The sequence below is a fragment of the Aquisalinus luteolus genome (genome assembly GCF_009712425.2).
GTDB lineage: Bacteria > Pseudomonadota > Alphaproteobacteria > Caulobacterales > Parvularculaceae > Aquisalinus > Aquisalinus luteolus.
The window spans coordinates 399,337-454,902 of the sequence record NZ_VCJR02000001.1 but is presented as its reverse complement, the minus strand read 5'-3'; the positions used below and the strand labels follow the sequence as shown (position 1 = coordinate 454,902).

59 protein-coding genes (2 of these 59 cut by a window edge) are annotated in these 55,566 nt (G+C 59.9%); 27 read left to right on the top strand and 32 right to left on the bottom strand.

Annotated elements, in window-relative coordinates:
* The 4 genes in view from FF098_RS02020 to FF098_RS02005 are tightly spaced (at most 25 nt apart) and all read left to right on the top strand, a layout consistent with a single transcriptional unit that may run on beyond the window.
* A protein-coding gene (locus FF098_RS02020; RefSeq protein ID WP_155136667.1) for a TldD/PmbA family protein crosses the window boundary here: on the top strand, positions 1-326 show its end. 1,018 nt of this gene lie to the left of the window's left edge; only the last 326 of its 1,344 coding nucleotides appear in the window; its start codon lies beyond the left edge, outside the window; its stop codon occupies positions 324-326.
* A gap of 4 nt (positions 327-330) precedes the next feature.
* Positions 331-1,155, top strand: a complete 825-nt coding sequence (locus FF098_RS02015) for a 3'(2'),5'-bisphosphate nucleotidase CysQ (RefSeq protein ID WP_155136664.1) — start codon at positions 331-333, stop codon at positions 1,153-1,155.
* Between the two features lie 22 nt (positions 1,156-1,177).
* The gene (locus FF098_RS02010) at positions 1,178-1,417 is read left to right on the top strand and encodes a DUF4170 domain-containing protein (RefSeq protein WP_155136661.1); all 240 of its coding nucleotides are present in this window, start codon (positions 1,178-1,180) and stop codon (positions 1,415-1,417) included.
* 25 nt (positions 1,418-1,442) lie between these two features.
* A complete protein-coding gene (locus FF098_RS02005) occupies positions 1,443-2,144 on the top strand; it encodes a protein tyrosine phosphatase family protein (RefSeq protein ID WP_205967337.1) in 702 nt (233 codons plus the stop codon).
* A gap of 12 nt (positions 2,145-2,156) precedes the next feature.
* Here FF098_RS02005 and FF098_RS02000 read toward each other — a convergent pair whose 3' ends face one another.
* The 4 genes from FF098_RS02000 to FF098_RS01985 form a co-directional block, all read right to left on the bottom strand.
* Positions 2,157-3,734: an alpha-L-fucosidase gene (locus FF098_RS02000; protein WP_205967336.1), complete on the bottom strand. Its 1,578-nt coding sequence runs from the start codon at positions 3,732-3,734 to the stop codon at positions 2,157-2,159.
* An 86-nt stretch (positions 3,735-3,820) separates the two neighbouring features.
* Positions 3,821-4,504: a DUF4336 domain-containing protein gene (locus FF098_RS01995; protein ID WP_155136659.1), complete on the bottom strand. Its 684-nt coding sequence runs from the start codon at positions 4,502-4,504 to the stop codon at positions 3,821-3,823.
* A gap of 776 nt (positions 4,505-5,280) precedes the next feature.
* Positions 5,281-6,198 carry a hypothetical protein gene (locus FF098_RS01990; protein WP_155136655.1) on the bottom strand — a complete coding sequence of 306 codons (918 nt, stop codon included), beginning with the start codon at positions 6,196-6,198 and terminating at the stop codon, positions 5,281-5,283.
* Positions 6,156-6,368, bottom strand: coding sequence for a DUF6471 domain-containing protein (locus FF098_RS01985; protein ID WP_155136652.1), 213 nt, complete (start codon positions 6,366-6,368; stop codon positions 6,156-6,158). Before FF098_RS01985 ends, FF098_RS01990 begins: the two co-directional genes overlap by 43 nt.
* A 104-nt stretch (positions 6,369-6,472) precedes the next feature.
* Between FF098_RS01985 and FF098_RS01980 the strand changes: the two genes are divergently transcribed.
* Positions 6,473-7,426, top strand: coding sequence for an IS1595 family transposase (locus FF098_RS01980; RefSeq protein WP_155136649.1), 954 nt, complete (start codon positions 6,473-6,475; stop codon positions 7,424-7,426).
* Here the strand turns inward: FF098_RS01980 and FF098_RS01975 are convergent.
* The 3 genes from FF098_RS01975 to FF098_RS01965 form a co-directional block, all read right to left on the bottom strand.
* Positions 7,392-7,829, bottom strand: coding sequence for a hypothetical protein (locus FF098_RS01975; RefSeq protein ID WP_155136646.1), 438 nt, complete (start codon positions 7,827-7,829; stop codon positions 7,392-7,394). The genes FF098_RS01980 and FF098_RS01975 overlap by 35 nt on opposite strands.
* A gap of 145 nt (positions 7,830-7,974) precedes the next feature.
* Positions 7,975-9,642 (bottom strand): NAD+ synthase, encoded by a 1,668-nt coding sequence (locus FF098_RS01970; RefSeq protein WP_155136641.1) that lies wholly within the window; start codon positions 9,640-9,642, stop codon positions 7,975-7,977.
* A 53-nt stretch (positions 9,643-9,695) separates the two neighbouring features.
* Positions 9,696-10,616 carry an MBL fold metallo-hydrolase gene (locus tag FF098_RS01965; RefSeq protein ID WP_155136638.1) on the bottom strand — a complete coding sequence of 307 codons (921 nt, stop codon included), beginning with the start codon at positions 10,614-10,616 and terminating at the stop codon, positions 9,696-9,698.
* 170 nt (positions 10,617-10,786) lie between these two features.
* Here FF098_RS01965 and FF098_RS01960 point away from each other — a divergent pair, with 170 nt between their 5' ends.
* The 5 genes from FF098_RS01960 to FF098_RS01940 all read left to right on the top strand — a co-directional run bounded on the left by FF098_RS01960 (position 10,787) and on the right by FF098_RS01940 (position 16,171).
* Positions 10,787-12,166, top strand: a complete 1,380-nt coding sequence (locus FF098_RS01960; RefSeq protein WP_155136635.1) for a class II 3-deoxy-7-phosphoheptulonate synthase — start codon at positions 10,787-10,789, stop codon at positions 12,164-12,166.
* Positions 12,167-12,287: 121 nt separating this feature from the next.
* Positions 12,288-13,193: a hypothetical protein gene (locus FF098_RS01955; protein WP_155136632.1), complete on the top strand. Its 906-nt coding sequence runs from the start codon at positions 12,288-12,290 to the stop codon at positions 13,191-13,193.
* Between the two features lie 120 nt (positions 13,194-13,313).
* Positions 13,314-14,228 carry a Gfo/Idh/MocA family protein gene (locus FF098_RS01950; RefSeq protein WP_155136629.1) on the top strand — a complete coding sequence of 305 codons (915 nt, stop codon included), beginning with the start codon at positions 13,314-13,316 and terminating at the stop codon, positions 14,226-14,228.
* Positions 14,229-14,256: 28 nt separating this feature from the next.
* Positions 14,257-15,429, top strand: a complete 1,173-nt coding sequence (locus FF098_RS01945; RefSeq protein ID WP_155136626.1) for a DegT/DnrJ/EryC1/StrS family aminotransferase — start codon at positions 14,257-14,259, stop codon at positions 15,427-15,429.
* Positions 15,430-15,583: 154 nt separating this feature from the next.
* Positions 15,584-16,171, top strand: a complete 588-nt coding sequence (locus FF098_RS01940) for a thymidine kinase (RefSeq protein ID WP_155136623.1) — start codon at positions 15,584-15,586, stop codon at positions 16,169-16,171.
* A 206-nt stretch (positions 16,172-16,377) separates the two neighbouring features.
* On the opposite strand, the gene FF098_RS01935 is transcribed toward FF098_RS01940, so the two are convergent.
* Positions 16,378-17,763 carry a Y-family DNA polymerase gene (locus tag FF098_RS01935; protein WP_155136620.1) on the bottom strand — a complete coding sequence of 462 codons (1,386 nt, stop codon included), beginning with the start codon at positions 17,761-17,763 and terminating at the stop codon, positions 16,378-16,380.
* Positions 17,764-17,882: 119 nt separating this feature from the next.
* Here FF098_RS01935 and FF098_RS01930 point away from each other — a divergent pair, with 119 nt between their 5' ends.
* Together FF098_RS01930 and FF098_RS01925 are read left to right on the top strand one after the other, a co-directional pair.
* Complete coding sequence (locus FF098_RS01930) at positions 17,883-19,055, top strand: vWA domain-containing protein (RefSeq protein ID WP_155136617.1); 1,173 nt, start codon at positions 17,883-17,885, stop codon at positions 19,053-19,055.
* Between the two features lie 49 nt (positions 19,056-19,104).
* Positions 19,105-19,719 (top strand): hypothetical protein, encoded by a 615-nt coding sequence (locus tag FF098_RS01925; protein ID WP_155136614.1) that lies wholly within the window; start codon positions 19,105-19,107, stop codon positions 19,717-19,719.
* Between the two features lie 53 nt (positions 19,720-19,772).
* On the opposite strand, the gene FF098_RS01920 is transcribed toward FF098_RS01925, so the two are convergent.
* From FF098_RS01920 to FF098_RS01910, 3 genes are all read right to left on the bottom strand, one after another.
* Positions 19,773-20,273 (bottom strand): host attachment family protein, encoded by a 501-nt coding sequence (locus tag FF098_RS01920; RefSeq protein WP_155136611.1) that lies wholly within the window; start codon positions 20,271-20,273, stop codon positions 19,773-19,775.
* A gap of 89 nt (positions 20,274-20,362) precedes the next feature.
* Complete coding sequence (locus FF098_RS01915; RefSeq protein WP_155136608.1) at positions 20,363-20,707, bottom strand: Hpt domain-containing protein; 345 nt, start codon at positions 20,705-20,707, stop codon at positions 20,363-20,365.
* 142 nt (positions 20,708-20,849) lie between these two features.
* Positions 20,850-21,614, bottom strand: coding sequence for a hypothetical protein (locus tag FF098_RS01910; protein WP_155136605.1), 765 nt, complete (start codon positions 21,612-21,614; stop codon positions 20,850-20,852).
* A gap of 199 nt (positions 21,615-21,813) precedes the next feature.
* On the opposite strand from FF098_RS01910, the gene FF098_RS01905 reads away from it, so the two are divergent.
* Complete coding sequence (locus FF098_RS01905) at positions 21,814-23,322, top strand: helicase HerA-like domain-containing protein (RefSeq protein WP_155136602.1); 1,509 nt, start codon at positions 21,814-21,816, stop codon at positions 23,320-23,322.
* Positions 23,323-23,332: 10 nt separating this feature from the next.
* Here the strand turns inward: FF098_RS01905 and FF098_RS01900 are convergent, their stop codons facing one another.
* The 5 genes from FF098_RS01900 to FF098_RS01880 all read right to left on the bottom strand — a co-directional run bounded on the left by FF098_RS01900 (position 23,333) and on the right by FF098_RS01880 (position 26,417).
* Positions 23,333-23,773, bottom strand: a complete 441-nt coding sequence (locus FF098_RS01900; RefSeq protein ID WP_205967428.1) for a YHS domain-containing (seleno)protein — start codon at positions 23,771-23,773, stop codon at positions 23,333-23,335.
* A gap of 128 nt (positions 23,774-23,901) precedes the next feature.
* Positions 23,902-24,624 carry a hypothetical protein gene (locus FF098_RS01895; protein ID WP_155136599.1) on the bottom strand — a complete coding sequence of 241 codons (723 nt, stop codon included), beginning with the start codon at positions 24,622-24,624 and terminating at the stop codon, positions 23,902-23,904.
* Positions 24,625-24,806: 182 nt separating this feature from the next.
* Positions 24,807-24,971, bottom strand: a complete 165-nt coding sequence (locus FF098_RS01890; RefSeq protein WP_155136596.1) for a hypothetical protein — start codon at positions 24,969-24,971, stop codon at positions 24,807-24,809.
* 131 nt (positions 24,972-25,102) lie between these two features.
* Positions 25,103-25,567, bottom strand: coding sequence for a DUF2852 domain-containing protein (locus FF098_RS01885; RefSeq protein WP_155136593.1), 465 nt, complete (start codon positions 25,565-25,567; stop codon positions 25,103-25,105).
* A gap of 118 nt (positions 25,568-25,685) precedes the next feature.
* Positions 25,686-26,417: a hypothetical protein gene (locus FF098_RS01880; protein ID WP_155136590.1), complete on the bottom strand. Its 732-nt coding sequence runs from the start codon at positions 26,415-26,417 to the stop codon at positions 25,686-25,688.
* A gap of 207 nt (positions 26,418-26,624) precedes the next feature.
* Between FF098_RS01880 and FF098_RS01875 the strand changes: the two genes are divergently transcribed.
* Positions 26,625-27,080: a hypothetical protein gene (locus FF098_RS01875; protein WP_155136587.1), complete on the top strand. Its 456-nt coding sequence runs from the start codon at positions 26,625-26,627 to the stop codon at positions 27,078-27,080.
* A 23-nt stretch (positions 27,081-27,103) separates the two neighbouring features.
* Here FF098_RS01875 and FF098_RS01870 read toward each other — a convergent pair whose 3' ends face one another.
* From FF098_RS01870 to FF098_RS01855, 4 genes are read right to left on the bottom strand one after another with little or no spacing between them, the layout of a single operon-like run.
* Positions 27,104-28,552: a sensor histidine kinase gene (locus tag FF098_RS01870; RefSeq protein ID WP_155136584.1), complete on the bottom strand. Its 1,449-nt coding sequence runs from the start codon at positions 28,550-28,552 to the stop codon at positions 27,104-27,106.
* 49 nt (positions 28,553-28,601) lie between these two features.
* Positions 28,602-30,026, bottom strand: coding sequence for a dihydrolipoyl dehydrogenase family protein (locus FF098_RS01865; RefSeq protein ID WP_155136581.1), 1,425 nt, complete (start codon positions 30,024-30,026; stop codon positions 28,602-28,604).
* Entirely contained in the window at positions 30,023-31,027 is a 1,005-nt protein-coding gene (locus FF098_RS01860) for an NAD-dependent epimerase/dehydratase family protein (protein WP_155136578.1), read from the bottom strand. The genes FF098_RS01865 and FF098_RS01860 overlap by 4 nt, the downstream gene beginning before the upstream one ends.
* A gap of 16 nt (positions 31,028-31,043) precedes the next feature.
* Positions 31,044-31,799 carry a DUF547 domain-containing protein gene (locus FF098_RS01855; protein WP_155136575.1) on the bottom strand — a complete coding sequence of 252 codons (756 nt, stop codon included), beginning with the start codon at positions 31,797-31,799 and terminating at the stop codon, positions 31,044-31,046.
* Between the two features lie 234 nt (positions 31,800-32,033).
* Here FF098_RS01855 and rpmH point away from each other — a divergent pair, with 234 nt between their 5' ends.
* The 11 genes from rpmH (at position 32,034) to FF098_RS01800 (ending at position 42,046) form a co-directional block, all read left to right on the top strand.
* Positions 32,034-32,168 (top strand): 50S ribosomal protein L34, encoded by a 135-nt coding sequence (gene rpmH, locus FF098_RS01850; RefSeq protein ID WP_155136572.1) that lies wholly within the window; start codon positions 32,034-32,036, stop codon positions 32,166-32,168.
* Between the two features lie 57 nt (positions 32,169-32,225).
* Complete coding sequence (gene rnpA, locus FF098_RS01845) at positions 32,226-32,636, top strand: ribonuclease P protein component (protein WP_155136568.1); 411 nt, start codon at positions 32,226-32,228, stop codon at positions 32,634-32,636.
* 12 nt (positions 32,637-32,648) lie between these two features.
* The gene (gene yidC / locus FF098_RS01840; protein ID WP_155136566.1) at positions 32,649-34,481 is read left to right on the top strand and encodes a membrane protein insertase YidC; all 1,833 of its coding nucleotides are present in this window, start codon (positions 32,649-32,651) and stop codon (positions 34,479-34,481) included.
* Positions 34,481-35,116 (top strand): ribosome biogenesis GTP-binding protein YihA/YsxC, encoded by a 636-nt coding sequence (gene yihA / locus FF098_RS01835; RefSeq protein ID WP_155136563.1) that lies wholly within the window; start codon positions 34,481-34,483, stop codon positions 35,114-35,116. Before yidC ends, yihA begins: the two co-directional genes overlap by 1 nt.
* A 76-nt stretch (positions 35,117-35,192) precedes the next feature.
* Positions 35,193-37,352, top strand: a complete 2,160-nt coding sequence (locus FF098_RS01830; RefSeq protein WP_155136560.1) for a tetratricopeptide repeat protein — start codon at positions 35,193-35,195, stop codon at positions 37,350-37,352.
* A gap of 81 nt (positions 37,353-37,433) precedes the next feature.
* On the top strand, positions 37,434-38,348 hold the full coding sequence (locus tag FF098_RS01825; RefSeq protein WP_155136557.1) for a YihY/virulence factor BrkB family protein: 915 nt from the start codon (positions 37,434-37,436) through the stop codon (positions 38,346-38,348).
* 158 nt (positions 38,349-38,506) lie between these two features.
* Positions 38,507-39,160, top strand: a complete 654-nt coding sequence (gene fsa / locus FF098_RS01820) for a fructose-6-phosphate aldolase (protein WP_155136554.1) — start codon at positions 38,507-38,509, stop codon at positions 39,158-39,160.
* Positions 39,161-39,276: 116 nt separating this feature from the next.
* Positions 39,277-40,140 carry an aldo/keto reductase gene (locus FF098_RS01815; RefSeq protein ID WP_166426272.1) on the top strand — a complete coding sequence of 288 codons (864 nt, stop codon included), beginning with the start codon at positions 39,277-39,279 and terminating at the stop codon, positions 40,138-40,140.
* Positions 40,141-40,227: 87 nt separating this feature from the next.
* Positions 40,228-40,560: a Grx4 family monothiol glutaredoxin gene (gene grxD, locus FF098_RS01810; protein ID WP_155136548.1), complete on the top strand. Its 333-nt coding sequence runs from the start codon at positions 40,228-40,230 to the stop codon at positions 40,558-40,560.
* A gap of 62 nt (positions 40,561-40,622) precedes the next feature.
* Positions 40,623-41,732 (top strand): AI-2E family transporter, encoded by a 1,110-nt coding sequence (locus tag FF098_RS01805; protein ID WP_155136545.1) that lies wholly within the window; start codon positions 40,623-40,625, stop codon positions 41,730-41,732.
* A gap of 149 nt (positions 41,733-41,881) precedes the next feature.
* Complete coding sequence (locus FF098_RS01800; protein WP_155136543.1) at positions 41,882-42,046, top strand: hypothetical protein; 165 nt, start codon at positions 41,882-41,884, stop codon at positions 42,044-42,046.
* A gap of 117 nt (positions 42,047-42,163) precedes the next feature.
* On the opposite strand, the gene rpsD is transcribed toward FF098_RS01800, so the two are convergent.
* From rpsD to FF098_RS01785, 3 genes are all read right to left on the bottom strand, one after another.
* Positions 42,164-42,781, bottom strand: coding sequence for a 30S ribosomal protein S4 (gene rpsD, locus FF098_RS01795; RefSeq protein WP_155136540.1), 618 nt, complete (start codon positions 42,779-42,781; stop codon positions 42,164-42,166).
* 164 nt (positions 42,782-42,945) lie between these two features.
* Complete coding sequence (locus tag FF098_RS01790; RefSeq protein ID WP_155136537.1) at positions 42,946-43,443, bottom strand: anthrone oxygenase family protein; 498 nt, start codon at positions 43,441-43,443, stop codon at positions 42,946-42,948.
* Between the two features lie 20 nt (positions 43,444-43,463).
* A complete protein-coding gene (locus tag FF098_RS01785) occupies positions 43,464-44,318 on the bottom strand; it encodes an NAD(P)H-binding protein (RefSeq protein WP_155136534.1) in 855 nt (284 codons plus the stop codon).
* Positions 44,319-44,383: 65 nt separating this feature from the next.
* On the opposite strand from FF098_RS01785, the gene FF098_RS01780 reads away from it, so the two are divergent.
* Together FF098_RS01780 and FF098_RS01775 are read left to right on the top strand one after the other, a co-directional pair.
* Entirely contained in the window at positions 44,384-44,983 is a 600-nt protein-coding gene (locus FF098_RS01780; RefSeq protein ID WP_155136531.1) for a TetR/AcrR family transcriptional regulator, read from the top strand.
* A 159-nt stretch (positions 44,984-45,142) separates the two neighbouring features.
* Positions 45,143-45,556: an SET domain-containing protein gene (locus tag FF098_RS01775; RefSeq protein WP_155136528.1), complete on the top strand. Its 414-nt coding sequence runs from the start codon at positions 45,143-45,145 to the stop codon at positions 45,554-45,556.
* A gap of 66 nt (positions 45,557-45,622) precedes the next feature.
* Here FF098_RS01775 and FF098_RS01770 read toward each other — a convergent pair whose 3' ends face one another.
* The 9 genes from FF098_RS01770 to FF098_RS01730 all read right to left on the bottom strand — a co-directional run.
* Positions 45,623-47,422 (bottom strand): glycoside hydrolase family 15 protein, encoded by a 1,800-nt coding sequence (locus FF098_RS01770; protein ID WP_155136525.1) that lies wholly within the window; start codon positions 47,420-47,422, stop codon positions 45,623-45,625.
* Positions 47,422-48,147 carry a trehalose-phosphatase gene (gene otsB, locus FF098_RS01765; RefSeq protein WP_155136522.1) on the bottom strand — a complete coding sequence of 242 codons (726 nt, stop codon included), beginning with the start codon at positions 48,145-48,147 and terminating at the stop codon, positions 47,422-47,424. Before otsB ends, FF098_RS01770 begins: the two co-directional genes overlap by 1 nt.
* A 73-nt stretch (positions 48,148-48,220) precedes the next feature.
* On the bottom strand, positions 48,221-49,627 hold the full coding sequence (locus FF098_RS01760; protein WP_155136519.1) for an alpha,alpha-trehalose-phosphate synthase (UDP-forming): 1,407 nt from the start codon (positions 49,625-49,627) through the stop codon (positions 48,221-48,223).
* A gap of 106 nt (positions 49,628-49,733) precedes the next feature.
* Complete coding sequence (locus tag FF098_RS01755) at positions 49,734-51,206, bottom strand: TrkH family potassium uptake protein (protein ID WP_155136516.1); 1,473 nt, start codon at positions 51,204-51,206, stop codon at positions 49,734-49,736.
* A gap of 17 nt (positions 51,207-51,223) precedes the next feature.
* Positions 51,224-51,973, bottom strand: coding sequence for a queuosine precursor transporter (locus tag FF098_RS01750; protein ID WP_155136513.1), 750 nt, complete (start codon positions 51,971-51,973; stop codon positions 51,224-51,226).
* Between the two features lie 80 nt (positions 51,974-52,053).
* On the bottom strand, positions 52,054-53,874 hold the full coding sequence (locus tag FF098_RS01745) for a mechanosensitive ion channel family protein (protein ID WP_155136510.1): 1,821 nt from the start codon (positions 53,872-53,874) through the stop codon (positions 52,054-52,056).
* 59 nt (positions 53,875-53,933) lie between these two features.
* On the bottom strand, positions 53,934-54,551 hold the full coding sequence (locus tag FF098_RS01740) for a DUF3500 domain-containing protein (RefSeq protein ID WP_155136507.1): 618 nt from the start codon (positions 54,549-54,551) through the stop codon (positions 53,934-53,936).
* 39 nt (positions 54,552-54,590) lie between these two features.
* The gene (locus tag FF098_RS01735; RefSeq protein ID WP_155136504.1) at positions 54,591-55,010 is read right to left on the bottom strand and encodes a DUF3500 domain-containing protein; all 420 of its coding nucleotides are present in this window, start codon (positions 55,008-55,010) and stop codon (positions 54,591-54,593) included.
* A gap of 38 nt (positions 55,011-55,048) precedes the next feature.
* Positions 55,049-55,566 carry the final stretch of a tetratricopeptide repeat protein gene (locus FF098_RS01730; RefSeq protein WP_205967334.1) on the bottom strand. Its footprint extends 1,603 nt past the window's final position, so 518 of the gene's 2,121 nt are visible here — the last part of the coding sequence; the start codon falls outside the window, past its right edge; its stop codon occupies positions 55,049-55,051.

The following is a 55,566-nucleotide window of genomic DNA, read 5'->3' as shown; positions in this document are numbered from 1 at the left end:
GTCCTCCCGGCTCTGGCTCCACGAATATGTGGATGGAGCCCGGCACGATGAGCGTCGATGAACTGATCCGCGACACCGGCGAGGGCCTGTACCTGACCGACATGTTCGGGCCGCAGGTCAATTCCAACACCGGCGACTATTCAGTTGGCTGTTCCGGCTTCTGGATCGAAAAGGGCGAGATCGCCTATCCGGTTTCGGAGATCACCATCGCCGGGAACCTGTTGGAGATGTTTGCGAACCTGACCCCGGCCAGCGACCTGGAGTTCAAGGGCGCCAAGAACGCCCCCACCCTGCGCATCGAGCGCATGACCATCGCAGGCAACTAACGCGATGGCGGAGCGCTTTCCCGGGCTTGCCGCAGACCGGCAGGCGATGCGAGAGGCCGTGCGCGAGGCGGGCGCCGCCGTGCTTGCCTTGTTCGGCGGCAGTATCGATGCCTGGACCAAGGCAGACTCCAGCCCGATTTCCGAGGCCGACCTCGCCGCCAACCGCATCCTGAAAGCCCATCTGATCGACCGCCATGACGGCGGCTATGGCTGGCTGTCGGAGGAGAGCACCGAGGAGCATGGCCGCCTCGACGCGCCGCGCACCTGGGTGATCGACCCGATAGACGGCACCCGCGCCTTCCTGAAAGGCCGCCCGCATTTCACCATCTGCGCCGCCCTGATCGAGGAAGGCGATGCCATTGCCGCCGCCGTCTTCAACCCCGCAACACGGGAGTTCTTCGAGGCCGAGCGCGGCGCAGGCGCGACCCTGAACGGTGCCCCCATTGGCGCCAGCGGGCACGCGGTAGTCGAGGACTGCGCCATGCTGGGGGCCGAGCACATGTTCCGCCACCCCGGCTGGCCGGAAGACTGGCCCCAAATGCGTATCGACCAGAGGAACTCGACGAACTATCGCATGGCCCTCGTCGCCAAGGGCGAGTTCGACGCGACCTTGGCGCTCGCCCGCAAGGCCGACTGGGACGCCGCCCCGGGCGCACTGATCGCAGAGGAGGCCGGGGCCATCGTCAGCGACCATCTCGGCGAGAAATTCACCTACAACAAGCCCGACCCGCGCCAGAGAAGTCTTGTGTGCGCGGCCCCGGCGTTATACGAGCATGTGCTCAAGCGCCTGGCGCACCTGCCGCCGGATTTCACGAGCGGCAGCAACTGATCACTTAGAAAGAGGCACCCTGATGAGCGACAAGGAACCGCAACTCCTGCACCTCGTTTTTGGCGGCGAACTGGAGAACCCGGCCGAAGCCCGGTTCAAGAATATCGACGAGCTCGACATCGTCGGCATCTATCCGAACTATGCGCTGGCTGAAAAAGCCTGGCGCGGAAAGGCGCAGCAAACCGTGGACAATGCCCACATGCGCTATTTCATCGTGCACATGCACAGATTCCTCGACCCGGATGGCGACGGCAAATTCTAGACCGCCGTCCAAAAAAGGAGCCGCCATGGCCGGGCCGATGACCCGCGAGGAATTTGCCACGCCCGAGGGCAGGAAACGCGCATGGCGCAACCTGTTCCTCGGCGACCATGGCTTCCTGCGCAAGATTTACGACAACAGCCACAAGATTTCCGACAAGGTCTGGCGCACCTACCAACCCTCCCCTGCCCGCCTGAAAGAGTGGCGCGACATGGGTGTGAAGACGGTGATCAACCTCCGTGGCCTGCGTAACTCGGTGCCACAGTCCGGCTTCTACTGGCTGGAGGAAGAGGCCTGCGAGCAGCTGGGCCTGACCCTGATCAACCACCGCGCCTGGTCGCGGGAGGCACCCCCAAAGGATTTCATCCTTGGACTGAACGAATTGTTCGAGACGATCGAGTATCCGGCGATCCTGCACTGCAAGTCCGGCGCCGACCGGGCTGGCATCGGTTCCGCCCTCTATCTCTTCCTGCATGAGCGCCGCCCGCTGGATGAGGCGCTGGAACAGCTGTCGTTCAAATACGGCCATGTGAAGGAAGGCAAGACCGGCGTGATCGACCATTTCTTTGATATCTACAAAGCTGTTGCAGAAGCTGAGGGCGTCGAGCCAACCCGTGAGCATTTCCTTGCCTGGGTCGAGAGCGATTACGACAAGGAAGCGGTGCAGGAAAGCTTCCAGCCGACGGCACTGGGCAGCCTGCTGACGGAAAAGATCCTGCGCCGGGAATAGCTCCTGCCAGACTTATTCCTCTGGCACAGCCCTGACGATTTTCCAGACGAGTGCCGGCTGGCCGCGTGCGTCATCGCCGACCGGTATGACGAGCCCTTCCGTCCCGCGCTCCCAGCCATTAACCTCACCCCCACCGACGAGGCTGATCGAAGCAATCTCGTCCTCGTAAAGCGTCAGGTCGCTTGCCAGGGACTTAACCGTCAGCGTGTCGCCGTCCGGCTCGCCCAGCGCGATGACATACAGTGTGTCGCTGCCCTTCGTTGTGAAGCGGATATCCCCGGCCGTGTAGGAGACTGCATCGAGAAAATGGCCGCTGCCGGAGAGTTTCGTCGGCCCCTCGCCATAGACACGCCATGGCCGCGTCTCATAGATTGCCTCGCCATTGCGATCCATCCAGTGTCCAAGATCATTCAGCACGGCGCGCTGGTTGTCCGGGATCGTGCCGTCGGCCATCGGCGATACATTGAGCAGCAACTGGCCGTTCTTGGAGACGCTGTCGATGAAGTCGTGCAGCACGCGGGTCAGCGGCTTGACGCCCAGATCCTCCGTGTAGCACCAGCTGCCATCGGAGATCGTATCGTCCGTCATCCAGACCTGATCGGTCAGGCGGTCCATCCGTCCCTTTTCGAAATCCTCCACCGACCATGTCAGCGGCAGGTCTTCCTGCTTGTGGGTGACCATCACGTCCTGACCGCGTTCCCGCGCCGCATTGAAATAGTATGCGGCGAAACGATCGCGATAGGATTGCGGGATCGTGTCGAGCCATGAGTCGAAATAGATCAGGTCAGGGTGATAGCTGTCGATGAACTCGGTCAACTTGGCATACCAGATCTCCTCCAGCCATTCACTCTCCGGCACATTGCCATACAGCAGGCGCAGCTCCGGGTCGTCCGATGTCGGCGGCTGGCCGGGTATCCACGGATAATGACTGTCGCTGAAGATCCAGCGATCCTCACCGGCCAGCAGCGCGTTGGATTCCTCCGCCGTCAGGTCGCTGTAGCGCTGCAGGTTGCGGGCATGGTGGAACGAGCCCATGACCTTCAGCCCACGCTCGCGATAGGCCTCGTACAGCTCGCCCACGACATCGCGCTCAGGCCCCTTGTCCGCTGCATTCCACGGCGTCACCGCGCTGTCCCACATGGCAAAGCCGTCGTGATGCTCGGCGACGAGGCCGGCGAATTTCGCGCCAGCGGCGACGAACAGATCGGCCCATTCATCCGCATCGAAATTCTCCGCCGTGAACATCGGGACGAAGTCGTGATAGCCGAACTCCTCCGGCGGGCCGTAGCGCTCCACATGGCGCTGGTAGACCGCTTCGATCTCTGGCCTCGAGGCATACTCGCGGAAATGCATCCAGCGCGGATACCACTCGTCGCGATCGGCCGGCACGGAGTAGACCCCCCAATGCACATAGATGCCGAGCTTGGCATCGCGGAACCATTCGGGCACTTCGCTGTGGCGCGACAGGGAGGCTTCGTCGGGCTGGTATGTTGTCGCCTCATCACGCTGAGCCATGGCAGGCGAAACGAGGAGGAGCGCTGCGCCTGCGGCGCAAACACTTATGGCAATTCGTGAAACCGATGACGACATGTTATCCACCCTGGTGTTCTTGTTACCGGTTACAGTACAAGGCGGGGAGAACGGGTCAAGCGAGCTTCTGTCAATCCTGACTGCGTTCAGAACAGCCAGGCAAAGGCACGGCGCAGATAGCCCCGAGCATCCTGCACGACCGGCGTGCCATGGGCCATGACGATTTTTTCGGCGGGCCAGTTCAGGACTTTTTCGAGCGATGCGTGAGCAGCAGGCTTGTCCGTGAAGGCGAGGCGGAATTTTCTGGGTACGGAGGGTTCCGGTTCCATCATCAGGTCGAGTTTTGCGACCAGAGCCCGCCAGCCGGAGAACCAACCCTTGGGATATTGCTGCAGCAGGTCGGTGAACAGCACCGTGCCGCTTGAGCGATGGAAGAAGACAACTTCGGTCGTAATCTTGTTGCCCATGATCGGGCACTGGTCGATCTCCCCCGCCCAGCCTGCATTCGGCTGATCGGACAGGATGTCATCAAAGGTCAGGTCGTCTCGTTTTTCCGGCAGTCCCGGCGCGCCGATCAATTCGGCATCAGGAAAAGCCGCCTTCCAGTCCCCCAGATAGAGATGATGCAGCGTGTTCGGCGCGACGATGTAGCGGACCGGCCCCAGTGCCTCGACCTGTTCGCGCAGAGCGTCCGTCAATTCGATAGGCGACCAGATGAACACCCCGCCATCGGCTAGCCTGATCACGGCCATGCGCGTCGGATAGGCGAAGCCGAAAACCTCGACCGTGCCACCATCGGCAAGCCATAGAGAGTCTGCAAACTGCTGCATTGGCGGCTCCTTCCCCGACCTGCCTCCTTGTGCGCAACACCGCGGCGTTAGGCAAGGCTTTGAAGGCGATTGGTGTTTCACCGGATCAGGGTTAGTCAAGGATGAAACCGCCTCGCGGCGGCGCCCAATTTGGTTAAACGGAGCCCCAACCCCGTTTTCAGATCGGCCTCACCCTTACAGGCATTGGCTGACTAAACTGCACCAATATCGCCGCCACTCAATGAGTGCGAACGTCTGAAAGATGATCCGCCTACGCTGACGCTTCGGCGCGACACCCGCTTACGCCCTTTGGGCTTCAGCGCGGCACGGAGGGGCCCGTGGGAGCGCTACGGCTCCATATAAAATATATAAGGTGTAGGTAGCCTCACACTCCCACGGCGGTGATCTGGTGCGGGGCCGATACCCAGCTCTCCCGTCCGCACTGTCAAGATACGGAACACCGCTCCGCCGGACGATGCGGTGAGGAGGAAACGATTGATCCAGTGAATCAATCGTCCTCCGAACGCGCGCCGCCGTTCGCCCTACAATTGGGGCCCCAACCCCAATTTTTCAGGGCTCACCCTGATACGCCCTGCCCCCACCGCAGGTCACGGCAGAACAGAACGCCTCCACCCGGTCCTCACCGGGCTTGGGGATGGTTATAAGGGAGGTATTGTGGGCGGGGATAAGTTTCCCCTCACCCGAACCCGGAGGGAGAGGTAGAGCGTCGCGGGATGCTCACGGCCTTATGTAGCAAAAGCACCAGCGCCCAGAGGGGGTGCTAGGTGACTAGCTCGCTAATTGTCCACCTGCTCCACCTTCAGCTTTATATCTTGCTTTCCGGTATCGGGGTTGGTGGAGACAGACTCCACGTGCGCGATGTATCGCTTTTGAAACATTATTCGTCGATGAAATGCAGTGTCGTATCCGCCCGTCACGATTATTTCTACTCGCGCTTTGCCGGGCAGAATCTCGTCAATGTGTCTGAGATAGTTCAGGGCCGGATCGCCAATAGTAATGGACGCAGACGCCTTTGGGTCGATGCTTTGTGTAATCAGCGAGCCGGATCTAGTATGATCAGGTGGCCATTTGCAGTGCTGGGATTTGATTACATTATCGTCAATGAACAGAATAAAATCGTACTGTATTCTCACACTGTAAGCCGGTGTGGAACCGGTGTTCATCCAGGTTTGAGCCAGATAAATGAACAATCCACCTCCCAGCCTATCTTTGTGATCAAGCTGAAATCTAAACCCCGTCTCGGAGAGGTATGCTTCTGTTTGAGCCTCCCCAATGTCTTGAGTAATCCGCGTCAGGTCTCTTGTTTCGGAAAGGGTCAAAAACAGAAGCACCAAGCCAAACCCGGTAAATCCGGCAATCCAAATGGTCCAGTAGGCCATCCTCTCTTGCGCGAGCAAATCTCGCTCAGCGAGCGTAAGTGGCTTCACTCCATAAGCTTTGGGGTTGGTGGTGCTTTTAATTTGCTGGGCTTCGGCCTCATTGGTCGCAGCCGCAGCCTCCTGTTGGGCATATTGGGATGCGTATGCTGTTGCGTAGGAGGTTTTCTGGTGGCTTGGGGTATCTAACCCGCTAACGCTTTCAGACGGCGGCTGGAAATGAACAGCAATGGCAAGGATGACCGCCAAACCGATAAGGGCAAGGGTCCAAAACGCTAGACTATTTCTATCCTGTTTGCGCCTATCGCCTGTAAACATTGAAGCATGAAAGCAGCAGAAAACTTTCCGCGCGAGAGTTTATTTCGGATGTTGGCCTCTTTTTCTTCCACCCCTATCTCTGCCAGCTTGTCTACTAGCTGGGCATAGGTAACGCCCCGGCGCTTAAGTTCGGCCTTGAGGATGCCGGACGCCTGCTTTTCCCAATCCATATGTATCTCCGATAATAGAAAAAGTACTATTTCCGATATATATGCCCTTGTATGGGATACGTCAACGTACCATATATGATGCATAGGCATCGGATATAGTTACAATGGCACAGCATTTCTTACTCTCAGCAAAATCCCGGACCCTGTCGATCAAAGAGATCTACAAGGCTGGCGAGGAAGCGGCTTACAAGACGTTCTGCGAAATTCGCTGGCCTGAGACTGCCGGCGAGGCTGTTTGCCCGGCTTGCGGTCATGACGAAGCCTACAAGATCACCACCCGCCGCAAGTTCAAGTGCAAGGCCTGTCACAAACAGTTCTCGGTCACGTCCGGCACGATCTTCGCCAGCCGCAAACTCGACTTCACCGACCTGCTGGCCGCTATCGCCATCATCGTAAACAGCGCCAAGGGCGTCTCTGCCGTTCAGCTTTCCCGCGATCTGGACGTTCAGTACAAGACGGCTTTCGTTCTGGCACACAAACTGCGCGAAGCCATGGCCGACGAAATCGACAACGCCAAGATCGATAGCGAGTGCGAAATCGACGGCGCGTATTTTGGCGGCCATATCCGCCCTGAGAACCGCAAGGAAGACCGCCGCGACCGCCGCCGCCTCGCCTACCAGAATGGCAACCGCCGCGTTGTCATCGTCGCCCGTGAGCGCTTTGGCCGCACCCTGACGACCGTTGCCAAACGCGAGGCCGAGGGCGTCCAGTTCGCCCGTGAGCGCGTCCTGACCGGCGTTACGATCAATGCTGACGAGGCTTCCCATTGGGACAATCTGGAAGGCTTCTACCCGCTGGAGCGCATCAACCATAGCGAGGCTTATTCAGTGAATGGCGTGCACACCAACTTTGCCGAGAGCTATTTCTCCCGCCTTCGCCGCATGGTCTCGGGCCAGCATCACCACGTCAGCCCGAAATACCTGCACCAGTACGCAAACCACGCTGCATGGCTGGAAGATCATCGCCGGGAGAGCAATGGCAAGCTGGCCCGCCGCGCCCTGCACAATGCGCTCGCCGCTCCGATCAGCCGGGATTGGGCTGGGTATTGGCAGCGCTGAGCCGCCACGCCCCGTCATATAGTTCGACAAGGCCACGTTTCTTGTACTTGTCGAGATTACGGCTGACCTTGCTCGACACCGCACCATAGAAGCGGGCGTCATCCAGTTCCCAGCCCTTTTCAGCGCAAACTTGTTCGGTCATCTTGCGCAGCGTCAGGCCGTCAGGATTGGCCCTGAGGACGCGCATCAGCATTCGGGGCAACTCGCCTGAGTAGAACAGCCCATCAGTCAGCTTGCGCTTGGCCGGGTCTTCAAAGCCGGGGCCGGTGTGGCCAAGATGGATAAGGGTCGCATCCAGAGACTTCAATGTCTGGCGCATTTCGTAAGCCTTGCGCTCATGGTCTCGGATGCGTGCCCGTAGCGCATCACGCTCTTTCAGAAGCTCGGAAATAACATTGTCCATAAGGCCGAAATTATCAGAACACGGACTCACAAATCAGGTATATTGTTGGTGCTTCTGCTACATAAGGCCGGATGCTCATTGTTCGTACTTCACCTCTCCCTTTGGGAGAGGTCGGAAAATGCGTCAGCATTTTCCGGGTGAGGGCCTACCTGTCCCTGAACCCGTTGACGATTGGATAACGCCGGTCGCGGCCGAAATTCCGTGTGGTGATCTTCGGGCCTGGGGGTGACTGGCGGCGCTTGTATTCGGCGACGTATAACAAGTGCTGGATGCGGCGGACGGTTTCCTCGTCATGGCCCTCGGCGATGATGTCGCGCACGGCCATTTCCTCCTCGACAAGGCGATTGAGGATGGCGTCGAGAATTTCATAGGGCGGCAGGGAGTCGTCGTCGCGCTGGTCGGCGCGCAGTTCGGCCGAGGGCGGCTTGTCGATGATGTTGACGGGGATCACCTCGCCCGACGGTCCGAGGCAGCCCTTAGGCACTTTCTTGTTGCGCCAGCGGGCAAGCGCGAAGACATCCGTCTTGTAAACATCCTTGAGCGGATTATAGCCACCATTCATGTCGCCATAGAGGGTGGCGTAGCCGACCGACATTTCCGACTTGTTGCCGGTCGTCAGCACCATCGGGCCGAACTTGTTGGAGAGCGCCATGAGGATGACGCCGCGGATGCGCGATTGCAGGTTTTCTTCCGTCGTGTCGGGTTCGCGGCCCGCGAAGGTCTCGCCCAGCATCTCGTCGAAGGCCTTCACCGCGGGTTCGATGGCGATGGATTCATAGGAGACGCCCAGCGCCTCGGCACATTTCTCCGCGTCGCTCAGGCTGTCGCCCGCCGTGTAGCGCGACGGCATCATCACGCAGCGTACGCGGTCGGGCCCCAGCGCATCGACGGCGATGGCGGCGGTGAGCGCGGAGTCGATACCGCCGGACAGGCCGATGACGACGCCCGGGAATTTGTTCTTGTTGACGTAATCGCGCACACCCATGACGAGGGCGGGATAGGTGAGCTCATGCCCGGTGGGCCAGGCAAACATCGGGCCGTCCGTACAGGTCCATTTTTCATCCTGCTTTTCCCACCCGGTCATGAAGACGCCGGTCTCGAAGCATGGCGCCTGCACGCGGTCGTTCTGGGCGTTGCCGGCAAAGGAAGAGCCGTCGAAAAGGAGTTCATCCTGCCCGCCGACCTGGTTGACGAAAATCAGCGGCAGGCCGGTCTCTTCCATGCGGGCCTCTGCCGTCGTCAGGCGTTCGGCGTGGGCCGTGGTGCGGAAGGGCGAGCCATGGGGGACGATGAATATCTCCGCGCCCTGCGCTTTCAATTCCTGCGCCGCGTCGGGATACCACATATCCTCGCAGATCATCAGGCCAAGCTTCATGCCGCGCCATGGCGTCACCGTCACGCTGTCGCCGGTGCGATAGCGGCGCGGCTCGTCGAACACGGAGTAATTGGGCAGCTTGGTCTTGAAGACGATGTTCTGGATGACACCTTCATCGCACAGCACCGCGGCGTTCCATGCCTTGCCGCCGCCGCGCTCGGTCTGCGGCCAGGGCGAGCCGATGATCATGGCCGGGCCGCCATCGTCGGTATCTTTCGCCAATTCCTCGACAGCGGCGCGGCAGGCGCGCTGATAAGCTGGCTTCAGCACCAGGTCCTCCGGCGGGTAGCCGGAGACGATGAGTTCTGGGAAAACGACGAGGTCGGCGCCCTCCTCCGCTGCCTGTTTGCGGGCATCGCGGATCAGGGCCTTGTTGCCGTCAAGGTCGCCGACGGTCGGGGCGATCTGGGCCAGGGCGATTTTCAGTGTCTCTGCCATGGCCCAGATTTATGCTCAATCGGCGCATAACGCCAGAGGCAGGGCAACGATACTTAGTGATCGTGATCCGCGTCGCTGTGATCCATATCCTCATGGGACATTTCCGTCGTTAGGTCTTTCACGAGCGTGCGCGTCATGCGCTCGCCATTGATGAAGCCCCACGCATAAGTCTCGTTCCACTCGGCCAGCGGGTCGGCGGCCACGATCTCGTCCTCGCTCATGCCTTCATCGACCAGCGCCTGAACGGCGGCTTTGGCATCGACCAGCACATCGTGTAGGGCGAGCACATCGGCCTCGGTCGAGAGCGGGCCGTGGCCGGGGATGATCTGCGTGTCTTCGTCCGCCATTTCGACGATATTGGCGAGGTTGGCGATATAGCCATCGACCGAGCCACCGCCATCGAGGTCGATATAGGGGTAACGGCCGGAGAACAGCGTGTCGCCCGTATGGATGATGTTGAGGTTCGGGATGTAGACCATGGAGTCGCCGTCGGTATGGGCGCTCGGGACATGGTGAATCTGGATCTCGTTATCGTTCCAGAAGAAGGTCATGCCGTCCTCGTGGGTGATGACCGGCAGGGCCTCGTCGGAGCGCGGCTCCTCGCCACTTGCCAGCCGCACGCGGACATTGGCATGGGCAACGATGGTGCCGCCGGCAGCAGTCATTGCCTCGTTCCCGCCGGTATGGTCGCCGTGATAGTGGGTGTTGAGGACGTATTTCAGTTCCTGGCCACCGGTGATCTCCTCGACCTTGGCGAGGATGTTCTCCGACAGGCGGTCGAACTGGTCGTCGATCATCAGGACACCGTCCGGCCCGGCAGAGATACCGATATTGCCGCCTTGGCCGACCAGCATGTAGATGCCGCCGCCAAGGTCCGTTGCTTCGATGGTGACTTCCTCGTCCTGGGCGTGAGCGATACCGGCTGCGACTAGCGCGGTCCCTGCGGCTGCGGTTGTGAGAAATCTGGCTTTCATTTTGCTTCCCTCTGGATGTTTACTCCTGAGCCAATATCTAGAGTACACGGGCACGAAAGACACATGACGCCCGCGTGAGCCGGATTTTACCGTATTAATGGGCGCATGGCGGTTGATTGGTCGGGGGCCTTAGCATAAAGAGTTAAGCCCTACTTGGATTGAGACATAAAATGGCACGAGAACAGGCACAATGGGCACCCGACACTTGGAGGGCGCGCCCGGCAAAACACATTCCGGACGATTACCCCGACATGACGGCGCTTGCCGCCGTCGAGGAAGAGCTGTCGAGCTATCCGCCGCTGGTGTTTGCCGGGGAGAGCCGCACGCTGCGCCAGCGCCTTGCCGCCGTGTCCGAAGGCAGGGCTTTCCTTCTGCAGGGGGGCGATTGCGCCGAGAGCTTCAAGGAATTCCACCCGAACAAGATCCGCGACACGTTCCGGGTGCTGCTGCAGATGGCCGTGGCGCTGACCTATGGCGCCGCCATGCCGGTGGTCAAGGTCGGCCGCATCGCCGGCCAGTATGGCAAGCCGCGCTCCTCGCCCATCGAGACGGTCGATGGCGTGACCCTGCCCTCCTATCGCGGCGACAATATCAACGCGATGGACTTTACCCCGGAAGCGCGCGTGCCCGACCCGCAGCGCCTGTTGAAAGCCTATGGCCAGTCGGCGGCGACGCTGAACCTGATCCGCGCGTTTGCCAAGGGCGGCTATGCCGACCTCAGGAACGTGCACAAGTGGAACCTGGAATTCGTACAGGGCAATCAGCAGTCTGAGCATTATCACGAGATCGCCGACAAGATCTCCGATGCGCTGACCTTCATGGAAGCTTGTGGCGTGACGTCGGATTATTCCAAGCCGCTGTCGGAGGTGGAATTCTTCACCTCCCATGAGGGCCTGCTGCTCGGCTATGAACAGGCGATGACGCGCGTCGATTCGACCAGCGGGAAATATTACGACACATCCGCGCACATGATCTGGATCGGCGACCGCACCCGCCAGCCGGATGGCGCCCATGTGGAATTTGCCCGCGGTATCGAGAACCCGATCGGCATCAAATGCGGCCCCACTCTGGAGCCGGACGAGCTGATGGAGCTCTTGGATATCCTGAACCCGAAAAACGAGGCTGGCCGCATCGTGCTGATCGCCCGCTTCGGCGCCGGGAAAGTGCAGGCAGGCCTGCCGCGCCTCGTCCAGCGTATCCAGAAGGAAGGCCGCAAGGTCGTCTGGTCGTGCGACCCGATGCATGGCAACACGATCAAGGCGGAAAACGGCTACAAGACACGGCCGTTCGATTCTATCCTGTCTGAGGTCAATTCCTTCTTCGAGGTCTGCCGCGACGAGGGCGCCCACCCGGGCGGGGTCCACTTCGAGATGACCGGCCAGGACGTGACCGAGTGCATCGGCGGGGCCCAGGCGATCACCGAGAGCGACCTGTCGAGCCGCTATCACACCCATTGCGACCCGCGCCTGAATGCAACACAGTCGCTGGAGCTGGCCTTCCGGCTGGCGGAGTCCCTGCGCATGGACCGCGCAGCGCGCGCCGCGGCATAGCTTCCGGAAGGACTGAAAATTAAAGAGCCAGCCATCGCCAGCGCGTTGGCTGGTTTTTTTTAATATTTATCAGGCAGACTTATCCCCTGTAAGAGATTCCAAGCCGGGGGGCCGGATTACGATGCATTACGAAGAAGCCTTGCGGCGCTGCCGCCATGCAGCCGTAGCCGCGTTTGTCAGCGGCGCGCTGACAGCGGGCGTCGTGCTGTTCGCCATATTTTCCGGTGATGGCGGCTGGAGCGGCGACAGGGTCATCGATTTCTTTGCCGATCCGTGGATGCTGATAGATGTGGTGATGATCCTTGGACTGGGCCTTGGCGTCTGGTTCCGGTCGCGCTTTTGCGCCGTGTCCCTTCTGATCTATTACGTCCTCAGCAAGATAGTGATGGTGGTCGAGTTCGGCCAGGTTGGCGGCCTTCTGGTGTCGGCAATCTTCGTCTGGTTCTATTGGAGGGGCATTACCGGGGCATTCGCTGCCCACCGGATCCGCAAGGAGCGGGATGAAAACTACCGCCGTGTGCCGGCATGGCGCTGGATCGGCGGCAGCGTTGCCGCCGTGGCATTCCTCGGGCTCTTCGGGTTCGGCTTCTTCCTGATGATGTCGCCGGACGCGCCCCAGACCTATGTGACCGATATCGACACGACGCCGCAGGATCAGATCGATGGGCTGCGCGAGGCAGGCATCATCCGCGCCGACGAACAGTTGAAGATGTTCTATTCCGAAGCCGTTTTCGATTACCGCAAGGCAGGGAATATCCTGACCGACAGCCGTGTCGTATCCTATGAAACACTTGATGGTGTACAGAATATCTACTCCGCCACGTATGAGGAGATCACCGGCATCTACCTTGAGAGCAAGGGCCATGCGATGGAAGATACGCTCGCCTATATCACCTATGGCGAAAACGAGGATGGCTGGCTCTATCTTATCCTGTCGGCAGAGCGCGGAGGGGATGAGGATTTCCTGTCCTACCTCGCCCGGCGCACGGGCCTTTCCCTGACAGACCAGAACGGCGCACCGCTGTAACTGACGAGCCCGCAGGCTTGATTCCTCGTGTAACAGCCCGAAATATCATGTGACGGTGGCCTGATTGCCTCCCGTGCCAGCACTATTTATGGTGCACCGCAAAAGGAAGGTGTGCACGACATGACATTGAAAGCAGGCGTTGCCGGGGCAGGCGTTTTCGGCGGCTATCATGCCAACAAATATGCCGAAGCAGCCGATGCCACCCTTGCGGCAATCTACGACCCCGATCCTGATCGCGCCGCGATGGCAGCGAAGATGCATGATTGCGAAGCCTGCACCGATTACAACGATTTCCTGTCGAAAGTTGACCTGCTGACGATCGCTGCGCCCGCCAGCTTCCATTACGAGCTTGCCCTGCGCGCATTGAAGTCCGGCCGTCACTGCCTGGTCGAAAAGCCCATCGCGCTGAATGTCGCCGATGCCGACCGGCTGATCGAGGTGGCGGAGGCCGAGAACCTCGTCCTGCAGATCGGCCACCAGGAGCGTTATGTGTTCGAGGCCTTCGGCATCCTGTCGCGGGCCGACAAGCCGCGCGAGGTACGCTCTCGCCGCCTCAACAAATTCTCCGGCCGGGCGATGGATGTGTCTGTCGTCTTCGACCTGATGATCCACGACCTCGACATGCTGTGCCAGATCGCAGGCGGCGCGGTCGAGAGACTGACAGCAAGCGAAGTGTGCGAGCACGGGCCGCATTCGGATCGTACCGAGGCGGAGATCGTTTTCGCAGGCGGACTGAAGGCGAGCCTCGCCGCCTCCCGCCTCGAACAGTCACCGACCCGCGACATGACGCTCGTCTATGATGACGGGGAAATCGTGATCGATTTCCTGAAGCGCGAGATCACCAACACGACCGGCACACCGCTGGCGCTGGAGTTCGGCGCGGAGAATGCGCCGCTGGCGTTCAGCGACCCCCTCGCCTTCGGCACGCAGAGCTTCATCAGGTCGGTCATGACCGGCGAGGCGCCCATCGTTTCCGGCAAGGCAGGCCGGGCAGCACTCGACCTTGCCATCCGCATCGAACAGGCCGCAGCCTGACACGCATAATTCAAGGAGGATACTGAGCATGAACGGCGTATCGAACCTGGCCCTGGAACGCGAAAGCCGCGTTGGCAACATTGCCTTTATCGACCTGAAGGCACAGCAGAAGGTGATCCGAGAGCGGGTCGAGAAACGCCTGATCGCCGTGCTGGACCATGGTCGCTATATCGCCGGGCCGGAAATCGATGAACTGGAAGAAATTCTCGAAGAAAAGACCGGCGCGAAACATGTGATCGCCTGTTCCAACGGTACCGATGCGCTGATCATCCCGATGATGGCCCTGAACCTGACGCGGGAGGATGCCGTATTCATCCCCGGCTTCACGTACAATGCCACAGCCAATGCCGTGCTGATCGCAGGCGGCACGCCGGTTTTCGTCGATATCGATCCGAACACGTTCAACATGTCGACGACAGACCTGATCACCAAGATCGAGGAAGTGAAGCTGCAGGGCAAGTTGAAGCCGCGTGTCATCTGCGCGGTCGACCTGTTTGGCTCGCCGGCCGACTACAACGCCATCAACAGCATCGCCGAGGCCGAGGACATGATCGTCTTCGGCGATGGCGCGCAGAGCTTCGGCGGGAAGCTGGATGGCAAATGGGTCGGCAACCTGGCGCCGGTGACCGGCACATCCTTTTTCCCGGGCAAGGCGCTGGGCGCCTATGGCGATGCGGGCGCGACGCTGGTGCGCGACGATGACGAGCTGGCCAAGATCTGCGAGTCGATCCGCTGGCACGGCACCGACGAGCAGCGGCGTGAGTCCGTCCGTGTCGGGATGAATGGCCGCATGTCGACCTTCATGGCCGCCGTGCTGCTGGAGAAGGTCGCGATCTTCTATGACGAGTTGGAGGCGCGCCATCGGATCGCAAATATTTATAATGAGCGGCTCGCCGATATCGCCCGCCCGCAGCAACATGTCGAGGGTGCGGAGAGCGGCTATGGCTATTACACCATTGCCATCGACAATCGCGATGCCGTGCGTGAAAAGGCCGGTGAAGCCGGTGTGCCGACGGCGATCTATTACATGCAGCCGCTGCACACGATGAAGGCGTTCGAGGCTTACGCCCCGGAAGGCGGCCTGCCGAATTGCGAAAAGGCGGCGAATGAGGTCCTGTCCTTGCCGATGCACCCCTACCTGACCGAGGAACAGGCGCATTTCATCTGTGACGTCATGCAGGCGGCGGTGAAAGAAGTCTGAAATCCTTGTGCTTCGTGGCCCGCTATCGCGGGCACCTCAGCATGAGGATTTTCAATCCGACAAATTAAAGATAGCCTCATCCTGAGGAGCTGCGCAGCAGCCTCGAAGGACGAGGCGCCCGAGCTTCAAACTACGACTCGTGTCAAAAACAGGTATGGCAAAGCTCTATTTTTCCTATTCGGCGATGAATGCCGGCAAGTCGACGATCCTGTTGCAGGCGGCGTATAACTATCGCGAGCGCGGCATGGTGCCCGTGCTGTTCACCGCCGCCATCGACAAGCGCGGCGGCGAAGGCAAGATCGCCTCGCGCATCGGGCTCGACGAAGACGCGCTGATGTTCGACGCAAGCCACGACCTGTTTGCCTGGGTCGGAAGCCTGATGCCATGCCATTGCGTGATGATCGACGAGGCGCAGTTCCTGACCGAGGCTCAGGTCTGGCAGCTCGCACGCGTTACCGACGATCTGGGTGTGCCGGTTATGACATATGGCCTGCGGACCGATTTCAGTGGTCGGCTGTTTCCCGGCAGCGCCACCCTGCTCGCCGTCGCCGATACGGTGCGGGAAATCCGCACGATCTGCTGGTGCGGGCGCAAGGCGACAATGGTGCTGCGCATCGGGGCCGATGGCCTGCCGGTTCTGGAAGGCGACCAGGTCGCCATCGGCGGGAACGAGAGCTATATCTCGCTGTGCCGCCGCCACTGGCGCGGGCAGCAGATCGGCCCGGATGAGGTTGAGGGCTGAGGATTGCCCCACATCTCAACTTCCCTTCTGTGGAGACTTTCTTTTAGTGGCATCCAAGGCCTGTAAGGCACTTTATGCCTTACAGGCCTTGGTGGCATTGTCATTAGACAGATCATTGCATGTCAAGGCGGCACCCGCTTCGCGGCGCGCCAAAGGCGCGGCCTTGACATGCAATGATCTGTCTAATAGCGCCCCCCCTTTTGTCCCTAAAACAAGAACTCCGAATCCTCGGGCACCCGCGAAAACGCGATCTTGGCGCCGAGATAGTTGAGGTCTAGCCCCTGCTGGGCGGCGAGATTGACATAGCGGCCCGATGGCGGGCGGGTGCGCTCCCCTGCCCCCAGCCTTGCATATTTCTGTTCGAGGTCGGTATTGATCCTGTCGATTGCGGCCCACAGCTTCGCCCGGCGCTTTTCCTTCTCGCTTTCTTCCGCGTTGTCGAAGAGGTCGCCCTGACTGATGACGCTGTCGCCTTCCCTGGCCAGCCCGTGCAGGAAGAGCGAGACGTTGCCGATACGCCGCCCGCCGCCGCCATCATGCAGGCGCGGCATGACATGCAAAAGCTCTGTCCACATATCATCGAGCACATCGAGGAACCGGTAGGTGTCCTGCGTATAGGAAAACTGCCGGTTGGAGCCCCAGCGGTCACCCTCGGCCCGCTCGCCATCATGGTCGACACCGGCGCGCATGCGGATCGACAGGTTCAGCGCGCTGGCATACATGCCGTAATGCCTGAGACGGCTTGCCGCCTTCAGCAGCAGTGCCCGGGTGACGATCTTCGCCCCCTCCGGCGTCTCGTGTTCGCGCGACAGGACGCGGCCATGGCCGATCATGCGCTTTTCGGGTTCTGCATCCTCGTGGGTTTCATAGCCATGCAGCGCGTACCAGAAGCGCTCGCCCTGGACAGAGCCCCAGACCTGGCGGGCCTGTTTCGGGGCCATGTTCCAGAGCTGGCGAAAGGTGGTGACGCCAATGCGCTGCAGCCGCCGGTCGACGCCGGGCCCGATGCCGGGAATGTCGATGATGTCGATATCGTCGAGCCGATCCGGCAGGTCGCCGGGAGCAAAGACCGTCAGCCCGTCCGGCTTTTGGCTTTCTGCTGCCAGCTTGGCGAGCAGCCGGGTCTGGGCGAGCCCGGCGGAGAAGCGCAGTGCCGGGCTGAGATTGGTGGAAATGCTCTCGCGGATACGTTCGGCCAGCGCCATCGCCTTTGCAGGGTCACCCTCCGACGGCGCAAGGCGGCAGGCCCATTCGTCGATCGAATACACCTTGGTGACGGGGATGTGCTTTTCGACCTCGGCCAGCAGCAGCTTGTGTATCTGCACATAGCGGTCGTGCCGGGCGGGCAGGACGACAAGGTCCGGGCACAGGGTCTTTGCCTCGCGCACCATGGTGCCGCGCTTGATGCCATAGGGGCGGGCCTCGTAGCTCGCCGCGATGGCTGATGTATGGTCGGATTTCTGCGGGATGACGATGACCGGCCGGCCACGCAACGCCGGATTGTCATGCTGCTCCGCCCCGGCGAAGAAGGCGTTGCAGTCCATGAACAGGTACGCCAGCTGGCGGTGCCAGGTGTTCTCGACAGTTCCCATGACGAGAACAAAGATAGAACGTATGAGCCAGGGAGTCTATCGCCGCCCTTCGGCATTTTTTCCACGGGCCGCTGCATGCTGCCCTTGCGCGGGACGCCGCGAACGCTACCCTCCCCTCCATGTTCACCAGATTTTTCCATGAGCTGAAAGACGCCGGGCTGCCGGTTTCCCTGCGCGAATACCTAACTCTTATGGAGGCGATGGAGGCCGATCTCGCGGGCAAGCGGGTCGAGGATTTCTATTACCTCTCCCGCGCGGCCCTCGTGAAGGACGAGCGCAATCTCGATAAGTTCGACCGGGTCTTCGCGCACGCCTTCAAGGGCATTGAGAGCGTCAGCGAGGGTATCGAGGCGGAGATCCCCAATGAATGGCTGCGCAAGCTCACCGACAAGTTCCTCACTGAAGAAGAGAAAGCACAGATCGAGGCGCTCGGCGGCTGGGACAAGCTGATGGAGACGCTTCAGGAGCGCCTGAAGGAACAGAAGGAGCGCCATGAAGGCGGCAACAAGTGGATCGGCACTGGCGGCACCTCGCCCTATGGCCATGGCGGCTATAACCCGGAAGGCATCCGCATCGGCGGGGAGAGTACCCACAAGCGGGCGGTGAAGGTCTGGGAGAAACGGGAATACAAGAACCTCGACAGCTCGGTCGAGCTTGGCACGCGCAACATCAAGATGGCCCTGCGCCGCCTGCGCCAGTTCGCGCGCGACGGCGTGCCGGATGAATTCGACCTCGACGGCACGATCGACGGCACTGCACGCAAGGGCTGGCTCGATATCCATATGCGGCCCGAGCGGCGCAATACGGTCAAGGTACTGATCTTTTTCGATATCGGCGGGTCGATGGACCCGTTCATCACGATCATGGAGGAGCTGTTTTCCGCCGCGCGCGCAGAATTCAAGCACATGGAATACTTCTACTTCCACAACTGCCTCTACGATTTCGTGTGGAAGGACAACAAGCGCCGCTGGACCGACAAGATCCCGACCTGGGATGTGCTGCATAAATACGGCAATGACTACAAGGTGATCTTCGTCGGTGACGCCTCGATGAGCCCCTATGAGATCACCGTGCCCGGTGGGTCGGTGGAATATTTTAACGAGGAGGCTGGTGCCGTCTGGCTGCAGCGCCTGCTCGATATCTATGAGAATGCAGTCTGGCTGAACCCGGTCAGACGGCAGAGCTGGGACTATGTCGGCTCCATCGGCATGATGCGCCAGCTGTTTGCCGACCGAATGTATCCGCTGACGCTGGAGGGTCTGGAAGGCGCAATGGCGGAGCTGAAGCGGTAGCCGCCAAGTTGCGCTTTACAGAATTCTTCGAACCGGCCAGTTTTCCCCCATGAGCCATATCGATTCCTACCCGCATGAAATTGTCGGCATGTTTGGCCGGTTGCCCGTCTATCATCCGCTCGAGGACATAGAGGGCGAAGACGACGAGCATTTCACAGGCGATTTCAGCTGCACGACCGGCCAGATCGTCATCGGCGGCGGATCGGGCGAGCATGAAGGCCTGATCCTGCGAAAGCCAGCGGCGGCGGTTGGCCAGTTCCTGTGGATGCTTATCGGGGATGACAGGATCGATGGCGGGAGGGACGAATGGAAGGAGCTGATCGACTTCAGCTTTTATGAACGCGAGATCATCGAGTTCAGCGGCTGGTCGACCAAGACCCATGCCAAATTCTATGAACTGTGCACCACCGCCCTTCCACACCCCTATGATGATGACTCATTCGAACTGGGCTTCGAAGCGTGGTTGATCGCCGGACTGGGGGAGTTCGTCTTCTATGCCATGCCGGAGCTTGCCAGCGAGCTGATGGACAAGCTCGATGATCCGTACAGGGGCATACATCATGTCGAGTATAACAACATCACGCTGATCCCGCCGAACATGCCGGTCTATGCCAATGGCGGCAACGCCTTCACCATGACCCGGCGCAACGCGCCCAAGGCGTGATGCAAAAAGGGAGAGCCGGAGCTCTCCCTTGGCATATCGTGTTTATCGGCTGATCAGGCGTAACGCTTCAGGTCCTTGTCGTAGTCAGGATCCGGGCCTGAGAAGAGCTCACCAAGCTGTGCCTCGATCTTTTCGATCGGGTGGTTGGTCAGGTCGCTGCTGACTTCCTTGACAATACGGTCCTCGGTTTCCTTGTGATAGCCGTTGCGCAGCTCGCCAAGCGCCTGTGGCGGGGCGAAAACAACGAGGCGGTCGAAAGCATTTTTCAGCGCGGCCTTGTTGAGGCGATCGGCGATTTCACCGACGAAGCGCTCTTGCTCGAACTCATGCCAGTCCGTATCATCAACAGCCGATCTCTGGGCACCGCCTGCGCCATTGTCATTCATCCGCCCACGTCTATTGGCGGCCTGCTCTCGCGTGGGGGGATTGTCCAGTTCCTCTTTCCTGATGACGTTCAGGAGCGGCTGGGTGTCGATATCGTCATTGCGGAAAAACAGGGCTTTCTCGCCATCGGCGACGAGTACCCAGGTAATCTGGTCAGCATAATCTCTCATGATTGCACATCCTTTCCGTTATTCCCTATGGATAACAAACAGGGTGAGGTGTCGAACGTTCCGGCCTCAGAGCCGACCTTGAGAGATTGTCAGGTGCCGTCGCGCAGACGACGGATTTCGGCGATGGTCTCGCGGCCTGTACTGCGCAGCTGCTCCAGCAGTTCAGCCCGCTCTTCACGCCGGCGCGAAAGCCCGACCAGCGTTTCTGCGCGGGCGCAGATATCACCCAGCTGCCAGGCACCGACACCGCGGGCTGCCCCTTTCAGGGCGTGGGCAGCATCGCGCCAAGCCGCATCCTCCGCAGCCGGATCAAGCAGCCCGGCCCACATCTCGGCTTGCGTCTCGAAAATGCCGAGTATTTCGTCGCGCAGCGCATCATCGCCGGCAACATAAAGATCAAGATGGTCAAGATCTATCAGGCACGCTGCAGTCATCGTCGTCGCCCCTTCGCCTCGCGGCCCCTGATCATGAAAGGTGCCGCCCTCGTCCGGCTCAGGATGACAGAGCAATGATTAACAGACCGTTCATGATATGGGCGGCAGTTCAGCGACGCCCTGCGGACAGGAGAATATCCCTTTATCGCTCGTCAGCGGTTTCTTCTTCAACCGGCCCGGATGCTTCAGGTTCTGCGGCTTCGGATTCTGCCGCTTCGGGTTCGACCTGTTCCTCAGACGGTAGCGTCACCTGCTGTGCGGCGGCATCCGCCTCGGCGGCGGCCGTGATCGCCTCGCGAGCATAGGATTCGGCATCGAGGGCAGCGGCCACCGCTTCATCCGCCGCGTCACGGGCTTCCTTGGCCTCCGCCATCGCCTGCGCACGATACTCGTTGGTCATGCCTTCGGCGACCTGTGTGGCTTCCCTAGCGGAGAGAAGCGCGTCCTGCGCCGCCATGGAAGATTCCTCGGCAGCCTCCATCGCTGCGACGGCCAGCCTGTCGGCATCCTTTGCGGCGGCAATGGGGTCGGTTTCCTGCATCATCGCGATGTTCGAAATCGCCTTGTTTGCATCGTCACCGGCCTGATCGGCCAGGATGATGGCCTCACGCGCCCGGGTGATGGCGGTTGCCGCGGCTTCGTTGACCATGTCACCGAGCGGGAATTCCTCGGCCACGGCCTGTTCCACACCGGCGGGGTCTTCCTCATCCACAACCGCTGTCTCCTGCGGGGCGGGCTCCGGCTCTTCCTCGCCGGTCACGGCATCGCCGATCTGGTCAGCTGTTTCCTGCACTTCCTCGACAGCCTGTTCGGCAACCTCGGGAACCTCGCGGCCGGAGAAGATGATCGCCGCGATGACAGCGGCAATGACGACCGCAATGATGAGCAGGATTTTCAAGACGTTCATTGTCGACCCCCAGTCGAATTCTCTGTTTCAGAACGCACCTTACCCGCGATGGCCGCCATTCCAAAGCGAAACCGTCGCCCTGCGGGGCTGCTGTCGCTGACAAATGCCTGAATTGCCTGTGTTTTACCCTATATCCGGCCTTGTTTCCCGCGGCGGTATTGCCGAATATCGGCCCTGATCAGGAGAGGACAGGCAGATCATGAACGAGCAGATGAGCGATCCGGGTATTTTTGTCGGCAAGGGCGAGAACCCTGTGTCCCTCACCCTGAAATATGCCAACCGCCACGGGCTGATCTGCGGCGCGACAGGCACGGGCAAGACCGTGACTTTGCAGATTCTCGCCGAGGGCTTTTCCGATGCCGGCGTGCCGGTCTTCATCTCCGACGTCAAAGGTGATGTCGCCGGGCTGTCGCAGGCAGGCACGATGAAGGGCTTCCTGCAGGAACGGGCCGAGACGATCGGGCTGGAGCCATACGACATGAAGGGCTACCCGACCGTCCTGTGGGACCTGTTCGGCAAGCAGGGGCACCCGGTACGGGCGACGATCACCGATATGGGCCCGCTGCTGCTGGCGCGGCTGCTGGGCCTTAACGACACGCAGGAAGGGGTTCTGGTGCTCGCCTTCCGCGTTGCCGACGATGAAGGCATGCTGCTGCTCGACCTGAAGGATTTGCGGGCATTACTGATCAATATTTCGGACCGGCGGCAGGAGCTGCAGGCGAAATACGGCAATGTCTCGCCATCCTCCATCGGCGCGATCCAGCGCAAGCTGCTCGCCCTGGAAGAACAGGGGGCCGACCAGTTCTTTGCAGAGCCCGCGCTGGACCTGAACGATTTCATGCGCACCGCCGAGGATGGCCGCGGCATCATCAACGTGCTGGCCGCCGACAAGCTGATGATGTCGCCAAAGCTTTACGCGACCTTCCTGTTGTGGATGCTGTCTGAGCTGTTCGAGATGCTGCCGGAGGCCGGCGACCCGGACAAGCCGAAGCTCGTCTTCTTTTTCGACGAGGCGCACCTGCTGTTCGAGGATTGTCCGCCCGCCCTGCTCGACAAGGTGGAAACCGTCGTCCGGCTGATCCGCTCCAAGGGGGTCGGCGTCTATTTCGTAACCCAGAACCCGATGGACGTGCCGGACAGCGTTTCCAGCCAGCTCGGCAACCGCATCCAGCATGCATTGCGGGCCTTTACCCCGAAGGAGCGCAAGGTCATCCGCGCAGCGGCAGAGACATTCCGCCCAAACCCTGCGTTCGAGACGATAGATGTGATTACCGAGCTTGGGATCGGCGAAGCACTCGTCAGTACCTTGATGAGCAAGGGCGTGCCCGGTGTTGTCGAGCGAACGCTCATCCGCCCGCCCTCCTCTCGCATGGGGCCGCTGACGGCGGCAGAGCGCAAGAAGACGATCGGCGCCTCCCCCGTCGCCGGCACGTATGACAAGACCGTGGACAATCGCTCCGCCTACGAAATTCTTGGCGAACGCGCAGAGAAAGCTGCCGCAGAGGCCAGAAAGCAGGCCGAACGCGAAGCGAAACAGGCTGAAAAGGCGAAAAAAGCGAAGACGAGCGGCTCTTCATCAGCAAAGCCGCGCAGCCGGTCTCGGCGCCAGAGCACCACACAGGCAGTGCTCAAACAGGTGGCGCGCACCGCGACAAACCGGATCGTCTCGTCGCTGATGCGCGGCATATTGGGAAGCCTGAAACGCTAGGCGAGGATGCTCAATCCAGAATGTCCGGCCAGTTGGCATCGGCCTTCATGATAAAGCCCGGGATATCCGTCTCCCAAGTTTCCTGCACCTTGCGATCGTAGTTGAGATACAGCTTGCCATCGACGATGGTCCAGTAAGAAGGGTCGCCCTTTGCCAGCTTGCCTTCCGCGACCGCCCAGGCGCAGTAGCCGCCATATTGCGGCGCATAGGCGGATGGATTGGCGATGAACAAGTCCCTGTTTTCAGCAGAAGAAAAGCGCCACTCAGCGCCTTCATGGTCTGTGGTATATTCCTTCGAGCCCTGAACAGGCTCGCCTTGCGTAAAATAGGCAACCGGGTCGTAGCCACCGACAGCGGTGCTGGAGAACAGGCCGGTATAGATCGGGTCGGCAGCACTGGCTGTGGTGAAGTGAAAGAGCCCCGTAATCAGGGCAGCAAGAATGATGGGCAGACGTTTCACGGGTTTGCTCCTTGCAAATGGAAAATGACGGGAACTGACTGACCAAAGTGCTATCGCACTATGCCAATCCGGTCCCGTCACAGCTTTTCACAAGAAGCGGAAGCTATCCGTGTGCCGGCCTAGCGACTGTCATCATCGTCCGCGATATTGCCGGTGACATAGCGGTTGCGTTCTTCCTCGTAAACCAGATTGGGGTTACTGGAACCAGTGTACGCGTTGCCATAGCCGGATGCCATGCGGCGGCTTTTCACCGTTTCCCCATCACGCTGGGAGAGAAAGATCTGTGCATCATTTGTCGCCCTTGCAACGGCCTCCTCGGCCTCTTCGAGCTTGGCAGCAGCCTCGGCAGCCTCTTCCTTGGCCTCACGAGCCTCGCGCTGGCTCTTCTCTACGCTGACGGCAACATTCGTCAGTTCCTCGGCCTCATCCGTTACCTCGCTGGCATCCTCAGCGGCCTGTGCAAGCATAATCGACACTTCGCGAGCGATCACAGCCGTTGCGTGTGCGCGATCAGCCGCCTCGAGAGAAGCCGTGACCGATGCCTCGGCCGCGTCATTATAGGTTGCAAGCTGGGCTGACTTTTCCGCGCTTTCCTCAGCACGCGTTGCGTTTTCCTCCAGCTCCTCTGCCAGGGCATAGGCCTCTTCGGCCAGCTTGCCGGCCCGTTCCACAGAACGATCGACACTCCGCACTGCCCGTTCCTGGCGGGCCATCACATCCACATCGCTGTTATCGGCCAGCGCAGGTTCCTCGCCGATCGAGCCGCCATTTCGATCGATCAGGTAAAGCGCGCCACCGACCAGCAGGGCCACAAAAAAGATAAATCCGAAAAATCTTGCCATATCACGTCTCCATGCAGTGTCTGTCTGAGAACAGCGCACAAAGGGATTTGGTTCTTACAGAGATGATTGACGTTTTTTGAAATTCGGAGCGCTGCCATTGGCGTGACGCCATGTAAACGCGAAAACAAGTGCAAACCGTCAGGCGATCAGTCACCTGACCATGCCAAGAGATTGTCTCTCTCCTACATCACCGAAACGGATGCGGCGGAGTAAGGTGCCTGTTGTTCGACAAACGCATCTTCCCCATAATTTATAGCGTCCGGCTGGTCATTCTGCGCACCGAGCGAGATCATGACCAAGGGGAGGCCTACGGCAAAGATAATCAGAACAAGAACATAGCGGAGCATGGTTTTTTCTCCTATCCTGTTACGCTACTGTTCATAAAACGATTCTTGGGCTGACCAGTTCGCTTTCAGCGCATAAAAAAATCCGGCGTTTCTGACGCCGGATTTCCGGATAGGTGTATATTTTCAGGGACTTACTGGCCGGAAGGGGTATCCGTGCCTGTTGCATTATTGTCCCAGCGCGACTTGAAACGGTCGAATTCTTCCTTGTCGCGGGCTTTCTGCATCTCTTCCATATAGGCCTGGAACTCACGCTTGGCGGTTTCCAGCTTCTGGCGCTCTTCCTCGATGCGGCGCAGTTCAGCATCGCGCCATTCATCGAAAGCGCTGTTGCCGGTGCGCGAGGACGATGCCTTGCCATCGAACGCCTTGTCGAAAGCCGACTTCACCTTTTCGCCCGTGCGCGAAACGCTATCGGACTTGCCCCATGTGCTGAAATCAAGGCCCCAGGCCTGACCCCAGATCATATAGGCGATCATGAACAGGCCTACCGGCCAGGCGCCAATGATAAAGGCGACAACCATGATGGCGGTATTGATGGGCGTCCATGCCGGCCGCAGCTGCTCTTGGACAGACCCTTTGCGGGCAGTGGAACTCATTCTCTTATCTCCTTGCTTTGTCTGCGGCCCTCTACCCTATTCATATGGGTTCACGAGGCCGTGACTTCAAGAAGATGGAGGCTGGATTACGTGATTCGCGGAGCCAGAGGCTGAATGCCTACCAGCGGCCATAGCGGACGCTGCCCGGCACGACATAGCCATAACCGTAACGGTCATAGCACATGGTTCCCGTCACCGGCACGCGGCGACCGCGATGCCATTCACTGTAGCTTACAGGATGGCAGCGATAGTTGTAATTGCTGTAGCCCGAGCGCCAGTCGCGATGGCGATAGCGATTGCGACCATTGTAATAGACGTAATAGCCGTCGCGGTAGCCATCGGAATAGCCGATCGTCACGTCGCCAAGGTCAACGGAAAGGTCGAAGCTGCTGCCCCGATTGCGGTCATAGCGATAGCGGTAGTCGCGACCGCGATAATCGTAACGGTCCCGATAGTCTCGGTCATAGCGGCGGTTGTCGCTGTAGCGGCGGCGGTAGTCATCCGAATATCCGCGGTAATTATCGGAGTAGCGGCGAGCGTCTTCCTGGTAGCGATTGCCATCCTGGCCACGCACCTGCCCCCGGCTGTAGTCGCGATCATAATCGCGGCCCCTGTCGGAATCACGATCATAGCCGCGTTCGCGGTCATAGTCCCGGTCTCGATCAGCGCCACGATCATCCCGGCCGCCGGCGAGACGGCCATCGATGTCGCCATCCCAGCGCTGGGTATCTTGCGGGGAAATTTCCTCACCGGTCTGCGCGTCAACGGCAGCACTGCCGCGAACCTGTGCAGAGGCGGGCAATGTAAAGGCCATCAGTGCCGAAACGGCAAGGGCGGCGGGGGCAATCAATGAGCTGAGTTTCCTGTCCATGCTTAACAGAAAGCCGCAAGAATGTGGCATCAACAAGGCTGCGCACTGCGCGTAAATTCTGCTATTGATAATTATTCGCAACTGTGACTATCCTCTGTCATCCGCTGCTTTCGACAGGAAACCTGATCGGAAGTCGGCCATGAAAACCCTGAATGCCTACCTGAATGCAATGGGAGAAGTGAGTTCATGAGTGCGACAAGACCCCTGCCTTTGCCGCTGCCGGCGGACAGGACCGAAGACCCGGCCCTGTTCATCATCTCGGCCCTGCGCCTGTTCGCCTGCCCCTGCGCTGCACCGGTGCATGACACGTTGCGCGAAGACAGCCCGGCGGAGGCCCTGTTGCAGGTGATGCGCCTGATCGATACCCATGCCCGCCGTCCGTTGCGGCTCCATCCGGCACACAGCATGGTCATGAGCGCTGATGAGATTGCCTTTGCCGGCCTGCTCTCCGCCACACAGGCCGGACGTGACCGGGAAGCGCAATTACGCTGTCGGACCATGGTCCGGCCAACAGGGCAGGATGCACTTGCTGCCGCGATGCGGATATTCGCACGGAAACTGTCAGCAGACGGCATTATACTGGATGCGGCAGAGTCTGAACCACCCCGCGGCGCCCCCTGCTATCCCAGACTGGTCAGTTGAGACTGGTAAGCCAGGCTGATGACTTACTGGGCCGGCAGGGTGATACGGAACGTCGTTCCATCCGACCCTGTCTCTTTCAGGACGATCTCGCCGCCATGGGCGCGGACGGTTTCAGCCGCGATGGCAAGACCCAGCCCCGAGCCGCCCTGACGGACGGAACCCTTGAACGGTACAAACAAATGCTCCTGCGCCGCGACGGGCAAGCCGGGGCCATTGTCCTGCACATCGATGATGACGAGACGGTCGGTCCGCTCAGCCGAAAAGGTCACCTGGGGCGCAGACTGTTCGCTGGCAGCAAGCGCCTCAGCCGCATTGCGGGCAAGGTTGAACAGTCCACGGAAGAGTTGGGTTCGATCGGCCATCAGCTCCACGCGCGGCGAGACATGGTTGATGAACCGTATCGGCGGCTCGCCCTCGGTGAAGATCTTCAGCGCGTCGGAGGTTTCTTCGACGATATCGAACAGGTTGACGCTTTCGCGCTCCTTCACCTCGGCCCGGCCATAGTCGAGCGTCGCTTGGCACATGACCACCGCCCGATCGAGAGCCTTGATCAGGCGCGGGGCGAGACGCTTGACCTGCGGGTCCTCGCTTCGCGACAGCCTGTCGGACATCAGCATGGCGCTGGCCAGTACGTTCCTCAGGTCGTGGTTGATCTTGGACATGCCCTCGCCCAGCGTCGCCAGACGCGATTTCTGGCGCAGGGCCGATCTCAGCTCCGCCTGCATGTCGGCAAGAACACGCTCCGCCTGGCCGATCTCGTCGCGCCGGCCTGACGGGCGCATCATAGCGCTTTCATCCTCCGGCTTGCGCTGGAACCGGGCCATGTTCGCCGTCAACTTGACCATGGGCCGTACAAAGATGAACAGGATCGTGAAATAGACCGCCCCGGCGACGATGATGCAGATGACGATGGACAACCCCAAAATGCCAACGGCATAGCGCCAGAGTGCGTCACGCAGCGGGGCCTTCTCGATCACGATATCCACTGTCGTATCTGGTGAAGACGGTGGCGAGCCCTGCACCATCAGATACATGTTGGATGGAGAGACCATATTGCCGAGAGCATCGCCGATAAGCTGCAACGGTGAAGCATCGCGCAGGTCGACAAGCTTCCTGTCCATCCGGGTTTCGTCGTCGCCGCCTTCACCACTCGCCTCGCTGCCGGGCGCGAGGATCAACTGGCTGCGACCACCGGCATCGATACGCACACCGATGATCTCTGCCGTCTCGAACAGGGTGCGGACCGTCTCCGGTTCGATCATGTTGTCAGGGGCTACTTCGAAGGAAACCGAGATCAGATAGGCACGTTCGATACGCTCCTGCAGGTAATCGAAGCGGAACTTGGCAACAGACGGCACGAAGACGACGATCTCGGCGACGATGATGAAGGCAACGGTCAGCGCAAGCAGGCGCGCAGGCAGGTTATGCCGCCGCTCGACCAGATAGCTGATTGATTTGCCAATACCGGCCATGCCGCCCGCTCCTTTGCCCTCTATCTAGCGCAGTTCGGCCCTCATGCCATCAATCGAACATTGATAGCAGCTTTACGACAAAACGCGTGCGGTCGGAGAACAGCGTCGGCGTGTAGTAAGCGCCTGCGGCACGTTTGGATATCTCTCCCATGGTCGGGTATGGCGCGATCATGTTGGTGAAGGCCTTGATCTTCAGCCCGTTGGCAATGGCGAGCGCCCATGGCCCGATCATGTCACCTGCGCCCGGCCCGATGATCGACGCGCCCAGTACCTTCCCACCCTTTCCGACAACAACCTTGGCCATGCCGGAGGTTTCATGCTCTGCATGGGCGCGGTCGTTCTCCTCGAACTTCCAGCGGGCGATCGAGTACTTCTCGCCCTGTTCCTTCGCCTGCGCTTCCGTCAGGCCGACATGGGCAAGCTCAGGGTCGATATAGGTGACCCAGGGCGCGTTCTCTTCCTTGTTTTTCGCGGGTACCTTGAACAGGATGTTCTGGACAAGCACGCCGGCATGGTAACCCGCGACATGTGTGAACTGGCGACCGCCCGCGACGTCACCTGCGGCATAGATGCGTTTATTGCTCGTGCGCAGGCGGGCATTCACCTTGATGCCGCGCTCGTCATAGTCGACACCGGCCTTTTCAAGATCAAGACCCTTCACATTGGCCCGTCGGCCCGTGGCGACGAGGAGATGCGAACCCGTGACGGAGTGGTTCCCCTCCTCAGTGGCATAATGAACGGTGATGTCGCCCTCGCTGCCGCTGACCCGGGCGACCTTGCCGCCCTCGATGATCCGTACACCTTCATTGGCAAGATGCGCACGGGCGATGGTGACGAGTTCCGGGTCGTCCTTGGGCAGGATCTTCGCGCCCTCGATGACGGTCACCTCCGCGCCAAGGCGGCGATGGGCCTGCGCCATTTCCACACCGATGGGACCACCGCCGATTATCAGCAGGTGTTTGGGCTGTTCCGGTGAATAGAAGATCGTCTCGTTGGTGAGATAGGGCACGCTGTCGAGGCCATCTATCGGCGGGACGAAGGGCGATGAACCCGTGGCGATAACGAAGTGCTTGGCCTTGACCACGTGATCGCCCGCAGTCACTTCGCGCTCGCCGGTGAATCGGGCGGGGGCGCGCAGGACGGTACAGCCAAGACCCTCGAACCGCTCCTGGCTGTCATTGGGCTCGATCTCGGCGATGGTACGATAGACATGGTCGAGTACTGCCTTGTAGTCGATCTGGGGCTCGACGCTGGCGATGCCGAAGCGGGCCGCCTCGCGCATGTGCTGGGCATGCTTGCCCGCGGCCAGCATCGCCTTGGACGGGACACAGCCATAGTTGAGGCAGTCGCCGCCCATCTTGCCCTTTTCGATCAGCACCACCTTGCGGCCCAGTTGCGCTGCGCCAGCCGCCACCGACAGCCCGCCTGAACCCGCGCCTATGACGCATAAATCTGCCTTGATCGTCTGTGTCATGATCTTTCCTCATGCCATGCTGCGAGCACTGCTTTTTCTTTTCCCTCCGACAGGGAGGCAAGAAGGGATGTCTCTTCAGGCGCGACCAGCCGATCCCGGGCCAGCCAGTCACGGGCCGTTTCCTCGATTGGCCTGATCGTCATGCCCGCCGCAAGGGCAGACGTAACATCGTGTGCCATGAGGCCCGGCCAGTTCGCCGGAGCGCACAGCCCCAGGCTTTCCTCTCCCGACCACACACTGACCCCGTGTTCGGTCAGGAAAGGTACCGGCACCCAGGTAAACCGGGAATCCTCAGCACCTACGGCATATTGTAGCCGGTTGAGGAAATCTTCCCGCGACATCGGCGGACAAACCGCGTCATAGGTACCGGCCAATTTTGCCTCGACGGCATCGATGATCCATTCGGCAAGATCGCGGACATCGATAAACTGCACGGAATCTGATGGCGTTCCGGGAGCGATGATTTCGCCGCCCCTTGCGATCCTGCGCGGCCAGTAACCGAAGCGGTCATTGGGGTCGTCATTGCCGATGACGAGGCCGGGGCGAACAATGAAGCACTGCTCTCCCATCCGCTCACGGACAAGGTTCTCGCACGCGACCTTGTTATTGCCGTATACGTCCCATCCAGCGGCATCGCTGTCGGGTGCCGAGGGCTCTAGCACGCTGCCTGTCTCTACCGTTTGTCCGACAGTCTCGTGCTCGGCATAGATGCTGATGGAGGAAACGAAGACCCAGTGTCGCGCATTGTCCGACAGGGCGTCCAGCGCCTGCACAACCTGACGAGGGATACGGGCAATGTCGATCACGCTGTCCCATCCCTGTCCGGACAGCGCGGCATAATCTTCTGGCTGTGTCCGGTCGAGCTTTATAAATGCTGCACCGGCGGGAGGCCGCCCGCTTTCGCCACGCGCCGCAATGGTCACATCATGGCCGCGTCCGATAGCGATCTCGGCGATCTTTCGAGAGAGATATTTCGTCCCTCCCAGAACCAGAATATGCATGACAATCCCCTTCGCCTCACTCGGCCTCGTTCAGCGACCAGTCATAGGCATAGCCGTCGATTTTCCTGCGCCCGTCAAGCATGGCTGCAGTGTCGCCTTCGGCATAGAATCGAAGCCAGTCGAGGATGGCGCGGTCATTGTCGCCGAAGTCCTCGCCATACCATTGGAAGATCGAGGAAAGGATGAGATCGCCCCCCTCATCTACCTGCACGGCGCGGCCTGAATTGACGAAGGCGCGGGTTGCGGTATCGAGCTGGGTTTCCAGCGTTTCGGCGGCGAAGGGTTCAGGCAACAGGGCCGGGCAGCCGATGGAGGCGCAGTTGACCGCGAAGTGGACGCGCGGTTCATCCCATTCCTCACGCAACGTGCCGTGTTCAATATCGTCGAGGCTCATCGCCTCGCCATTGACGGCTACCAGATCTTCCCGCCACGGGCCGGGGCGCAGGCCGAAACCGAACCTGATATCCCTGATCGAATCGACCGGGTAGTTGTCGAGGACAACATCGAGGGTGACGGCGTTATAGAGATTGACCCACCAGGCGAAGGCGGCGTCGCGGTCTTCCGGCGGACCAGCCACGGCCTGACTTTCGATCCATGCTTTCAGGGCGTCGCGATCCTTGTCCGTCACCTCACCATAGCGCACAGAAGTGACCCCGGGGCCTTGCTCGACAACAAAAGTATCGAGAAAGCGGGAGTAGGTTTCTTCACCCGCATCGGCCGAAGTTGCGACAAGCAGGATCAAGGCACTGAAAAGGTTGGCGAAAAATCGCATTATGGTCTCTTTTATCGTAGACTATGGTGCCATAACGCCTGCGGTGTCCGGCAAGTTTGCCCGTGATACCGGAAAAGGTGCTGCGGCGGCGTCACAGCTGCGCGATGGCGCCCTCACCATCGCGTGTCAAAGATCAGCGATTTTCGCGCATCTGCACCCTTGACGGGACAGCGCTCATGACGTAGTCACGCGCCTTCGAATTCATGTTTATTGACGCCTTCAAAGGGGCAGACGATGAAAAGACCATATCAGCCAAGCCGCCTGGTGCGTAAGCGCCGTCACGGTTTCCGCGCACGCAAGGCCACCAAGGGCGGCCAGAAAGTACTCGCAGCGCGCCGTTCCAAGGGCCGCAAGAAGCTGTCAGCGTAAGGCAGGCAGCTCAAGGGAGGGCTTTGCTTGACAGGCCCCGCCAGCAAACACGCAGCCATGCTGCCGGTCCGCTCTTTGAAAAAAAGGGCGGATTTTTTGCGTTTGAGGCATTGCCGCGGGGCCTCGAAAAAAGGCTTTCTCCTGCTCAGCGCCCCTGCGCCGGCTGACCGAGCGAGTGAAGGCATTGCCCGGCTCGGCATCACCGTGACGAAGAAGCTGGGCAAGGCGGTCACCCGCAACCGCATAAAGCGTCGGCTGCGGGCGGTGGGCAGAGAGGTCCTCACCCTTCACGGCGCGCCCGGCCATGACTATGTGCTGATCGCGCGATCTGCGGCGGAAGAGCTTCCTTTCGCCATTCTGCTTGACGATCTGAAACAGGCCCTTGTAAGCCCACCTGTGAACAAGCGCCCGGATGCAGGAACGGGCAGCAGGAAGCGGTCCACTATATCCGGACCCTCGACAGACTAGACGGAATATTCAATGGACAATCGTAATCTCATCATCGCTGTCGCCGTTTCCATGGGCCTTTTGCTGCTGTGGGATGTCTTCTACATGCAGCCCCAGCGCGACGCGATGGAAGCGCAGCGCCAGGCACAGCAGGCGATGCAGGTCGACGAGCAGGCTGTTGGCGATCTCGGCACGCTGGAGGATCCCTCCGATGTCAATCGCATCCTGACCCGGGAAGAAGCCCTCGCCCTCGCGCCGGGCCGCGTACGCATCGACACGCCGATGGTGACCGGCTCGATCAATTTGCAGGGCGCCGTCATCGATGACCTCAGCCTGAAGCAGTATCACGAAACCCCGGATGAGAGTTCGCCAATCGTGATCATGCTCAATCCGCGCGAGACGCAGTATGGGCACTACATGCAGACCGGCGCTATCGCCCGGGCCGGTGACAGCCCACTGCAGGATGACCGCACGGCGATCTGGACCGCCCCGGAAGGCGCTGTGCTGACTGTCGATAATGACGTCACCCTGACCCGCACCGAAGGCGGCCTCGTCCACACCATGACCATCGGCATCGACGACCAGTACATGTTCGATGTCACGCGCACGGTGGAGAATACGACTGGCGAGCGCGCCATCGTCGCACCGTTCGGCCTGACGGTTCAGCGCGGCGACCCGCCCTTCCTGAGAAACTTCATGATCCTGCATGAAGGCCCGGTCGGTGTGCTCGGCTCTGTCGGCCTGAAAGAGCGCAAATACAACAATGTCTACAAGAAAGAAGAGCGCTCCGCAGAAGGCGTTTCCGGCGGTTGGGTCGGCCTGACATCCAAGAACTGGCTGGCCGCTGCGATCCCCGACCAGTCACTCGTCTACCGCGCCAATATGGGCCACGAGCCGAACACCACGCGCGACAACCCTGTCTACCGTTCGCAATATCGCGGCGCGCAGCAGGTGGTAGAGCCGGGTGAGACATGGACCTATCAGGGTTATATGTTCGGCGGCGCCAAGCGCATGGAAATCCTCAATCATTATGAAGAGCCGGTCGAGGAAGGCGGTCTCGGTGTCCTGGATTTCGACAAGGCCGTCGACTGGGGCAATTTCTTCTTCCTGACCCGTCCGATCTTCTGGCTGATGCATTTCTTTGCCGAGCTGACCGGCAATTACGGCGTTGCCATCCTGTTGCTGACGCTGGTCATCAAGGCCGTCCTCTTCCCGCTGGCCAACAAGAGCTATGCCTCCATGGCCGGCATGCGAAAGGTCCAGCCCGAGCTGAAGAAGCTGCAGGAGCGCTACAAGGACGACAAGATGAAGCAGCAGCAGGAGATGATGGCGCTGTACAAGAAGTACAACATCAATCCGCTCGCCGGTTGCCTGCCGGTCATCATGCAGATGCCGATCTTCTTCGCGCTCTACAAGGTGCTGTTCGTGACCATCGAGCTGCGTCACGAGCCTTTCCTGTACATCCAGGACCTGACCGCGCCTGACCCGGCCGTGCTGCTGAACCTGTTCGGCCTGGCGCCGTGGGATGTCGCCACGATTCCTGTGGTCGGTACCTACCTGGCCATCGGCCTGTTGCCGATCCTGATGGCGATCGCGATGTTCTTCCAGACGAAGCTGAACCCGCCGCCGCCAGACCCGACGCAGGCGATGATCTTCAACTTCATGCCGCTGATCTTCCTGTTCATCTTCGCGCCGTTCCCGGCAGGCCTCGTCCTGTACTGGTTCTGGAACACCTTCCTGGGCGTAATCCAGCAATATGTGATCATGAAGCGCCATGGCGCGGACGTGGATATCTTTGGCAATATCAAGCAGAGCTTCGGCAAGAATGGCGAGAAGAAGCCTGCCTCGGCGAATGATTCCAAGTAATGGACAATGAATTTTCCGAGCAGGAGATCGAAACTGGCCGCGTGCTGTTCGCCGGCCCGTGCGATTTCATGCTCGGGGTCGTGTCGATGGAGACTCTGCCCCCGCCGGTCATGCCGGAGGTTGCCTTTGCCGGGCGCTCCAATGTCGGCAAGTCGTCCCTTCTCAATGCGATCACCGGCCGAAAAGCGCTGGCGCGCACCTCCAACACGCCGGGGCGCACGCGCGAGCTGAACTTCTTCAACCTAAATGACCGGCTGCGCCTCGTCGACCTGCCGGGCTACGGCTATGCCAAGGCGTCGAAGAAGGAAGTCGCCGGGTGGAACCGCCTGATCCGCGATTACCTGAAAGGCCGGGTGACCCTGCGCCGCGTCTGCCTGCTGATCGATTCGCGCCACGGGCTGAAGGATCTCGACATTGAGATCATGAAGATGCTCGATGTCGCCGCCGTGCCGTACCAAATCGTCCTGACCAAGACGGACAAGATCAAGCCGACCGAGCTTGAGAAGCTGAAGGCGAAGACGGCGGAGAAAATCGCCCGCCGCCCGGCCGCCTTCCCCTTCATCGCGGCGACGTCCTCGGAGAAGGGCTTCGGTCTCCCCGAATTGCGGGCCGGGCTCGCGCAGCTGGCGGAATAATCTGCTCATTGCCGCTTAGACTTCCCGTCGCAACCATGATACCACTGGTCGCAGGAGAGTGTGAGGGGAGCCCCGATTGGACAAGCTTTTCAGGGAGTTGCGCAGGCGGAATGTGTTCCGCATTGCTGGCGTCTATGCCGTCATCAGCTGGCTGCTGGTGCAGATCGCCGTGGCGCTGGAAGCGGCGCTGGAAATGCCGTCCTGGTTCGACGCGGTCGTCACTTCCCTTCTCCTGATCGGATTCCCCATCGCGATCATCTTTGCCTGGGCATTCGAAATGACACCGCAAGGCGTCAAGCGCACCGCTGCCGTGAGCCCCGAAGACAGCATCACGGACCGCACCGGGCGCAAGCTCGATTATGCCTTGCTGGGCGGCCTTGTGATCGTCGCGGCCATCGTGCTGGGCGACCGCTTCATTCCGCGCCTCGATGACAATGGCCCGGCGGTTCAGGTGACCTCGACTGCCCCTGCCGCTTCCGGTGCAGACCTCAGCGACAAGTCCATCGCCGTCCTGCCCTTCGCCGACATGTCAGCCGAAGGGGACCAGGAATATTTCGCCGATGGCCTGTCCGAGGAGCTGTTGAACGTCCTGGCCAAGATCGACGGGCTTCAAATCGCCGGGCGCACCTCATCATTCGCTTTCAAGGGCGACAATCGCGACCTGCGCGAGATCGGGGATATCCTGAATGTCGCGCATATCCTCGAAGGGTCGGTACGCAAGTCCGGCAACCAGATCCGGGTGACGGCGCAGCTGATCAATACCTCGAATGGCTATCACGTCTATTCGGATACGTTCGAGGGTGACCTGTCTGACATCTTTGCCGTGCAGGACGAGATCGCTGCAGAGATTACCAGGGCCCTGCGCACCGAATGGCTGGGCGAGGATGCCGCAGAGGAAGACGCGCCGAGCGACTTTGCCGCCTTCGACCTCTACCTGCAGGCGCGCCAGCTGATCTACACCCGCGACAAGGACAAGATGGAGCAGGCAGAACGCCTGCTCGACCGGGCCGTGGAGATAGACCCCGCCTATGCCCCTGCCTGGGCGCAGAAGGCGATCGTCAACGTGCTGCTGTCCAATTCGCCCGGCTCCTATGGTGACCGGCCGCAACTCGAGGCTGCGCAGAAGTCTCTTGAGATGGCGGAGAAGGCAATCGTTCTCGACCGGTCCCTTGGTGAGGCCTATGGTGCCAAGGGGCTCGCCCTGTCCAATCTCAACGGGGATCTGGACGAGGTGATCGCCACCCTGCGTCTCGCCATCGAGCTCAATCCAGGCCTGTCGGAAGCCAAGACATGGCTGGCCACGGCCTATCTGAGCAATGGGGACTCAGCGGAACAGCGCAAGGTCTATGAAGAAATCGTCGAAACCGACCCCCTGTTCGGACCCGCCTTCAACAATCTGATCAATGACTATGCCTACACCGGCGCATACGAGAAGGCCGAAGCACTGATCGACCGCATGGAGCGTGTAAAGGGCGACACCAAGGACACGCTCATGGCCCGGGGCTTCGTGGCGCAATCACGGGGCGATGTATCGGAGGCCGCGACCTATTTCGACCGCGCCCTTGAGCTGGACGCCAGCAGCACTGTCCTGCAGTCCAGCGCCACAATCGAAATGGGCAAGCTTGGCGAGTATGAAAGGTCCCTTGAACTGGCGATGTTCTATCAGCGCCCTGTCGTTCTGGCCGTACTCGGACGAACGGAAGAAGCACTGGCAGAACTGGAGAATATGCCAACACCCGACGACGCAGGTGCCTTCATGCTGGGACTGGCTTTCATTGTCTATGACGAGTGCCAGATGCCGGAGGAAATGATCGCCTATTTCGATCGTTATTATGACTCTATCGAGGAAGCGATCGATGAATCGCCGAATGACGCGCTTGCCTGGCTGACTTATCTTGCCAACGCCTTCAAGGTGACAGGCGATACCGAGCGACTGGCGGAAGCACTGGAATACATGCGCGAGGCGATCGAACTGGAAAGAGGAAAAGGCGCATCGGCCATGAACATGGCCGGGAACCTGACCTATTATGAAGCTGTCGCAGGCGATAAGGATGCCGCCCTTGGCCACTTGCAGGACTGGATGGATGCCGGGCTGGTCAGCGACTTCTCTCTCGGCTCGATGGCCCTCGACCCGTTGCGCAACGACCAGCGCTTCAAGGAAATCGAGGTCGAGATGAACACCCGCGTCAACCGTGAACGCCGCGAATACGGCCTGCCTGACCGCCAGGGGATGTAGAACCGGGCGGATAAGGTAAAACCTTCCCACCGGAACCATCCCCCGTCGAGACCCGTTACCGATAACGGTGTGCAGACTTGCATGATAACGGGGGCGACGGCAGGCATGATTACCCAGATACAAGACCGGCTGGAAAAACTGCCGCTTTACGGTCTCTATCAGAGAGTGGAAAAACCGGTCTCGCGCATCCTCGCCAGTATCGGCAATGACAATATCGGGCTGATTGCCGGCGGTGTTGCCTTCTACGCCTTCCTGTCGATCTTCCCGGCCATCGCCTTTGCCCTGATGATCTGGGGACTGTTCAACAGCCCGGACCAGCTGGGCAATCACCTGACCCTGCTGAGCGGGATCGTGCCTGAGGATGCGTTCGAGCTTATCGCCAACCAGATGATCCGCATTGCCGAGGCACAGGAGGGGAAACTTTCCTGGGGGGCAATTGCGTCACTCGCCCTGGTGTTGTGGAGCGCATCGCGCGCCGTGAATGCGCTGCTGTCTGCCATGACGGTGACAATCAACAAGGATCACAAGCGCGGCTTCTTTCAACAGAACATGCTGGCGCTGGGCTTTACCATTGCGGGGATATTCTTCGCACTTCTGTCGATCGCCATCATCAGTGCCTTCCCTCCGATCATCGAGGCACTGCGCCTCGGTGCCTTTACCGATGCCCTGCTCCATACATTCCGTTGGCTGATGATGTTCGCATTGTTCTTCGGAGCAGTGTATTCCTTCTATCGCATCGCCCACCCTCGCACGGCTGGTGGTGAACGCATCAGGCCGAAACGGCTATGGCCGGGTGCCCTGCTCGGTGCCCTGATCTGGCTCATGGCCTCAATCGCCTTTTCCTTCTACCTGTCCCGCTTCGAGGTCTATAACGAGACCTTCGGCTCGCTGGGGGCGGCGATCGCCCTGATGATGTGGCTGTGGATCTCCGCCTTCGCCATATGCATCGGCGCGGAGACCAATGCGGAAATCCAGCGCGAAGCCAGTTCGAACTGATCAAGCTCTGGCCATTTCGATGGATTTATGATAGCGTTATCATGAAAACGTCACCATGTGTTGCCATGATGGGCGCCGGGGCCGCGACAGGCCCTGCCGGTCATGCTATAGGACGCACGAGAACGGTGCAGGAAAACAACCAAACCATAGGGAAAGACATGCAGATCTTCATCGATACCGCTGATACCAAGGAACTCAAAGCCGCGTTCGACACCGGCCTCGTCGACGGGTGCACGACCAACCCGTCGCTGATCGCCAAGGCGGGGCGCGACTTCAAGGAAGTGATCGCGGAAATCTGCGAGATGACGACCGGTCCGGTCTCCGCCGAGGTTGCCTCGACCGAAGCCGACATGATGCTGAAGGAAGGCAAGCGCCTCGCCCAGATCGCGGACAATGTCGTCGTCAAGCTGCCACTGACCTGGGCAGGCCTGAAAACCTGCAAGACCCTGACCGAGGAAGGCATCAAGACAAACGTGACTCTGTGCTTCACGCCGAACCAGGCATGGCTCGCTGCCAAGGCCGGCGCGACCTATATCTCGCCCTTCATCGGCCGTCTGGATGATCTCGGCCTTGATGGCATGGAGCTCATCCACGATATCCGCCAGATCTATGACAATTACGGCTATGAGACGAAAATTCTCGCTGCCTCGATCCGCTCTGCCAGCCATTGCATCGAAGCTGCCAAGGCAGGCGCCGACGTTTCGACCATTCCGCCGAAAGTGTTCAATGCCCTCCTCAACCACGTGCTGACCGACAAGGGCCTCGCCGATTTCGTCAAGGATTGGGAAGGCACTGGCCAAACGATCCTGTAAAGGACAATTCTCTAGAATCAGGGCTTTCATCCCGCATGGATGAGACCACGCAAAATGACGAGACCCGGCCGCAAGCGCGTCCGGGTCTTTCTCGTTCTGATCAGGGTAGGCTGGGAATGGGTATATCAGGCCCGCTCGGCACCGACTGGTTCAGCGACGCCAAAGCCACAGCGCTGATTGAAGGGGCGATCGAGCGCGACATCCGCGTCTTCGATACGAGCCCACTTTACGGCAAGGCTGAAGAGCGCCTTGGTACCGTGATCAAATCACTCGGCCCGGCTGCGGCCAAGTCCCTGCAGGTGTCGACCAAGGTCGGAAACTTTCTCGATGAGGAGGGACGACGCCGGCGCGACTTCTCCGGCGAAACCATCCGCCGCCTCGTCGAACAGAGCCTCAAACGGCTTGGACTCGACACGCTGGAAATCCTCTATCTGCATGGACCCGATGAACATGAACTGACGACCTCTCTGCCTGTGCTGGCAGACCTGCAAGAGGCAGGCCTGATCAGGCAAACAGGGGTCTGTTCCGAAGGTTCCCATCTTGCCCGCGCTGCGCAGGAGGACAGCGTCGACGTGCTGATGGGGACTTATAATCTGTTCGACCGGCGGCATGAAACGCTGTTCGACGAGGCTTCCTCCGCCGGCAAGAAAATCACCGCCATCGCGCCGCTTGGCCAGGGGCTGTACCGGCGCGGTTTCTTCCTGCCGAAAAGTCTCGCCGATGGCTGGTATATCGCCCGCGCGCTGGTGCGAAATCGACAGCAATTAGGCAAGGCCGCGCAAGCCCAATGGCTGCACGAGGTGGAAGGCTGGGACGCCCCTTCCCTCGCCCTCGCCTTCACCCTCGCCAACCCCGCCGTCGACTGCGCGATGACGACAACGACACGCCTGGCACATCTGGAAGCGAATATCGCCGCTGCGCAGAGAGAGCTGCCTCACGATCTCATGATGCGGCTTGCGGCCATCGCGTCCGACAGATAACAAGAGGGCAGATGAACCCGGATGGCGGCGTTGACTTCAGGTACGTCCGACCCCATCTGCGGCCCGTACGCAAAAGGAAGTATTCCCATGTCCGATATCAAGAGCCACATCCAGTCCCAGATCGACGCCAACCCGGTGATGCTGTTCATGAAGGGCACGCCGCAATTTCCGCAATGCGGTTTCTCGGCGGCTGTCGTTCAGATCCTTGACTATGTCGGCGTCGACTATGGCTCTGAAAACGTGCTCGCCAGTGACGAGTTGCGCCAGGGCATCAAGGAGTTTTCCGACTGGCCGACCATCCCCCAGCTATATGTGAAGGGTGAATTCGTGGGCGGCTGTGACATCGTCCGCGAGATGTTCGAGAATGGCGAGCTGAAGCCATTCCTCGCCGAAAAGGGCCTGATCCAGCAGGACGCCTGAGGATCTTTCGTATTGCTGTTCCACGAGATGAAACCATCAGGCACCTCACGCATTAGTGAGGCATGCCTGACGCATCTTCTCCCAAAGGCGATATCGCCTCCCGACATGCTGCCCTGACCCGCACTTTCATCGTGCGGGCCTTGTTCATTCTGGGGCTGATCGCCCTGACCTATGCCGCGATAAAACTGTCGACTGTCTTCCTGATGGCGACCGGTGCCGTGGTTGTAGCCGTCATCATCCACCTGATCGCGGACCCGCTACATCGTCGGCTGAAGATGCAGAAGAAATATGCTGTCCTCAGCGCCATTCTGATTCTGGTTCTCATCCTCGCCGGTCTTGCCTGGCTTTTTGGCAGCCAGCTTGCGGCACAGATCGACACTTTCCTGGATGAGCTGCCGCGCTCCGTGGAGCAGGTCCGCTCTTCTGTCGAGACGAGCCCGTTCGGTGAAGTGGCCATGCAGGCGTGGAACAGCGCCAGCGAACAGGCAGGTGTCGCCCTCAGCTATCTGCGCGGGCTTGTCAGTAATGTCGTCAATTCTGTAGTCGGCCTTGTCGTCATCATCGTTGCGGGCGTCATGCTTGCCTCCCGTCCTGTCAGCTATCGCGACGGTATGCTCTTGCTGCTGCCATCACAGTCGCGGGACCGTGTCAGGTCGGTGATGAATGCCTGTGGCCGGTCTTTGAAGGGCTGGCTGATCGGACAACTCATCTCCATGAGCGTCATCGCGATCCTCGTCAGCCTCGGCCTGTTGCTGGTCGGGGTGCCCTCATGGCTTATCCTGGGCCTGCTGGCGGGTCTTGCCCAGTTCGTGCCGCTGATCGGGCCGATCGTGTCGGCGATTCCGGGGCTGATCATTGCCGCATCGATGGGCTGGGTACCCTTTACCTGGGCACTGGCGATCTATGTCGGCGTGCAGCAGGTCGAGAGCAATTTTCTGACACCCTATGTCATGAACCGCACCGCCAGCCTGCCCATGGTGCTGACCCTGTTCTCGATCCTTGCCTTCACCACCCTGTTCGGGCCGCTGGGCGCTGTTTTCGCCACGCCGATCACCGTTGTTCTCTATGTGATGGTGCAGATGCTTTATGTCGAAGATACGCTGGGTGAGTCGCTCGATGTAAAGGGCGAGACAGAGCACGACGCCCCGGCCGGGGAAGCTGAAAGCAATTAATCAGAAATCCAAATATCGGCCAAAATCATCATCTTAGCGCCCTCAGTGCGCACTTTGCGCACTGATTGCGGGTTATCGCTTGACAGGGCGCACTCGTTGCCCATATAGTATGACAGTTCTATGACACATACTAGTCAGGAGTATTTAAGATGGCTCATATTACAGACGATACTGGCTATCACGGTGAAACGGATAGCTTCTTTGATAACCATTCGATGACGTGGCAGGTCTTTGCCTGGCTCGGAATCGGCACCGTTGCAGCCATTGTCGGGTTCACCGGCTTTGTCATGACGGTGAATGCAACACCATTATAAACCTGAGTGACGGTTCTGCCGTCATGACAGACAGAATTGAAAAAGCCCGCGCAGATCGCGCGGGCTTTTTCGTGTGCAAGCAAGGTATGCCGCCAGCCCAGAGCCAGCAGCAAACACCTAGGAAGCGTAGAATTCGACGACGAGGTTCGGTTCCATCGTTCCGGCATAGGGCACTTCGGCAAATTCCGGGATCCGGACGAAAGTCGCGGTCATTTTCTTTGGATCGACTTCGACATAGTCGGGGATGTCACGTTCCGGCAGCTGCAGGGCTTCGAGAACGAGCGCCATGTTCTTGGACTTCTCACGGATCTCGATGACGTCGCCCGGCTGGCAGCGATAGGACGGAATGTTGGTGCGCACGCCGTTGACCATGACATGGCCGTGGTTGACAAACTGGCGGGCAGCAAAGACGGTCGGCACGAATTTCGCGCGGTAGACGATCGCGTCGAGGCGGCTTTCCAGCAGGCCGATCAGGTTCTCGGCCGTGTTGCCCTTGCGGCGGTCAGCCTCTTCATAGATCTTGGCGAACTGTTTTTCCGTGATGTTGCCGTAATAGCCCTTGAGCTTCTGCTTGGCCATCAGCTGGATGCCGAAGTCGGACAGCTTGCCCTGACGGCGGGCACCATGCATGCCCGGCTTGGTTTCGCGGCGGTTGAACGGAGATTTGGGGCGGCCCCAGATGTTTTCGCCTACGCGGCGATCGATCTTGTACTTGACCGTATGTCTCTTGGACATGCGATTTCCTTTTCTTCAATGCGGCCCGGCATACCGGCCCATCCGGCATGCAATCTCAACGGCGGTTCACGCATTTCCCGTCATCAGAAGCGCGGGTTCTAGGGCGCGATGGCGGGGCTGTCAACCGGCCAAACCCCGCCATCGGCTTGATGTTTGACGGGACATTACCCCTGCCCTGCGGCGAGCTCCACCGCCGCCATGATGAAACAGCCAGCCGTCGCTGCTGACGCCAGCGTGCGGACATGGTTCAGCTGCGTCCACCGCACACCATATCGGTGCCAGTAGGACAGCCCGTCCGGACTGTGACCGTCAAGCCGATCGAGCCGGCGGTTCATCGGCACGTTGCCGACGATGGTGACGAGGAACGCGCCGAACACGTAAACCATGGCACCGGCGGTCATCCATAAGGCAGCTGGCCCGGTGGCGAGCCTGCCTGCCACAAAGGCGAGACCGACGGTGACCGGCACCAGCCCGAGCAGCATGGCCAGGAAAGCAGAGCGCATTACCGTGCGGTTCAGCGCCTGCATGGCGCGCATGCCGCCCTCTTCCGCGGCGATCAGCCCGTCCATCACGAAGTCGGAGAAGGACTGGAAGACACCGGCAACGAGGGCTGCCGAAAGACCGACAGCGACGCTCGCATAGATCAGGACATCGTAGGACATGAATTTTCTCCTTCCTGCGCTCAGGCGGCTTTCTGCCAGACGCCACTGGCGGCAACCCGCGCGGCCCAAGCGGCGAAATCGGTCGGCTCGCGACCAAGGGCTTCCTGCACGCCGGTGCCGAGGTGCTGGTTGCGCCCGTCCAGAACGGTCGAGAACAGGTAATCCATCAGCCAGACAATGATCTCGGGCGCGCCGGACTGGGTCAGCGCCTCGATAAAGGCCTCGTGCGGAATGTCGGCATAGCGCACCGGCCGACCGGCCGCGCGGGACAGCTCTTGCGCCACATCGCCAAAGGTCAGCAGTCGCGGGCCTGTCACTTCATAGACGCGGCCGGCATGGCCGGGCTCCGTCAGGGCGGCGACGGCGACATCGGCGATATCGTCTGCATCGACGAAGGGTTCGGCGATCTGTCCCGCCGGCAGTGCCAGCAGGCCCCACTGGACCATGTCGATGAACTCGCCTTCCGAGAAATTCTGGTTGAACCAGGAAGCCCGAACCACGGTCCATTCGATACCCGAGGCCTGCACGAGGCGCTCGCAGGCCTGTGCCTCTTCCTCTCCCCGGCCCGAAAGGACCACAAGGCGGGAGACGCCGGCCGCCACCGCAACCTCGACAAAACGGGCGATGATGCCCGTGGCACCCGGCACGGCGAGATCGGGGGAATAGGCGATATAGACGGCACCGACACCGCGCAGTGCAGGCGCCCAGGTTTCCGGCGCGTCCCAGTTGAAAGCCGGCGAGGCCGAACGCGTGCCGATGATCACCGGCACGCCGCGGGCGGTCAGACGCTCGGCGATACGGCGGCCGGTCTTGCCGGTGCCGCCGGTAACGAGGACGGGGCGGTTTTCAATCGAATTGGTTTCAAAGTCGGTCATGGATCTCTCTCCTTCTTGACACTGTGTAAAGTTGACATGGTGTCAAATATGTATACCTTGACACCATGTCAAGAAAAAATCTCCCTACCCGAGAAGCGATCCTCACAGCCGCCTGGAAAATGCTGGAAGCCTCCCCGCACAAGGCCGTGCGCGTCGGCGACATTGCGAAAGAGGCCGGCATCAGCCGTCAGGCGCTCTATCTGCATTATCCGACACGAGCCGAACTGCTGATCGCGACGGCGCGCTATATCGATGAGGTCAAGAATATCGATGAACGTCTTGCCGCCAGCCGGGCGGCGACAGGCATTAACCGGCTCGATGCCTTCATCGAGGCATGGGGCGGATACATTCCGGAGATTTACGGCATAGGCCGCGCCTTCATGGCCATGATGGATACCGATGAAGCGGCCCGGGCTGCGTGGGGTGACCGTATGCAGGCCGTGCGCCATGGATGTGCAGCAGCGATCCGTGCCCTGAAGGAAGCAGGCGCTCTAAACCCGGATTATTCCGAAACAGCAGCAACCGACATCTTGTGGACGCTGCTGTCGGTCAGGAACTGGGAACAGCTGACCATCGACTGCGGCTGGTCGCAGGCGGACTATGTCGAGGGCACAAAACGCCTCGCCCGCGCCGCCCTGCTACAACCCTCTGGCCGCAAAGATTAAATTAAGGCCGCCCTCTCTTTTCCCTCTTGTATTTGGCGCAAAAGATATCATCCTATTGAAGCGATCAGACAGCACGCGCGGAATAACGCCTCGACGGTGAGACGCATGCTAACGGCGGAAGCGGCTGGTCCCCTATTTCTCTGGAGAGACAGACAACTCATGTTGTTGATCAAGACCTTTGTCGCCGCGAGCGCCATTGAAGGCGTTGGCGTGTTTGCTGGTGAAGCCATCAAAAAAGGCCAGCTTATCTGGAAACTCGACCACCGGTTCGACCTGCTGATCCCGCGCAGCGTGCTGGAAGACGGCGAGATGGCGAATCGTGAACTGCTGATGCGCTATTCCTACCCGCACGCGCCGGACCCGCGCTATGTGATTTATGAAAGCGACAATGGCCGGTTCATGAACCATTCCTTCGATCCGAACACGGATTTTACCGGTCCGGACAAGGGTTTCGCGCGCCGCGATATCGCCGAGGGCGAAGAGCTGACTGGCGACTATTCGGAGTTCTGGCCGGAGTTTACCGCCGTCCACCATGTCGGCCCGGCGGCACACATCAACGGTCGGGCACATTAGGCTTCCGATAGCCGTTCAGTCTGCACGACATGAACCGGGCCGGTTTATCCTCGGCCCGGGTTTTCGTCATATTGATTCAGCCCAGCGACTGGACAGCCTTGTTGCGGAGTTGATGATACCGACCATGGAATAGGTCTGCGGGAAGTTGCCCCAGAGCTGGCCGGTCTTCGGGTCGAGATCTTCCGACAGCAGGCCCAGCTTGTTGCGCATGGACAGCAGGTCCTCGAAGATCTCGCGCGCCTCCTCCTTGCGCCCGATATGGGCCAGCGCGTCGATGTGCCAGAAGGTGCAGGCGGTGAACGCGGTTTCGGGCGTGCCGAAATCGTCCGGCGCCTTGTAGCGATAGACATGCATGCCATGGCGCAGCTGTTTGTCGACGGCGTCGACCGTGGCAACGAAACGCGGATCGTCCTTTGGCAGGAAGCCGACTTCGGCCATCAGCAAAACCGAAGCATCGAGGGCCTCCCCGCCATAGGCGCCGGTGAATGCCTTGATCTTGTCGTTCCAGGCCTTGTCATAGATCGTCTCTCGCACTTTCGATGCACGCTCGTTCCAGTAATCGGCGCGCGCGCCATCACCGAGATAGGCAGCGATCTTGCCGAGCCTGTCGCAGGCGGCCCAGCACATCAGCGCCGAGGACGTGTGCACCTGGCTGATCGTGCGATATTCCCAGATGCCGGCATCGGGCTCGTTATGCATGGCCCAGGCACGTTCGCCGACCTGTTCCAGCTGGCGGAATTCGGCGATGCCGGCCTGATTGCGCAGGCGTGTATCGAAAAAGGCCTGCGACGCGCCGAGGATGACCTGTCCGTAGACGTCATGCTGGATGTGTTCCGCCGCCTGGTTGCCGAAGCGAACCGGCTTGTGCCCGCGATAACCGGGCAGCGCGTCGGCGATCTTTTCCTCCAGCTGCTGCTCCAGGCTGATGCCGTAGACGGGCTGGATGTGTCCGCCCTTGGTCGAGGCGACGACATTGCGCAGGAAGCGCAGATAGATTTCCAGTGTCCCGACGGAGGACAGGCGGTTCAGCGCCGTAACGGTGAAATAGGCATCCCTGATCCAGCAGAAGCGGTAATCCCAGTTGCGCTCCGAGCCTTCATGCTCGGGGATGGAAGACGTTGCCGCCGCGATGATGCCGCCAGTTTCTTCGTATACGCACATTTTCAGCGTGATGGCGGCGCGGATGACCGCCTCCTGCCATTCGAACGGAATGGCGAGACGGCGGGACCAGTTCTGCCAGTAGGCGACGGTACGCTCCTCCCATTCCCGCGACAGGGTATTCACCCCCTCCGAAACCGATTCATCCGGCCCGCAAAGAAACGACAATGGCTTGTCGAGCAGGAAAGATGTCTCGCTCATTACATAGGAGATCGGCGCATCCGTGGTAACGCGGAAGCCAAGCGATTCGCTGGCAAAGCGGACATGGCTGACACCACGGGTAACCTGCAACGGCTTGTTGTCCCAACCGGTCGAGGGCTTCAGCAACACCTTGATGCGCGGCGTCCCGGAAATCGGCCGCAGGCGGCGTACGATACCCATGGGCTGGAAGGTGCGCTCGCGCGCCTCGAAGCGTGGCGCAAAGTCCGTGATCTCGACAGCACTGCCATCCTCGGCCTCAAGCACCGTACACAGAACAGCTGTGTTGCGGATATAGTACTGGCGACTGCGCACGAAACCCTCAAGCTCAACCGCGAAGGTTCCGCTGCCGCCCAGCAATGCGTTAAAGACAGGCTTGCCATCGAGACGCGGCAGGCAGAGCCAGCCATAAGCCCCCTGCTCATCGATCAGACCGGCAATAGTACCATTGCCCACCATCCCCAGTTCAAGAGACGGTTTATTCAGTACAGGCGGTGTATTCCCATCCATCAGGCAGTTCCCTTTTCCAGCCAGTCGGCTACAGCTTCAGGGGAGGAAAGGCGATAGGTGGCCACGCTCTCTCCCCCACCAATTTTCACGGCATAACCGCCAAGGTCAAGCACGGCCTCGAAACCATCCTCGTCGGTGACATCATCACCGGCCATCACCGGCGTCAGGCCGGCAAATGGCGGTTGCCTCATTATCTCGCGTATGGCGAGACCCTTGTTTGCCCCGCCGGGCTTTGCCTCGATCACCATCTTGCCGCCCTGAACGCTGTAGCCTTCTACCGACCCGACAACCTGCCGGGCGGCGGCCAGTAACGCCTCGCCCTGTTCCGGGCAGGCACGATAGTGAAGCGCGAGTACCGACCCCTTGTTCTCCAGTTTTGTACCCGGATAGTCGGCAGAGAGGGCGGTCAATCCGTCGATGACTTCAGCGGGCGCCGTGTCGGTGCGGGTCAGCGCCGCTGACCCCGGCGCCATGACGTTCTGGCCATGATTGCCAAGCCTCCAGAGTGTATCTGGCACCCGTTTGCAGAGGTCATCGATATCACGCCCGCTGATGATGGCCAGCGCCCCTTCCAGCTTGTCAGCAAGTTCGCACAGCAGCGGTGCGACACCGTCAACAAGTGCAACCGTATCCGGATCATCCTGCAAGGGGGCAAGCGTTCCGTCAAAGTCGAGAAACAGGGCCTGGCCCTTTTCCGGCAGGGGTGGGTAGGTCTTGTTCGTCATCTGCAATCCGGGGTCTGGCAGGCGCCCTCGCCTGCGCACTCTGTGAACTAACATAGGGCAAGTCGGCAGAGTGTCAGGCTGCGCCGTTCAGTTCAACCGGTGCAATGTCGCTGTCCACGTCGATATGGCCGAGGTCGTGCAGGAAACTCTGACGCCACCAAAAGATATCCTTCTCCCGGATCGTCTCGTTGATGGCATTCCAGCGCTCCTTGCGTTCTTCCAGCGGCATGTGGATCGCGCGATAAATGGCGTCGGCAACCTCGTGTGTGTCATAAGGGTTGACCAGCAGCGCCTCCGGCATCTGCGAGGCAGCGCCGGCGAAATGGGACAAGACGAGCACGCCGGGATCATGGGGGTCCTGCGCGGCAATGAATTCCTTGGCGACAAGGTTCATGCCATCGCGTAGCGGCGTGACGAGACCGACGCGGGCGATGCGATAAAGCCCCGCGAGCTCATCGCGTGTGTAGGAGCGGGCAAGATAGCGGATGGGAATCCAGTCGAGGTCGCCATGGTCGCCATTGATGGAGCCTGACAGCTGGTCGAGCTGTTCGCGAAGCTCAGCATACTCGTCGACCTTGGTGCGCGATGGCGGCGCGATCTGGGTATAGGAGACCTTGCCATGCAGGTCCGGATAATCACGGATCATGCGCCCGACCGCCTCGAAACGCTGGGGCAGGCCCTTGGAATAGTCCATACGATCGACGCCCAGAACCAGTTCGCGACCGCCGAGGAACTTCCCGATGCGGCTGCTGGCCTCACGCGCCTTGTCTTTCTCTGCCAGTGCGGCGAAATCATCGACATCGATACCGATCGGATAGGCTTTCAACCGGACCGTTCGCCCGTGGACTGATATGGTGCCATCCTCATTCTTCCGCCCGCCTGCAAACTCCAGCAGGTAACGTTCGAAATTGGCGCGGTGGTCGTCTGTCTGGAAGCCGAGGAGATTATAAGCGGTCATCGCCCTGGCAAGCCGCGTATGCTCCGGCAGTGTACGGAATACTTCAGGCGCCGGGAACGGAATGTGCAGGAAATAGCCGATGCGGCCGTCAAAGCCGTGCTGGCGAAGCTCCTCCCCCATCAGGCAGAAATGATAGTCATGCACCCAGACGACATCGTCAGGCTTCAATTGCTTCGACAGGAGACGGGCGAAGCGGTGATTGACAGCCTCATAGCCGGCAAAGTCCTCATCGTCGAAATTGGCAAGATCAGTGCGATAGTGAAAGATTGGCCACAAGGCGCGGTTCGAATAACCGAGATAGAAGCGTTCATGCTCTTCATGTGTAAGATCGACAAGGGCAAAGTCGACACCATCGTCGGAAAACATCTCGATACCGCGCGCCTCGTCAACCGTGCGCCCGCTCCAACCGAACCATGTGCCATTCGAGGAAACGAGTGCGTCCCAGAGAGCGACTGCCAACCCGCCTGCCCTGGCGTTCGGGTCGGCTGCGGTGCGGTTTGAAACCCCGATCAATCTGCCCATAGGTAGTAATTTCCCTTTTTGCCTCTTCAGTCCCCCGGAACACCCGCTACAGGCACAAGTTCATGTGCTTTAAACGAGTATAATGCTGCAGCGCAAAAAGGCAAGGTCAGTAGCGCCAGAACTCCGGATCGAAGAGCATCAGGACGGCAAAAATCTCGAGACGGCCGAGAATCATCAGGAAGCTGACGATTATTTCGTCATAGGCGTTCATCGAAGCGAAATTGCCGGCAGGACCTATGATTTCGCCCAATCCGGGACCGACATTGCAGATAGCTGTAGCGCTTGCTGTCAGCGCCGTAATGAAATCCATGCCGCTGAAAGACAGGAGCAAGGCCCCGATGAGTATCGACATGGTGAACAGGGTCAGAAAGGTCAGGATCGAGACGATCGTGTCCTCGGTCACATCGCGGCCGTTGAAGGTGATCGGCACGATGCGGTTGGGCGTCTGCAGCTTCAACAAACGTGAGCGGATGAGCTTCAGCAGGATGACCAGGCGATAGGCCTTGATGCCACCCGATGTCGAGCCGGCGCAGCCGCCAAGGAAGGTCAGCAGGAAGAACAGCATGACGGCACCCGGCCCCCAGAGCTGGTAGTCCTCCGTCGCATAACCGGTCGTGGTGACGATCGAGATGACATGGAAGGTGACCCTCCGGAGAGCATCGAGCAGGCCGGTCTCCGTCGTGATCGCCAGCCAGAAGGCGGTGAGAATGGAGATCGTGCCGACCATCAACAGGAAAAATTCGACCTGCGAATCGCCCTCGCGCGTCTGGCCGCGAACAAAAACGAGTTTCAGAAAGAACAGGAACGGCAGCGCCCCGAGTGTCATAAAGACAATGCAGACCCATTCCAGGAACGCCGAGTCGAAATAGCCGAACGAAGCATCATGGGTCGAATAGCCCCCGGTGGAGACGGTCGTCATCATGTGGTTCAGCGCATCGTATTCGCTCATCCCGCCCGCGACATAGAGAAGGAAGCAGGCAATGGAAAAGAATACGTAGACGGCGAAGATCCACCCTATGAGCGCCGTTGTATGCGGGAAAATCTTCTCCGTCCCTTCCCAGCTTTCCACCCTGAACAGCTGCATGCCGCCGACGCGCAGGAAAGGCAGGATGAAAATCGCCATGACGATGATACCGATGCCGCCGATCCATTGCGACATGGAGCGCCACAGATGCAGGCTGCGCGGCGCCTCATCGAGACCGCTGATGACAGTCGCGCCGGTCGTGGTGAAGCCGGACGCCATCTCAAAATAGGCCTCGGCCATGTTCAGCCCATAGCCGAGCAAGGGAATCGCGGAGAAGAGCGGTACAACGAGCCACAGCCCGCCGATCAGCAAAAAGGCATGGCGTGTGCGGATTGCCCCGAATTCCCGGTTCCACATGGCGATGCCGACCATCAAGCCAATCACCATGGTCATGAGGGCGCTCATCGCAAACGAATATTGTCCCGGCTCGCCATATACGAGCTCGGCAAAGGCAGGGATCAGCATCAAGGCGCCGATCATGAAAATCACGATGCCGAAGAAGAACAAGGCCTGGCGCCAAGTGGCCGGGCTGGTGGAGACCGAGAAATTGAACACGGCGTTTATCCCGTCTGTCAGGATTTGACAGAGAAGGGCGTGAAATTGGTGTCCGCGTCGTAAATGTCAACTCCTTCCGCCTTTTTCAGCCAGCCGACGACCCGATAGGTAACCGGCGTCAGCAGCGCTTCCCACAGGACTTTCAGGACGTAATTGGTGATCATGACGGTGATGACCTGACCCGTGTCCCAGATGCCGAGGAACGCGACCGGGTAGAAGATCAGCGAATCGACGCCTTGCCCGACCACGGTCGAACCGATCGTGCGTTGCCATAGATGCTTGCCCTTCGACCAGACCTTCATGCGCGCCATGACAAAGGCATTGGCGAACTCACCGGCCCAGAACGCCATGAGCGAGGCAAGCACGATGCGCGGCACGATGCCGAAGACCTGCTCATAGGCCGCCTGCCCCTCCCAGCCATCGGCAGGCGGCAGGGAGACGACAACCCAGCTCATCAGCGCCATGAACACGACGGCCCCGAAACCGGCCCAGACGACCCGGCGGGCCCGGGCATAGCCATAGACCTCGGTCAGCACATCGCCGAGCACATAGGACAGCGGGAAGAACAGGATGCCCGCGCCGAATACGAAAGGCCCGATACCCGGCAGGTCGAACTGGGCGGGCTTGGCCGCGCCGATAACATTGGACAGGACGAGAATGACCACAAAGGCCGCCATCGCGAAATCATAGTACTTGAAGCGCTGCTGGCTGATCGCCTCGGCACTGTCGATGCGCCGGGTCGGCTGGGACGTGTCCTGATCCTGCATAATGCCCTCATCATGGCCATGATGGCCATCAGCCCTTATACGCCGCGCCATGCGGATGGCAAAAGGGGCATTGTAGCTCGTCAGTCAGCCTCAACAGACTGTGTAGACCGGACAGTAATCGGCTCGCCTTTCTGCGGGACGATCTCGACGGTCTGGGTCGGGAAAGCGAACTCGATATCGCGCTCGCCGAAAAGCTGGACCAGCTTGCGGTTCACCAGCGAGCAATGGGACAGATAGCTGAACCAGCCACGGTCGGTATCGCGCTGGATTTCGCCCTCACCACCCATGAAGTAATAATGATAGCCGGTGATGGTCAGCCAGCTGTCGTCGAAGCCGCTGAAGGAAACATGGGCCTTCTCCTCCCGGCCTTCCAGCCCGCTATCCTCGACCACCTCCTCGTCATCGAAGACATCCATCATCGCCTGCAGGGCGCGATCGATCTCATCGGCATGGGCACGATAGGGAATTGCGACATCGACCCGGCGGCGAATATAGCCGCGGGCGGAGAGGTTCTGCACCTCGCGGTCGATGAACAGCATGTTGGGCAGGGTGACGAGATTGCCGGCGAGGTCCGTCAGCTTGGTGGCCTGCAACTCGATATCCTCGATCACCCCGATATGATCGCCCATCTCGCCCTTGAAGCAGATCCAGTCTCCGATGACGAAGGGCCGGTTGATGAAGACGGACACGGCACCGAACAGGTTCTTGACCGAGTCCTGCGCCGCCAGCGACAGGGCGAGCGCGAGGAACCCAAAGCCGACCAGCAGCGCGCCGACATTCATGCCCAGAATGTTCTGCAATACGAAAATCAGTACGATGGAAATGACCAGCACACGGAGGATACGGCGAATCATCGTAATGACCATCTGGTCGTAATGGTCTTTTTCATGACTGACCCGCTCGCGCAGGAAGGCGACGAAGACATCGATCAGCGAGACGATGAGGAAGGCGATGGCAACCACCATCAGGAAGCGCGGAATCTCGTAATGCAATGCCTGCAGCACCGGCCCAAGGGCGAGGAAGCCGATGGCGATCGTGAAGAAAAATGTGAAAACGACGAGCCCGCCTGCATTGCCAAAGCCGCGCAGTGTCGCACCCAAAAAAGTCTGGTCTATCCGGTCAGCCTTGCGCGCCGTCCATGCCATGGCCCGCTTGAACAACAGCCCGGCCGCAATGCCGATAGCAAAGACAGCGAGAAAGGCGATCCACCCGAACAGGCCCGTGCGCTCTATCAATGGCGAGAACACCATGATGAAGTATTCACCATTGTCCTCGGATGAAAATTGCGGCGGCAGGTCGGCGATAGACTCGAGAAACAGCGGCGCACCATCGAGAGTGCGCTCGGAGATCAGCCATGTCCCCTCGCCTGACCTGAGAACAGCGACAGTGGCATTACTGGGCGGGTCGGCAGCCTGCCAGACCCAGGCATGATCCGTGCCGCGCGGGAAATATTCAAACCGTGTATCTCCCGATGCCGCTGCCTGATCGGAGCCCGGCAATTCCGCCGGGGAGACAGGACCCAGGCGCAACAGGATTTCATAGAGAACATCCGCCTGCTGACGGGTCGCGCCTTGCGGCAGACTGGCCAGCGCGCGAGTGTAACCGATGTCTGTGTATCCCCGCTGGACGAGATTCATTGCCTCGATGAAGGTCATCAGGGAATCGCGCGGGCTTTCCTGAGAGTTGAAGCGCGGGTCTTCTACACGATCACGCTCTTCGCCCGGCTGGATCTTGCGGATCAGCATGCGACTGCCGGACCCGATTGCGTCTATTATGTCAGCGAACAGGCCGGGCCGGTCGGCTGAAGCCGGCTCATCGCCGCCGGATGGCATGGACTGAGCCGCCGCCGGGACGGCAGCACAGGCAAACAGGCAGAAGAGTGCCGCAATCAAAGCCCTCATCGGCCACTCACCGGGAGGGACATCACCTCGTCAGATAAATCCATGGCCCGGTAACGGGCCTAGTCATGAGAATGTTCCGCCAGATGCTGGCCCAGCAGGTCCTTGCCGTAGTCATTGCCGTTCGGCGTGCGGATCACCGTGTGGATATGATCGCGTGTCGGCACGCCGCGTTCGTTGATGGAGGACGTGCCAACCGGATTCTGATGATCAAACTCGATCAGCACAACCGGGCTGTGAATGCGATAATAGAAAACCGCATCATCCGAAACTTCGCCGACCCAGGCGAACCATGTCTCATCGAGATGCTCCTCGACTTCTTCCATCTTTACCGCGGCATGCCCCTCGCGCATGTTTCCGACAAACAGGCCGACAAGATCGAGCAGCTGTGCCTTCTGGTCTGCATTGAACCTGGCTGCAGGAACACCAGCATAATCGAGGACCAGATTGTCCTGGTTTGCCTCTGCATTGATATCCTTGCCGGACTTGCGGTCGGACAGTGTCGCCTGTGCCTGCTGTTCCGCTGTCAGTGACGCCATCATAGCAAGGCCAGCTGCCTGCTCATCCTGCAGAACGGCATTGCCTTCATATTTGCCGCCCATGATCGTGACATAGTAAAGCTCTTCGTCGAGAAAGAAGATGCCGTCATTAAGCTCTGCCAGGCTCTGGTCGGTCTTCATGATATCGAGACTGAGACCGAGCCCCTTCGCGCTCAGCGATTACTCGAGGAGGGGCATGGCGGCAGCGCGCTGAGCTTCGTCCATCTCTTTCAGGCTGGTCCCCTGACGCACATAGATGCCGTTATCGACATTGGACCATTTGCGCCATTCATCGGCATCGACCGCAAACTGCGTCCTGATCCGCTGGGCGGGTGTCAGCGTGTCGAGAAAGACCTGCGCCGCCTGCATGATCAGTTCTGTGGAAATGCCCGTTGCTTCTATCGTGTAGAGGCCGGACTGAAGGCCCTCTTCTGTGCGTACACCAACAAATTCTTCCGCAAGAGCCTCTTTTTCGTTATCGGCGAAGCGCTTCTTGACTGGTAACACCCAATCCGGCAGATCGCCCGTTTGAGCAAAGGCGGGTGTGGCTATTGTCGCCACGGCCAGAGTTGCCGCAGCAATTATGTATCTGCTTATCATGTTTCCCCCTGTAGAGCCGGTATGGCTTCACCTAAATATTACCCGCCGATATCCCGGGGCAGTGGCTTGGGCGGAAGGTCGAGCTTGGCACGCTCTGCATTCAACGCAGCCTCAACCCTGTCGACGTAAGCGTTGAAGCTGGCCTGATCTTCGAAGCCGCGGAAGATCGGCTCTATCGAAACACCCCGATTACGGTTGCCCAGCTCAAAGGCGCGGTTGAGATGGCCCATGACTTCTTCGCTGCCCTCCCCACGCAATACGGCAATACGCGCCAGCGAATATTCATTGTCGGCATTGTTGGGCGCTTCCTTCATATGCCCTGCGACGTGATCGGCCCAATACTCCAACAAAATCTCGCCATCAACATGGCCTGTATAGATCAGCGCAGGTACGTAATTCGCATAAGGCGGGTGGGCGGTAGAAAGCTCAAACACCTCGGCGGAGGAATACTTCTCCGTATAATGATCGACAATAGCATCCCAGCCCTGGGTCATATGAAGGATGAACATGTATTCATCCTCGCCGTCGGGATTTGCCTCTGCATAGGCGCGCGCTT

Excerpts from the sequence above, each read along its gene's own strand:
- FF098_RS02015 (WP_155136664.1), top strand. The coding sequence starts at position 331 with ATGGCGGAGCGCTTTCCCGGGCTTGCCGCAGACCGGCAGGCGATGCGA.
- FF098_RS02010 (WP_155136661.1), top strand. The coding sequence starts at position 1,178 with ATGAGCGACAAGGAACCGCAACTCCTGCACCTCGTTTTTGGCGGCGAA.
- FF098_RS02005 (WP_205967337.1), top strand. The coding sequence starts at position 1,443 with ATGGCCGGGCCGATGACCCGCGAGGAATTTGCCACGCCCGAGGGCAGG.
- FF098_RS02000 (WP_205967336.1), bottom strand. The coding sequence starts at position 3,734 with ATGTCGTCATCGGTTTCACGAATTGCCATAAGTGTTTGCGCCGCAGGC.
- FF098_RS01995 (WP_155136659.1), bottom strand. The coding sequence starts at position 4,504 with ATGCAGCAGTTTGCAGACTCTCTATGGCTTGCCGATGGTGGCACGGTC.
- FF098_RS01990 (WP_155136655.1), bottom strand. The coding sequence starts at position 6,198 with ATGTTTACAGGCGATAGGCGCAAACAGGATAGAAATAGTCTAGCGTTT.
- FF098_RS01985 (WP_155136652.1), bottom strand. The coding sequence starts at position 6,368 with ATGGATTGGGAAAAGCAGGCGTCCGGCATCCTCAAGGCCGAACTTAAG.
- FF098_RS01980 (WP_155136649.1), top strand. The coding sequence starts at position 6,473 with ATGGCACAGCATTTCTTACTCTCAGCAAAATCCCGGACCCTGTCGATC.
- FF098_RS01975 (WP_155136646.1), bottom strand. The coding sequence starts at position 7,829 with ATGGACAATGTTATTTCCGAGCTTCTGAAAGAGCGTGATGCGCTACGG.
- FF098_RS01970 (WP_155136641.1), bottom strand. The coding sequence starts at position 9,642 with ATGGCAGAGACACTGAAAATCGCCCTGGCCCAGATCGCCCCGACCGTC.
- FF098_RS01965 (WP_155136638.1), bottom strand. The coding sequence starts at position 10,616 with ATGAAAGCCAGATTTCTCACAACCGCAGCCGCAGGGACCGCGCTAGTC.
- FF098_RS01960 (WP_155136635.1), top strand. The coding sequence starts at position 10,787 with ATGGCACGAGAACAGGCACAATGGGCACCCGACACTTGGAGGGCGCGC.
- FF098_RS01955 (WP_155136632.1), top strand. The coding sequence starts at position 12,288 with ATGCATTACGAAGAAGCCTTGCGGCGCTGCCGCCATGCAGCCGTAGCC.
- FF098_RS01950 (WP_155136629.1), top strand. The coding sequence starts at position 13,314 with ATGACATTGAAAGCAGGCGTTGCCGGGGCAGGCGTTTTCGGCGGCTAT.
- FF098_RS01945 (WP_155136626.1), top strand. The coding sequence starts at position 14,257 with ATGAACGGCGTATCGAACCTGGCCCTGGAACGCGAAAGCCGCGTTGGC.
- FF098_RS01940 (WP_155136623.1), top strand. The coding sequence starts at position 15,584 with ATGGCAAAGCTCTATTTTTCCTATTCGGCGATGAATGCCGGCAAGTCG.
- FF098_RS01935 (WP_155136620.1), bottom strand. The coding sequence starts at position 17,763 with ATGGGAACTGTCGAGAACACCTGGCACCGCCAGCTGGCGTACCTGTTC.
- FF098_RS01930 (WP_155136617.1), top strand. The coding sequence starts at position 17,883 with ATGTTCACCAGATTTTTCCATGAGCTGAAAGACGCCGGGCTGCCGGTT.
- FF098_RS01925 (WP_155136614.1), top strand. The coding sequence starts at position 19,105 with ATGAGCCATATCGATTCCTACCCGCATGAAATTGTCGGCATGTTTGGC.
- FF098_RS01920 (WP_155136611.1), bottom strand. The coding sequence starts at position 20,273 with ATGAGAGATTATGCTGACCAGATTACCTGGGTACTCGTCGCCGATGGC.
- FF098_RS01915 (WP_155136608.1), bottom strand. The coding sequence starts at position 20,707 with ATGACTGCAGCGTGCCTGATAGATCTTGACCATCTTGATCTTTATGTT.
- FF098_RS01910 (WP_155136605.1), bottom strand. The coding sequence starts at position 21,614 with ATGAACGTCTTGAAAATCCTGCTCATCATTGCGGTCGTCATTGCCGCT.
- FF098_RS01905 (WP_155136602.1), top strand. The coding sequence starts at position 21,814 with ATGAACGAGCAGATGAGCGATCCGGGTATTTTTGTCGGCAAGGGCGAG.
- FF098_RS01895 (WP_155136599.1), bottom strand. The coding sequence starts at position 24,624 with ATGGCAAGATTTTTCGGATTTATCTTTTTTGTGGCCCTGCTGGTCGGT.
- FF098_RS01890 (WP_155136596.1), bottom strand. The coding sequence starts at position 24,971 with ATGCTCCGCTATGTTCTTGTTCTGATTATCTTTGCCGTAGGCCTCCCC.
- FF098_RS01885 (WP_155136593.1), bottom strand. The coding sequence starts at position 25,567 with ATGAGTTCCACTGCCCGCAAAGGGTCTGTCCAAGAGCAGCTGCGGCCG.
- FF098_RS01875 (WP_155136587.1), top strand. The coding sequence starts at position 26,625 with ATGAGTGCGACAAGACCCCTGCCTTTGCCGCTGCCGGCGGACAGGACC.
- FF098_RS01870 (WP_155136584.1), bottom strand. The coding sequence starts at position 28,552 with ATGGCCGGTATTGGCAAATCAATCAGCTATCTGGTCGAGCGGCGGCAT.
- FF098_RS01865 (WP_155136581.1), bottom strand. The coding sequence starts at position 30,026 with ATGACACAGACGATCAAGGCAGATTTATGCGTCATAGGCGCGGGTTCA.
- FF098_RS01860 (WP_155136578.1), bottom strand. The coding sequence starts at position 31,027 with ATGCATATTCTGGTTCTGGGAGGGACGAAATATCTCTCTCGAAAGATC.
- FF098_RS01855 (WP_155136575.1), bottom strand. The coding sequence starts at position 31,799 with ATGCGATTTTTCGCCAACCTTTTCAGTGCCTTGATCCTGCTTGTCGCA.
- rpmH (WP_155136572.1), top strand. The coding sequence starts at position 32,034 with ATGAAAAGACCATATCAGCCAAGCCGCCTGGTGCGTAAGCGCCGTCAC.
- rnpA (WP_155136568.1), top strand. The coding sequence starts at position 32,226 with ATGCTGCCGGTCCGCTCTTTGAAAAAAAGGGCGGATTTTTTGCGTTTG.
- yidC (WP_155136566.1), top strand. The coding sequence starts at position 32,649 with ATGGACAATCGTAATCTCATCATCGCTGTCGCCGTTTCCATGGGCCTT.
- yihA (WP_155136563.1), top strand. The coding sequence starts at position 34,481 with ATGGACAATGAATTTTCCGAGCAGGAGATCGAAACTGGCCGCGTGCTG.
- FF098_RS01825 (WP_155136557.1), top strand. The coding sequence starts at position 37,434 with ATGATAACGGGGGCGACGGCAGGCATGATTACCCAGATACAAGACCGG.
- fsa (WP_155136554.1), top strand. The coding sequence starts at position 38,507 with ATGCAGATCTTCATCGATACCGCTGATACCAAGGAACTCAAAGCCGCG.
- FF098_RS01815 (WP_166426272.1), top strand. The coding sequence starts at position 39,277 with ATGGGTATATCAGGCCCGCTCGGCACCGACTGGTTCAGCGACGCCAAA.
- grxD (WP_155136548.1), top strand. The coding sequence starts at position 40,228 with ATGTCCGATATCAAGAGCCACATCCAGTCCCAGATCGACGCCAACCCG.
- FF098_RS01805 (WP_155136545.1), top strand. The coding sequence starts at position 40,623 with ATGCCTGACGCATCTTCTCCCAAAGGCGATATCGCCTCCCGACATGCT.
- FF098_RS01800 (WP_155136543.1), top strand. The coding sequence starts at position 41,882 with ATGGCTCATATTACAGACGATACTGGCTATCACGGTGAAACGGATAGC.
- rpsD (WP_155136540.1), bottom strand. The coding sequence starts at position 42,781 with ATGTCCAAGAGACATACGGTCAAGTACAAGATCGATCGCCGCGTAGGC.
- FF098_RS01790 (WP_155136537.1), bottom strand. The coding sequence starts at position 43,443 with ATGTCCTACGATGTCCTGATCTATGCGAGCGTCGCTGTCGGTCTTTCG.
- FF098_RS01785 (WP_155136534.1), bottom strand. The coding sequence starts at position 44,318 with ATGACCGACTTTGAAACCAATTCGATTGAAAACCGCCCCGTCCTCGTT.
- FF098_RS01780 (WP_155136531.1), top strand. The coding sequence starts at position 44,384 with ATGTCAAGAAAAAATCTCCCTACCCGAGAAGCGATCCTCACAGCCGCC.
- FF098_RS01775 (WP_155136528.1), top strand. The coding sequence starts at position 45,143 with ATGTTGTTGATCAAGACCTTTGTCGCCGCGAGCGCCATTGAAGGCGTT.
- FF098_RS01770 (WP_155136525.1), bottom strand. The coding sequence starts at position 47,422 with ATGGATGGGAATACACCGCCTGTACTGAATAAACCGTCTCTTGAACTG.
- otsB (WP_155136522.1), bottom strand. The coding sequence starts at position 48,147 with ATGACGAACAAGACCTACCCACCCCTGCCGGAAAAGGGCCAGGCCCTG.
- FF098_RS01760 (WP_155136519.1), bottom strand. The coding sequence starts at position 49,627 with ATGGGCAGATTGATCGGGGTTTCAAACCGCACCGCAGCCGACCCGAAC.
- FF098_RS01750 (WP_155136513.1), bottom strand. The coding sequence starts at position 51,973 with ATGCAGGATCAGGACACGTCCCAGCCGACCCGGCGCATCGACAGTGCC.
- FF098_RS01745 (WP_155136510.1), bottom strand. The coding sequence starts at position 53,874 with ATGAGGGCTTTGATTGCGGCACTCTTCTGCCTGTTTGCCTGTGCTGCC.
- FF098_RS01740 (WP_155136507.1), bottom strand. The coding sequence starts at position 54,551 with ATGAAGACCGACCAGAGCCTGGCAGAGCTTAATGACGGCATCTTCTTT.
- FF098_RS01735 (WP_155136504.1), bottom strand. The coding sequence starts at position 55,010 with ATGATAAGCAGATACATAATTGCTGCGGCAACTCTGGCCGTGGCGACA.